This is a genomic window from Catenuloplanes sp. NPDC051500 (genome assembly GCF_044454585.1).
In the GTDB taxonomy this organism is placed as follows: domain Bacteria; phylum Actinomycetota; class Actinomycetes; order Mycobacteriales; family Micromonosporaceae; genus Catenuloplanes.
The window spans coordinates 91,666-136,782 of record NZ_JBITDX010000008.1 but is presented as its reverse complement, the minus strand read 5'-3'; the positions used below and the strand labels follow the sequence as shown (position 1 = coordinate 136,782).

General features: G+C 71.6%; 40 protein-coding genes. 19 read left to right on the top strand and 21 right to left on the bottom strand.

The window, feature by feature from the left end; genetic code table 11:
* Positions 1–103 precede the first annotated feature (103 nt).
* Together ACIA8K_RS18230 and ACIA8K_RS18225 are read right to left on the bottom strand one after the other, a co-directional pair.
* On the bottom strand, positions 104–907 hold the full coding sequence (locus ACIA8K_RS18230; protein ID WP_396060227.1) for a siderophore-interacting protein: 804 nt from the start codon (positions 905–907) through the stop codon (positions 104–106).
* A 547-nt stretch (positions 908–1,454) separates the two neighbouring features.
* Complete coding sequence (locus tag ACIA8K_RS18225) at positions 1,455–1,916, bottom strand: MarR family winged helix-turn-helix transcriptional regulator (RefSeq protein WP_396060225.1); 462 nt, start codon at positions 1,914–1,916, stop codon at positions 1,455–1,457.
* 59 nt (positions 1,917–1,975) lie between these two features.
* On the opposite strand from ACIA8K_RS18225, the gene ACIA8K_RS18220 reads away from it, so the two are divergent.
* Positions 1,976–2,950, top strand: a complete 975-nt coding sequence (locus tag ACIA8K_RS18220; protein ID WP_396060223.1) for an alcohol dehydrogenase catalytic domain-containing protein — start codon at positions 1,976–1,978, stop codon at positions 2,948–2,950.
* A 6-nt stretch (positions 2,951–2,956) separates the two neighbouring features.
* On the opposite strand, the gene ligA is transcribed toward ACIA8K_RS18220, so the two are convergent.
* Together ligA and ACIA8K_RS18210 are read right to left on the bottom strand one after the other, a co-directional pair.
* Positions 2,957–5,074 carry an NAD-dependent DNA ligase LigA gene (gene ligA / locus ACIA8K_RS18215; RefSeq protein ID WP_396060221.1) on the bottom strand — a complete coding sequence of 706 codons (2,118 nt, stop codon included), beginning with the start codon at positions 5,072–5,074 and terminating at the stop codon, positions 2,957–2,959.
* 222 nt (positions 5,075–5,296) lie between these two features.
* Positions 5,297–6,067: a SigB/SigF/SigG family RNA polymerase sigma factor gene (locus tag ACIA8K_RS18210; RefSeq protein ID WP_396060764.1), complete on the bottom strand. Its 771-nt coding sequence runs from the start codon at positions 6,065–6,067 to the stop codon at positions 5,297–5,299.
* A 223-nt stretch (positions 6,068–6,290) separates the two neighbouring features.
* Here ACIA8K_RS18210 and ACIA8K_RS18205 point away from each other — a divergent pair, with 223 nt between their 5' ends.
* Entirely contained in the window at positions 6,291–7,259 is a 969-nt protein-coding gene (locus ACIA8K_RS18205; RefSeq protein WP_396060219.1) for a glycosyltransferase, read from the top strand.
* Here the strand turns inward: ACIA8K_RS18205 and ACIA8K_RS18200 are convergent.
* Positions 7,246–8,256: a hypothetical protein gene (locus ACIA8K_RS18200; RefSeq protein WP_396060217.1), complete on the bottom strand. Its 1,011-nt coding sequence runs from the start codon at positions 8,254–8,256 to the stop codon at positions 7,246–7,248. The genes ACIA8K_RS18205 and ACIA8K_RS18200 overlap by 14 nt on opposite strands.
* Positions 8,257–8,423: 167 nt before the next feature.
* Complete coding sequence (locus ACIA8K_RS18195) at positions 8,424–10,238, bottom strand: rhamnogalacturonan lyase (protein WP_396060214.1); 1,815 nt, start codon at positions 10,236–10,238, stop codon at positions 8,424–8,426.
* Between the two features lie 440 nt (positions 10,239–10,678).
* Between ACIA8K_RS18195 and ACIA8K_RS18190 the strand changes: the two genes are divergently transcribed.
* Together ACIA8K_RS18190 and ACIA8K_RS18185 are read left to right on the top strand one after the other, a co-directional pair.
* On the top strand, positions 10,679–11,947 hold the full coding sequence (locus ACIA8K_RS18190) for a helix-turn-helix domain-containing protein (RefSeq protein ID WP_396060212.1): 1,269 nt from the start codon (positions 10,679–10,681) through the stop codon (positions 11,945–11,947).
* A 40-nt stretch (positions 11,948–11,987) separates the two neighbouring features.
* Positions 11,988–13,694: a hypothetical protein gene (locus ACIA8K_RS18185; RefSeq protein ID WP_396060210.1), complete on the top strand. Its 1,707-nt coding sequence runs from the start codon at positions 11,988–11,990 to the stop codon at positions 13,692–13,694.
* Here ACIA8K_RS18185 and ACIA8K_RS18180 read toward each other — a convergent pair.
* Both ACIA8K_RS18180 and ACIA8K_RS18175 read right to left on the bottom strand, forming a co-directional pair.
* Positions 13,673–13,939 (bottom strand): hypothetical protein, encoded by a 267-nt coding sequence (locus tag ACIA8K_RS18180; RefSeq protein ID WP_396060208.1) that lies wholly within the window; start codon positions 13,937–13,939, stop codon positions 13,673–13,675. The two genes, ACIA8K_RS18185 and ACIA8K_RS18180, sit on opposite strands and share 22 nt — an antisense overlap.
* A 174-nt stretch (positions 13,940–14,113) precedes the next feature.
* Complete coding sequence (locus ACIA8K_RS18175; RefSeq protein WP_396060206.1) at positions 14,114–14,977, bottom strand: helix-turn-helix transcriptional regulator; 864 nt, start codon at positions 14,975–14,977, stop codon at positions 14,114–14,116.
* 128 nt (positions 14,978–15,105) lie between these two features.
* Here ACIA8K_RS18175 and ACIA8K_RS18170 point away from each other — a divergent pair, with 128 nt between their 5' ends.
* Positions 15,106–16,011, top strand: coding sequence for an oxidoreductase (locus ACIA8K_RS18170; RefSeq protein ID WP_396060205.1), 906 nt, complete (start codon positions 15,106–15,108; stop codon positions 16,009–16,011).
* Between the two features lie 225 nt (positions 16,012–16,236).
* Here the strand turns inward: ACIA8K_RS18170 and ACIA8K_RS18165 are convergent, their stop codons facing one another.
* Positions 16,237–17,130, bottom strand: a complete 894-nt coding sequence (locus tag ACIA8K_RS18165) for an alpha/beta fold hydrolase (protein ID WP_396060203.1) — start codon at positions 17,128–17,130, stop codon at positions 16,237–16,239.
* A 93-nt stretch (positions 17,131–17,223) separates the two neighbouring features.
* Between ACIA8K_RS18165 and ACIA8K_RS18160 the strand changes: the two genes are divergently transcribed.
* Positions 17,224–17,832, top strand: coding sequence for a TetR/AcrR family transcriptional regulator (locus tag ACIA8K_RS18160; RefSeq protein WP_396060201.1), 609 nt, complete (start codon positions 17,224–17,226; stop codon positions 17,830–17,832).
* Positions 17,833–18,487: 655 nt separating this feature from the next.
* Here the strand turns inward: ACIA8K_RS18160 and ACIA8K_RS18155 are convergent.
* Complete coding sequence (locus ACIA8K_RS18155) at positions 18,488–20,452, bottom strand: putative bifunctional diguanylate cyclase/phosphodiesterase (RefSeq protein WP_396060199.1); 1,965 nt, start codon at positions 20,450–20,452, stop codon at positions 18,488–18,490.
* 82 nt (positions 20,453–20,534) lie between these two features.
* On the opposite strand from ACIA8K_RS18155, the gene ACIA8K_RS18150 reads away from it, so the two are divergent.
* The gene (locus tag ACIA8K_RS18150) at positions 20,535–21,563 is read left to right on the top strand and encodes a substrate-binding domain-containing protein (protein ID WP_396060197.1); all 1,029 of its coding nucleotides are present in this window, start codon (positions 20,535–20,537) and stop codon (positions 21,561–21,563) included.
* Positions 21,564–21,566: 3 nt separating this feature from the next.
* On the opposite strand, the gene ACIA8K_RS18145 is transcribed toward ACIA8K_RS18150, so the two are convergent.
* Positions 21,567–22,847, bottom strand: coding sequence for an ABC transporter substrate-binding protein (locus ACIA8K_RS18145; RefSeq protein WP_396060195.1), 1,281 nt, complete (start codon positions 22,845–22,847; stop codon positions 21,567–21,569).
* A gap of 86 nt (positions 22,848–22,933) precedes the next feature.
* On the opposite strand from ACIA8K_RS18145, the gene ACIA8K_RS18140 reads away from it, so the two are divergent.
* The gene (locus tag ACIA8K_RS18140; protein ID WP_396060193.1) at positions 22,934–23,695 is read left to right on the top strand and encodes a hypothetical protein; all 762 of its coding nucleotides are present in this window, start codon (positions 22,934–22,936) and stop codon (positions 23,693–23,695) included.
* Positions 23,696–23,752: 57 nt separating this feature from the next.
* On the opposite strand, the gene ACIA8K_RS18135 is transcribed toward ACIA8K_RS18140, so the two are convergent.
* Positions 23,753–24,001, bottom strand: coding sequence for a winged helix-turn-helix domain-containing protein (locus ACIA8K_RS18135; RefSeq protein WP_396060191.1), 249 nt, complete (start codon positions 23,999–24,001; stop codon positions 23,753–23,755).
* Positions 24,002–24,301: 300 nt separating this feature from the next.
* Here ACIA8K_RS18135 and ACIA8K_RS18130 point away from each other — a divergent pair, with 300 nt between their 5' ends.
* From ACIA8K_RS18130 to ACIA8K_RS18120, 3 genes are all read left to right on the top strand, one after another.
* A complete protein-coding gene (locus ACIA8K_RS18130; protein ID WP_396060189.1) occupies positions 24,302–25,408 on the top strand; it encodes an ABC transporter substrate-binding protein in 1,107 nt (368 codons plus the stop codon).
* Positions 25,409–25,412: 4 nt separating this feature from the next.
* Positions 25,413–26,237, top strand: a complete 825-nt coding sequence (locus ACIA8K_RS18125) for a class I SAM-dependent methyltransferase (RefSeq protein ID WP_396060187.1) — start codon at positions 25,413–25,415, stop codon at positions 26,235–26,237.
* Positions 26,238–26,356: 119 nt separating this feature from the next.
* Entirely contained in the window at positions 26,357–27,112 is a 756-nt protein-coding gene (locus ACIA8K_RS18120; protein ID WP_396060185.1) for an ABC transporter permease, read from the top strand.
* Between the two features lie 143 nt (positions 27,113–27,255).
* On the opposite strand, the gene ACIA8K_RS18115 is transcribed toward ACIA8K_RS18120, so the two are convergent.
* The 6 genes from ACIA8K_RS18115 to ACIA8K_RS18090 all read right to left on the bottom strand — a co-directional run bounded on the left by ACIA8K_RS18115 (position 27,256) and on the right by ACIA8K_RS18090 (position 33,387).
* A complete protein-coding gene (locus ACIA8K_RS18115; RefSeq protein WP_396060183.1) occupies positions 27,256–28,494 on the bottom strand; it encodes a hypothetical protein in 1,239 nt (412 codons plus the stop codon).
* A gap of 301 nt (positions 28,495–28,795) precedes the next feature.
* Entirely contained in the window at positions 28,796–29,056 is a 261-nt protein-coding gene (locus ACIA8K_RS18110; protein WP_396060181.1) for a hypothetical protein, read from the bottom strand.
* A gap of 46 nt (positions 29,057–29,102) precedes the next feature.
* Positions 29,103–30,590 carry an acetyl-CoA acetyltransferase gene (locus ACIA8K_RS18105; protein ID WP_396060179.1) on the bottom strand — a complete coding sequence of 496 codons (1,488 nt, stop codon included), beginning with the start codon at positions 30,588–30,590 and terminating at the stop codon, positions 29,103–29,105.
* Positions 30,587–31,702 (bottom strand): NAD(P)H-dependent flavin oxidoreductase, encoded by a 1,116-nt coding sequence (locus ACIA8K_RS18100; protein WP_396060177.1) that lies wholly within the window; start codon positions 31,700–31,702, stop codon positions 30,587–30,589. Before ACIA8K_RS18100 ends, ACIA8K_RS18105 begins: the two co-directional genes overlap by 4 nt.
* Positions 31,703–31,762: 60 nt before the next feature.
* Entirely contained in the window at positions 31,763–32,542 is a 780-nt protein-coding gene (locus tag ACIA8K_RS18095) for an isocitrate lyase/phosphoenolpyruvate mutase family protein (protein ID WP_396060175.1), read from the bottom strand.
* 17 nt (positions 32,543–32,559) lie between these two features.
* Positions 32,560–33,387, bottom strand: a complete 828-nt coding sequence (locus ACIA8K_RS18090) for an alpha/beta hydrolase (RefSeq protein WP_396060173.1) — start codon at positions 33,385–33,387, stop codon at positions 32,560–32,562.
* 94 nt (positions 33,388–33,481) lie between these two features.
* On the opposite strand from ACIA8K_RS18090, the gene ACIA8K_RS18085 reads away from it, so the two are divergent.
* Genes ACIA8K_RS18085 through ACIA8K_RS18070 form a run of 4 tightly spaced genes read left to right on the top strand, consistent with a single transcriptional unit; the run spans position 33,482 to position 36,883 of the window.
* Complete coding sequence (locus ACIA8K_RS18085; RefSeq protein ID WP_396060171.1) at positions 33,482–34,315, top strand: ABC transporter ATP-binding protein; 834 nt, start codon at positions 33,482–33,484, stop codon at positions 34,313–34,315.
* Positions 34,312–35,151, top strand: coding sequence for an ABC transporter permease (locus tag ACIA8K_RS18080; RefSeq protein WP_396060169.1), 840 nt, complete (start codon positions 34,312–34,314; stop codon positions 35,149–35,151). Before ACIA8K_RS18085 ends, ACIA8K_RS18080 begins: the two co-directional genes overlap by 4 nt.
* On the top strand, positions 35,148–36,269 hold the full coding sequence (locus ACIA8K_RS18075; RefSeq protein WP_396060167.1) for a sensor histidine kinase: 1,122 nt from the start codon (positions 35,148–35,150) through the stop codon (positions 36,267–36,269). Before ACIA8K_RS18080 ends, ACIA8K_RS18075 begins: the two co-directional genes overlap by 4 nt.
* A complete protein-coding gene (locus ACIA8K_RS18070) occupies positions 36,266–36,883 on the top strand; it encodes a response regulator (protein WP_396060165.1) in 618 nt (205 codons plus the stop codon). The genes ACIA8K_RS18075 and ACIA8K_RS18070 overlap by 4 nt, the downstream gene beginning before the upstream one ends.
* A 284-nt stretch (positions 36,884–37,167) precedes the next feature.
* Here ACIA8K_RS18070 and ACIA8K_RS18065 read toward each other — a convergent pair whose 3' ends face one another.
* Complete coding sequence (locus ACIA8K_RS18065) at positions 37,168–39,180, bottom strand: OmpA family protein (protein ID WP_396060163.1); 2,013 nt, start codon at positions 39,178–39,180, stop codon at positions 37,168–37,170.
* A 156-nt stretch (positions 39,181–39,336) separates the two neighbouring features.
* On the opposite strand from ACIA8K_RS18065, the gene ACIA8K_RS18060 reads away from it, so the two are divergent.
* From ACIA8K_RS18060 to ACIA8K_RS18050, 3 genes are read left to right on the top strand one after another with little or no spacing between them, the layout of a single operon-like run.
* On the top strand, positions 39,337–39,915 hold the full coding sequence (locus ACIA8K_RS18060) for a copper chaperone PCu(A)C (RefSeq protein WP_396060161.1): 579 nt from the start codon (positions 39,337–39,339) through the stop codon (positions 39,913–39,915).
* Positions 39,916–39,917: 2 nt separating this feature from the next.
* Entirely contained in the window at positions 39,918–41,102 is a 1,185-nt protein-coding gene (locus tag ACIA8K_RS18055; RefSeq protein ID WP_396060762.1) for a Dyp-type peroxidase, read from the top strand.
* A complete protein-coding gene (locus ACIA8K_RS18050; protein WP_396060159.1) occupies positions 41,099–41,671 on the top strand; it encodes a copper resistance protein CopC in 573 nt (190 codons plus the stop codon). The genes ACIA8K_RS18055 and ACIA8K_RS18050 overlap by 4 nt, the downstream gene beginning before the upstream one ends.
* A 157-nt stretch (positions 41,672–41,828) precedes the next feature.
* On the opposite strand, the gene ACIA8K_RS18045 is transcribed toward ACIA8K_RS18050, so the two are convergent.
* Complete coding sequence (locus tag ACIA8K_RS18045) at positions 41,829–43,016, bottom strand: cytochrome P450 (protein ID WP_396060157.1); 1,188 nt, start codon at positions 43,014–43,016, stop codon at positions 41,829–41,831.
* A gap of 239 nt (positions 43,017–43,255) precedes the next feature.
* On the opposite strand from ACIA8K_RS18045, the gene ACIA8K_RS18040 reads away from it, so the two are divergent.
* Entirely contained in the window at positions 43,256–43,948 is a 693-nt protein-coding gene (locus ACIA8K_RS18040; RefSeq protein ID WP_396060155.1) for a hypothetical protein, read from the top strand.
* A gap of 28 nt (positions 43,949–43,976) precedes the next feature.
* Here the strand turns inward: ACIA8K_RS18040 and ACIA8K_RS18035 are convergent, their stop codons facing one another.
* Positions 43,977–44,807, bottom strand: coding sequence for a choice-of-anchor P family protein (locus tag ACIA8K_RS18035; RefSeq protein WP_396060153.1), 831 nt, complete (start codon positions 44,805–44,807; stop codon positions 43,977–43,979).
* Between the last annotated feature and the right edge of the window lie 310 nt (positions 44,808–45,117).

The following is a 45,117-nucleotide window of genomic DNA, read 5'->3' as shown; positions in this document are numbered from 1 at the left end:
GGGGCTCCCCGGGGCGGCGGGGCCCCCGGCGTTCCGGGGGGGCTCTCGGCCGTGGTGGGCGGCGGGGGGGGCCGGGGCCTTCCCCGCCCCCGCCCCACGGCCGTCAGTCGAGCGAGCCCGCGACGCCCTCGCGCCAGTAGCCGCGGACCGAGACCCGCTCCGCGTCCAGGCCGCGGTCCTGCCGGAGGTGGGTGCGCAGTGTGCGCATCGCCCCGGCCTCGCCCGCGCCCCAGACCAGCGATCCGGAGCCGAGCGGGATCGCCGCGACCGTCTCCACCACGGCCTCGGCCGGGACCGCACCCAGCCAGCGCACGTCCGCGACGCGGCCGCCGCCCAGCTCCCGCTCCGGGCCGGTGGCCAGCACCAGCACCCGTACCACCGCGTCGGTGGGCAGTTCTTCGAGGAAGCGCTCGGTCGCGGGCAGGCCGGTCTCGTCCGCGACCAGCAGATAGTCGTCGCAGTCGGCCGGGAAGACCTGGCTGCCGCGCGGGCCGATCACCCCCAGCGAGGCGCCGGGCGCGGCAGTGGTCGCCCACCGACCGGCCGGGCCGTGCGCGTGAAGCACGAAGTCGATCGTCAGCTCGCCGGCGGCCGCGTCGAAGCGGCGGGGCGTGTAGTCGCGCGTGGTCAGCGGGCTCGGGCGGCCGGCGGCGGGGAGGGTCAGCTCGCCGGTCTCCTCGTCCGGCACGACCACCTTCACGTGGTCGGCCGCGGCCAGCGGCAGGAACGGGAAGTCGGACTCCAGCTCGGGGCCGCCGAGCACGATCCGGCGCATGGCCGAGCCCAGTTCCTCGACGCGGAGCACCTCCAGGCGGCGGCGTCGCGCCTGGTGGGACACGCGTCGCACCAGCCCGGCGCCTCTGCCTCCGTCACGCGCCGCGGTGCCGCGGCTGATCGGTGCTGTCATCAGACCATTCTGCTGCCGGGCCCGGAACGCCGGCGCGCAGGGTCACCGCAGGTGACGGAGGTTCGCCTGCAGGCCACTACCCACATGAGACCACCCGGCCGGACGGCGCGTACGTTGTGTCCACTGCGGAGGGTGTCGGACACGGGAGGGGAACTCTGTGGAAACGCGGAGGAAATTCGTGGAGCGCGCCACGTCCGGTCCTGGATACGTGGTGATACTGCTGCTGACCGCGCTGGCCGTCGGACTGGTCGCGGCGGCCCTGGAGGCGTGGAAACCCCTGGGGTGAGGATTCACGGGTGTGCACGGCCCGTCGATCGGAAATATGAAGGACATGCGGAGAGAGCACATGGAGCGCACCACCTCGAACGCCGGATACCTGGCGATCATCCTGACCACGGCCCTCGTGGTCGGCGTAGCCGTCGCGCTGTTGGAGATGTGGTGGCGCTGAGCCCGCCGACAGAGCCGCAGTGAGCCAGGCGGCAGAGCCGCAATGAGCCCGCCGGCAGCCGCGACCACCATGGGCGCCGGCGCCGTGACGATCACCGGATCACGCCGGCGCTGAGCCGGGCGCCGAGCCGGGCGCCGCACCGTCCAACGCGCCGAGCAGGCGCTGGACCAGATCGTGCATCAGCTGCCTGTCCGCGGCCGGCAACACCGGGTCGACGATTTCCGCGACGGCGTCGGCATAGGTGCCGGCCGCGGCGTCGAGCGTTTCCCGCCCCGCCACGGTGAGCGCTACCCGGCTCGCCCGGCGATCGCCGGGGTCGGCCTCGCGGGCGAGCAGGCCGAGCGTGACCATCCGGTCAGCCACCTTGCTGGCGCCGCCGACAGTGATGCTCATCCGCTGTGCCAGGTCGCCGACCCGCAGCGGCCCGCCGGCCAGCGCGTGAAGCGTCTGGAACCGGGCGAGCGGCAGATCGTGCACGGCTCGCAGCCGCGCGTCCACCCGCTCCCAGAGCAGGATCTCCAGCCGGATCAGGTCGTTCAGCCACGCGATGCGGTCGCTCATCCGTACCCCCATTTTATGTTCCTTGGAATATTATTCCATGGAACGAAGTTGGCGCCGACATGACCATGCGAGCGATCGTGCTGACCGGTCCCGGACCGGTGGAGAACCTGGAACCGCGTGAACTGCCAATCCCGGAGCCCGAGCCCGGCTGGGTACGCCTCCGCGTGCACGCCTTCGGCCTCAACCGCTCCGAGCTGCACCTCCGGCTGGGATATGCGGACAACGCCCGCTTCCCGATCGTGCCCGGCATCGAGGCCACAGGCGTGGTCGACGCCGCGCCCGGCAGCGATCTGCGGCCCGGGCAGCAGGTGGTGGCGATGATGGGCGGCATGGGCCGCGCGTTCGACGGCGGTTACGCGGAGTACACGGTGGTGCCGCGCGCGCAGGTGATCCCATTCCGCTCCGAGCTGCCCTGGGACGTGCTCGGCGCGGTGCCGGAGACGCTGCAGACCGCCTACGGCTCACTGACCGTGGGCCTCGATCTGCGGGCCGGCCAGACGCTGCTGATCCGCGGTGGCACGTCCGCGCTCGGCTACGCGACCGCCGCGCTGGCCCGGGACCTCGGCGCCACAGTGCTCGCCACCACCCGGCAGCGCGACCGCCTGGACGACCTGGCGGCGCACGGTGTCGCCCACCCGCTGCTCGACGACGGCGACGTGGCGGCCCAGGTCCGCCGGATCGTCCCGGACGGCGTGGACGCCGCGCTTGAGCTGGTCGGCACGCCGGCGCTGCCGGACACGCTCGCCGCCACCCGCGTGCACGGCACGGTCTGCATGGCCGGGATGCTGTCGAACGAGTGGATCGTCAAGGACTTCTATCCGATCGGGTACCTCCCGGCCGGGGTGCGCCTGACCGGCTACAGCGGGAACGCCGCCAACCTGCCGCCGGAGATCCTGCAGCGCACCCTGGACCAGCTGGCCGAGGGGACGTTCTCGCTCGGCCCGGTCACCACCTACCCGCTCGACCGGATCCGCGCCGCCCACCACGCCATCGAGACGAACGCGGTGAGCGGCAAGGTGGTGATCACGGTGTAGCGGAATTCAGAAGTCGTCCAGGGACGGGGACTCGCCCGCGCGGTGTGCGGCAAGCAGCGCGGCGAAGCGGTCCGCGGGCATGATCCGCACGCCCAGCTCCTCGGCCTTGGCGGCCTTCGAGCCGGCGCCGTCACCGACCACGACCAGCTGGGTCTTCTTGGAGACGGAGCCGGAGGACTTGCCGCCCAGGTGCTCGACCGCCTCGTTGCCCTCGGTGCGGGACAGGCCGGGGACGGAGCCGGTGACGACGACGGTCATCGCGCTGCCGTCCTCGTTCTGCAGCGGGAGGCGATCGGCCGGGTCCGGGGCTGCGGCGGCTACGGCGGCCGCACGCTCGGACGCGGGGACGACGCCGGGCTCGGTCATGGTGAGGCCGTGCGCGGTGAGCTTGGCGATGATCGGGGCCAGCTCGACCAGCTCGGCCGCGATCGTGGCGGCGCGCTCGGGGCCGACGCCCTCGACGTCCTGGAGCTGCTCGACCGAGGCGCCGAGCAGCTCCGGCATGGTGCCGAAGTGCTTGGCCAGGCGGCGGGACATGGAACGGCCGGTCATCCGCACGCCGAGGCCGGTCAGCACCCGGGACATCGGCTGCGCCTTGGAGCCCTCGATGTTGGCGAGCAGCTTGCCGGCCGAGGTGGCGCCCATCCGGTCGAGCGCGGCGACGGCCGCCGCGTCCAGCTCGTAGAGGTCGGCCGGGTCGGTGACCATGCCGGCCGTGACGAGCGCGCGGATGACCTTGTCGCCGAGGCCCTCGATGTCCATCGAGTCGCGGGCGGCGAAGTAGGCAAGCGACTCGGTCGCCCCGCACGCCCGGCCCTGGGTGCAGCGCCAGCGCTTCTGCGAGCGGTCGATCTCGCCGCCGCAGCGCGGGCAGAACTCCGGCGGGGTGAACGCCACCGAGTCGGCGGCCCGCTCGTCGAGCTTCGCCCCGGTGATCTCCGGGATGACCTCGCCGGCCCGGCGGACGAAGACGGTGTCGCCCACCCGCACGTCGCGGCGGACCAGATCGCCGAAGTTGTGCAGCGTGGCGGACGTGACCACCACGCCACCGACCTGCACGGGCGCGATCACGGCGACAGGCGTGATGACGCCGGTACGGCCGACCTGCACCTCGATCGCGGTGAGCGTGCTGGTCCGGGTGTCGGCCGGGAACTTGAACGCGGTCGCCCAGCGCGGAAACCGGCTGGACGAGCCGGCCGTGTCCCGGTCCGCGGGCGCATCCGCCTTGATGACGGCGCCGTCGATGTCGAAGCCGAGCTTGCCGCGCAGCCCGCCGAGCGAGGTCACGGCCGCGACCAGCTCCTCCGCGGTGGTGCACTGCGGCATCCCGGCCGGCGAGCCTGCGGTGGTGGCGACGCCGAGATCAGCGATCGCGGCCATCGCCGCGCTGTGCGTGAGACCCTCGCCGTCCGGCAGGTCGTGCACCGCGTAGGCGAGGAAGGACAGCGGCGCGATGTAGGCCCGGTCCTGGGCGCGAAGCGTGCCGGCGGCCGCGTTCCGCGGGTTCGCGAAGGGGGCGCCGCCGTGCGCCACCCGCAGCTCGTTCGCCTTGGCGAAGTCGTCGTCGGTCATGAAGACCTCGCCGCGGACCTCGACAGTCACGGGACGCCGCAGCTCGGCCGGGAGCCCGGCGACCGCGCGCGCCTGCGCGGTTACGTCCTCGCCCGCCTGCCCGTCGCCGCGCGTGGCGACCTGCACCAGCGCGCCGTCCACGTAACGCGCCGCGATCGCCATGCCGTCGATCTTCGGCTCGACCGTGTAACCGGCGACCGGGCGGCCGATCACCTTCTCCAGGCGCGCGGCCCACTGGGTCAGCTCGTCCGCGTCGAAGACGTTGGCCAGGCTCAGCATGGGCGTGCTGTGCACCACATCGCCGACCACGCCGCCGCCGGCCGCGACCACCTCGGTGGGCGAGTCCGCAGCCGCCCACTCCGGGTGCGCGGCCTCGCTCGCGGCGATCCGGGCGAACAGCGCGTCGTAGGTGGCGTCGTCCATCACGATGTCGGCGCCCGCGTAGTAGGCCGCGGCGGCCTCCCGCATCCGCCCGATCGTCTCCCGGTACTCGTCGGCGCTCTCGAACGGCGCGGCGTGCGCCGCATCGACGACCGGGGCGATCTCACTCATGACGACTCGTTTCCTCAGGGCTCCGTGACGATCATCTTCTTACTCCAGGGGTACGACAAACACGCTGGGGTACGACCGACACGCCTGGGTACGAGGACACGCTGGGATACGAGAGAAAGCACGGAGCCGCGAGCACCCTGGGCGGATCGGTGGCTGGAACGGACTCATGGCGGTGACCGCCACGTGGGCAGCACCGCCATGATGACGAGCGAAGGGGGACGATCAGTTGAAGGAGTCGACGTCCATGTGGCCGCGGAGCTTGACCAGCGCCTTGGTGAGCAGCCGGGAGACGTGCATCTGGGAGATGCCGATCTGGTCCGCGATCTGCGACTGGGTCAGGTTGCCGTAGAAGCGGAGCGTAATGATCCGCTGCTCACGCGCGTCGAGCATGGCGAGCGCCGGCCCGAGCGTGGCGCGCAGCTCGACCTCGGCGTAGTCGTCGGTCTCGTCGCTGATCGTGTCGCCAAGCTCCGCGCTGCCGTCCGTGCCGAGCGGCGTCGAGAGGCTCGTCGTGTTGTAGGCGCGGGCGCCCTCCAGGCCCTCCAGCACCTCCTCCTCGGTGATGCCGAGGTAGGTGGCGATGTCCACGACCAGCGGGGAGCGGCCCAGCTTGTGGGTAAGCGTGCTGTTCGCCTCGCTGATCGCGAGCCGCAGCTCCTGGAGCCGGCGCGGCACCCGGATGGACCAGGTGCGGTCGCGGAAGTGGCGCTTGATCTCGCCGACGATTGTCGGGATGGCGTAGCCGGAGAAGTCGACGCCACGGGACGCGTCGAACCTGTCGACCGCCTTGATCAGGCCGACCATCGCGGTCTGCACCAGGTCGTCGGTCAGCTCGCCGCGGCCGGAGTAGCGCTTGGCGAGGTGGCGGGCCAGCGGCAGCCAGGCCTCGATGGTGCGGTCGCGGAGAGCGGCACGGCGCGGGTCGTCGGCGGGCATTCCGGCCAGAGCGACGATGAGGTTCGCGGCGGCGTCGGCGGCGCGGTCATCGGTCATCGTCTCACGGTCAGTGACCGTCGACTGGGCGATGGTTATGGTCATGAGAGCGGTCCTTCGCTTGTCCGGCCAGCCCGGATACCCGTTCGGCTTTCCCGACCATAGCCGAACAGCGGAGCGTTATGATAGCCGAAAGTATGAGTCACTTTCAGTGTTCACTCGTTCGCATACGACAACAGTCTCGGTCGGCGACCGTTGTGCCCAGCCCCTCTAGGGTTCAAACGTGCCACGCATACTTTTTTCGAGTCTTTCTTCACCCGGTCACACCTTCCCCCTGGTACCCCTCGCGGTAGCGGCCCGGGACGCCGGTCATGAGGTGCATTTCGCGGCCGGTGACCATGTGCACCCGGCGCTCGACGGGCACGGGCTGCGGCCGTTCCGCCCGGCCGACTCCTTCTACGAGATCTACGCGGACGACCTGGCGCCACACCTGGACCGGCTGGCACCGGACCTCGTCGTGCACGGCTGGGGACTGCCAGGCGTCGCCGAGGCCGCGCGCGCAGCCGGGATCCGCAGCGTGTGGCACGGGTTCGGCCGCCTGTTCCCGGACGGGATCGGCTTCGACAGGCCGTCGATGGAGCTGCCGCACGTGGACATCTGCCCGCCGTCGCTGCAGGACCCGGCGCTGACCCACCGGATCCCGCTGCGACACGTTCCCTACAACGAGCCGGGTGCCCGACCCGCCGCGCGCCGTGGCCCGCGACCGCTGATCTTCCTGAGCCTGGGCACCGCGTTCGGCACGCCGACCGTGCTGGCCAGTGCGATGCGCGGACTCGCGGACCTGGACGCGGACGTGATCGTCGCCGCCGGCTCGATCACCCTGAAGGACGACATACCGGACAACGCGCTGGTACGCCCCTGGGTGGCCCAGTCCGGCCTGCTCCCGGTCGTGGACCTCGTCGTCCACCACGGCGGCAGCGGCACGATGCTCGGCGCGCTCGCCCACGGCGTACCCCAGCTGGTTCTTCCGCAGGGTGCCGACCAGTTCGCGAATGCGAACGCACTTGTCAGAGCGGGCGCCGCGATCCAGCTCCCACCTGAGGACCAGCACGCGGACGCGGTCGCCGCCTCGGCCCAGGCGCTGCTTGCGGACCGGGGCGGCGATCACCGGGCGGCCGCGCGGGCGATCAGGAACGAGATCGCGGCGATGCCGTCGCCCGACGAGGTGGTGGAGGCGCTTACGGCGCGGTGAGCGGCGCGTCCAGGCCGGTCACCGAGGTGCGCGGCGTGAGCCGGACGCCGGCCGGGACCGGGGCCGGGAAGCCGAGCACCGCGAGCCCACCCTTGACCTGGTTGCCGGCCTCGCAGTCCTCGGTGCAGTTCGTCGGCGGGTTCGCGACCTCGGTGGCGTCCTCGCCGGTCACCATGCCGAGCCGGCCGCCGCTTGCCACGTCCCAGACGCTCGTGGCGCCGCAGTGGTCCGCGGTCTCGGTCAGGCCGAGCGTGTTAGTGAAGTCTGGGCCGCAGCCGGGCTGCTTGATCCGGGTGGCGACCTGCGCGCTGTCCCGCAGCACCAGCCGGGGTGACGCGTCCGCGCCGATGTTGACCCGCGGCGAGACGCGCACACAGCGGTCACCGGCCGGGCCGGTGGCCGGGTCCACGCAGTCGTCGCCGAGGAACTGGCCGAGCCGGGCCCGGAAGTTCGGGTTGTCATAGTAGAACGCGCCGTCCGCGAGCGTGTGCGTGATCCGGGTCCGGGCGCCGTCGCCGCGTTCCACCTCCATCTGGAAGATGCCGCCCTGCGCGCAGTCCTTGGCCTGGATCTTCATGCTCAGACCGCCGGGCCCGGTCCGGGAGAGCGTCATGTCCTCGTCGCGCAGCTCGACCGCGATCCCGCTGGTCAGCGCGAGGCCGCGGTGGTCCGGCACCTTGCTCGCGTAGACCGGGGTGAACCGCCCGCCGGTCATGTCGCCGACGTTCGCCCGGCCGGTCCACGCGTAGTCGTAGATGCCGAACGTGGCCGGGTCGATCGTGAACTGGGTGAAATTCCCCTGCACGGTGAAGCGGCCGGCCGGTGCCGCGACGGTGCCGCGGAACCGCTTGCCGGTGCCGGTCTTGCCGAGCGTGGTGTAGGTGCCACCCTCGCAGAACTTCGAGCTGGCGGCGGACGCGGTGGGCGCGATCGCCACGACCGCGGCGAGCGGCGCGAGGAGCACGGCGGCGACGGCCAGGAGTCTCTTGCGTGACATGCGGGGGCCTTTCGGACGGGGGTTCGATCAAGCGGCGTCAGCCTGCTCCCCGGGCCGCTAAGGCGGTGCTAGCCGATTGCTAAGGGACGGTTAAGGCTGGTCCTCAAAGGAATTCACACAAAAATCAGCCGGGGGTACGCGTACCCCCGGCTGATTGTGATCTGGATCTAGCTGATCTGGAAGCTCGGGTGCGGCGGCTGGTTGTAGGCCGTGTTCTGCCAGGCCACCGCCTCGCGGTACATGCGGTCCTGCATCAGCGACACGTGCGAGATGCTTGTCGCGTCGGTCGTCTGGTAGATGCGCAGCGCCGTGTTGTTTGTGGTCGGCCAGATGACCTCCTCGCGCCAGTCACCGAGGATGTCGGCCTGCAACGACGGCGTCGACTTGGTGCCGTTGTTGGAGTGGACGCCGCTCGCGGCAAGCAGCGTGGTGTCCGAGGACGTGCCGTACTTCTTGATGCTGGTGGCGTCAAGAAGCTCGCGCTGGCCGTCGCCGTCCCACCAGATGACGAAGTTCGTCGAGGAGGGCTTGCGGCCGATGTTCGCGTTCGTGGAGCTGCGCAGGCCGTCGACCGCGGAGGACCATGACTCGGCGCCCGGACTGCCCGCGTAGATGTCGGCGGAGACGCCGCGGCCGTTGTCGCAGCCACAGGAGGGGGCCGACCAGATGATCGCGCCGGTCCGCGCGTCCGCCATGTAGTGCGCGAGCTTGCTGGTGTCCTCGTCGACCTTGAACACCTCGAGGCCGGCCCGGCTCGGGATCAGGTCACCCACGTGCATCGCGTCGCCGTGGCCCTGACCGGTCTTCCACAGCCCGGCGCCGTTGTCGTCGATCGCGATCGCGCCGTAGATGATCTCGTCCTTGCCGTCCGCGTCCACGTCCGCGATCGACAGCTGGTGGTTGCCCTGACCGGCCCACGCGGACCCGTTCGTGGACGAGTTGCTGTCGAACGTCCACTTCCTGGTCAGCGCGCCGTTGCGGAAGTCCCAGGCCGCCACCACGGTACGGGTGTAGTAGCCACGCGCCATGATGATGCTCGGGTACGACCCGTTGATGTACGCGGTACCGGCCAGGAACCGGTCCACCCGGTTGCCGTAACTGTCACCCCAGCTGCTCACCGTGCCGCGCGCCGGCACGTAGTCCACAGTGGCCGCAGCCCTGCCGGTCTGCCCGTTGAACACGGTCAGGAACTCGGGCCCGGCGAGGATGTAGCCGGACGAGTTGCGGTAGTCGGCGGACGAGGAGCCGATCACCACGCCGGCGCCGTCCTTCGTCCCGTCCGCGGTCTTCATCGCGACCTCTGCCTTGCCGTCGCCGTCGTAGTCGAAGACCTGGAACTGCGTGTAGTGCGCGCCGGCCCGGATGTTCCGCCCGAGGTCGATGCGCCACAGCCGGGTGCCGTTCAGCTTGTACGCGTCGATGAACACATTGCCCGTGTAGCCGGACTGCGAGTTGTCCTTCGCGTTCGACGGATCCCACTTGAGCACGATCTCGTAGGCGCCGTCGCCGTCCAGGTCGCCCACGGACGCGTCGTTCGCCGAGTACGTGTAGGCGACGCCGTCCGGCGTGGTGCCACCGGCCGGCACCTGGATCGGCACGTCCTGGCTGGCCGCGAGCGTCTGGACCGGCTCGTCAGCCTTCAGTGCCGCCGTCTCCACGCCGCCGGTGACCGGGCGGACCGTGTAGGTCGCGTTCGCCGGCGCACCCCTGTCGGTGAAATTCGTGACCGACGCCGTGCTGATCCTCGTGCCGTCCCGGTAGACGTTGAACGCGACGCCGGACGGATCGGAGGCGAGCAACCGCCAGGAGAGGAAGTTGCCCTGCTCGGTGCGGATGCTGACCAGGCCGCGGTTGAGGTTCTCCGTGGTCGCCGCCGCCACGGGGGTGACCGTCTCGGCCGCGTTCGCGACTGTGACGCCGCCGCCGGAAAGCAGCAGGGCGGTCGCGGCGAGGACCGCGTACCGCTTCTTGATACGTTTCATACAGGGAGTCCAATGCCTTCGGGGTCGCGGTCCACCGGGCAGCCGGTGCCAGGCGGTGGAGCCGGCACCGACCCCGGGCGCGGCGAACCACGGCCGTGCGGTCACTTCCCGGTGGAGACGGAAAGCGTTTTCCCAGGTGGTTAACGTAGGCGTAACATCGCCGCTTGTCAATGGCTGGTAAGGCGTCCCGGTCAGCCGAGGCCCAGGTGATCGGCGAGGCGCCCCGCCGGGGTGTCTGTGCCGCCCGCATCGCCGCTCCCTCGTTCGCCTCAGCAGACAGGGACCGGGCCCTCACGCACCGGCCCCCGCCGCTTTCCGTCACGGGTGGTGTCGATCAGCCCGTAACCTGCGTTCCAATCTGGGAGATAGCGTGGGCAAGGTCGATAGGCCGCGCGTTGCCGCGGCCGGTGGCAACGCTGGCAACACCCGGGAGAGCGGTGATGGAGCGGTTCGGCGAGGCGGTGAAGCGCCTGAAGGGCACGATGCCCGTCCGCGAGCTCGCGCGCCGCGCGCACGTCGATGCCGGCCACCTCTCGCGGATCCTGAAGGGCGACCGCCCCGCCCCGGGCGCGGAGGTCGTGCGGGCGCTGGACGACGCGCTCGGCGCTAACGGCGAGTTGGTACGGCTGACCGTCTGCGGCGCGATCTGGCCGCTGACACAGCGTTGGAGCGACACCGACAATGAGCGGCTGGCCGATGCGCTGGAGAACACGACCCCGACCGCGGACAACGCCGTGGAGCTGGCGCACGAGTGGTTGATCGCCGAGGCGCCGCAGGTATACGAGTTGCGCGTGGGGCGCCGGGTCGGCGAGCGCATGGCCGGGAAGGTGGCGCGGCGGGTGCAGGGACTGCGGCTGCTGGACGACTACCTCGGCGGTGAGCACACGCAGGCGGTCGTCGCGGCTGAGCTCGCCGCGACGGGGCGGCTGGTGCGCGAGGCGGCGTACACCGAGGCGGTGGGGCGGCGGCTGCTGGTCGCGGTCGGCGAGCTGTGCCAGCTCGCGGGCTACGTCTACACCGACGCAGGCCGGCTCGCCGAGGCCGAGCGGCTGTACCTCGCGGGCATGCGGGCCGCACATGCGGGCGGGGACGACGGCGTGGCCGCGAACAACCTCTCCGCACTGTCCTATCAGCTCGCCAACGACGGCGACGCGCCGCGAGCGGTGCGGCTGGCCCGCTCGGCGTACGCGGGCGCGCGGGACGAGGCGAGCGCCACCGTGCGCGCGCTGCTGCTGGAGCGGGTGGCATGGGCGCACGCGCTCGCGGGCGAGACGGGAGCGGCAGAGCGGGCGCTCGGCGCGGTGGACGAGACCTACGCCGAGCGCAGCAGGGCGGCCGATCCGGTCTGGGCGTACTGGGTGACGCCCGAGGAGGTCGAGATCATGCGGGGGCGGGTGTGGACGGAGCTCAAGCGCCCGCTGCGTGCCGTGCCCGCGCTGCGCGGCGTCATCGAGGGTTACGGGCCGGATCGCGCCCGCGAGACCACGCTCTACCGCTCGTGGCTTGCCGAGGCGCTGGAGCAGGCCGGTGAGGTGGACGAGGCGGCGGCGCTTGCGACGGGGACCGTGAAGCTGTCACAGCACGCGCACTCGGTGCGTGCCGTGCAGCGCATCGAGGTGCTACGGCGGGTGCTCGCCCCGCACCGCGGAAACGCGGCCGTGGACGAATTCGAGGAGGCCGCCGCCACGACCTCCCACAGCTCGGCGTAATCGCCTCGCGGGCACGAGGACCGCGGGACATGATGACGCGGTGATCTGGAAACTGTGGCGTGCGGACCGGACGACGCCGCCGGACGAGCGGCCCGCCCGGCCTCCCACCGAAGCCGCCGCCCGCGATCACGGCCGTCCCGGAGCAACGCCGCACGAGCGCCCGGGACGGCGGCTTCCGGGTGGCGACGACCGCGATCAGGACCCGCACGGGCTGACCGCCGCCCTTCGCGCAGCGGCCGGGCGTGGCGACGCCGGGCTGCAAACGGCGGCCGCCCTGCTGATCGAACTGGACACCACGTCTGCAATCCGGGCGCTTGGCACGGAACTCCAACTGATCATCAGGCTCGATGACCGGGCCCGGCGGTGGTTCTGGCCGGCGGACCACCCGGCCAAACCGGTCATGGGCGCGGCCTCGGCGCGCCTGCGGGACGGCGATGCCGGGCCTGTCGCGATCGCCCTGGCGAGCATGCACGCCGACGGCAGGATCCGGCAGGCGGCGGTGGACCGGATGGCCTCGGCGCCGGATCCCGTCTGGACCCCGTTCCTGGTGCTCCGCGCGGCGGACTGGGTGCGAGACGTGCGCACTCCGGCACGTACCGCGGTGGTGGATGCCCTCGCCGTCGCGGACGCGCCGCACCTGGCCGCGGCGCTTGACATGTCGCTTCTCCTGCGGGAACGGCAACTCGGCCACTTCGCGCACGCGCAGGCCGTCGCCGGGCTGGTCGTCGCGCGGCCGCCGGTCCGGGACGCGCTGCTGCTGGCCGGGCCGGCGATCCGGCGCCGGTTCGTGTTCGCGCTGGGACAGGGCCTCGGCTGGTGGTCCCCGGAGCGGCTGGAGTCGCTGGCCCGCGGGGACCGGGACCGGGCGGTGCGGGCCGGCGCGGCCGAGGCGGTGTGCCGGGCGGCGGTCTGGTCGGCGCGCGATGACCTGCTGCGTGAACTGACCCGGTCCAGGTACGCGCAGGTCCGCGGGCTGGCACTGACCGGGCTGGTGCGGCTCGGCCGGTACGCGGCGGCCGCCGAGTTCCTTGACGATCCGGGCGACCTGGTACGCGCGATCGCCCGGGACGCAGCCCGCCGCGCGGGCCTGGACGCGCTCGCCCACTACCGGGCTGCGGTCACGGCGCTCGCCTCTCCCCCGCCCCCGACAACCGCCGACACGGCAGCCACATCCGACAACACGACAGCGACAGCGACAGCGACAGCGACAGCGACAGCGACAGCGACAGCGACAACCGGCAACGCAAAGTCGGCCACCGCCAACACAACGGTGGCCACCGCCGACGTGATGGTGTCCACCGCCGACGTGATGGCGATCGCCGGTCTGGCGGAGGCCGGGACCGAGCGGGATGCGCCGCTTGTGCACGCGCTGCTGACGCATCCGGACGCCCGGGTCCGGGCCGCCGCGGTGCGCGGGTCGCGCCTCCTCGGCGTACTCCCGGTGGCTCTTCTCCTGCCTTTGCTTCGCGATCCGTCCGCGGCCGTGGTGCGGGAGGCCTCGCTCGCGTTGCGCCCGTTGCCGCGTGCGGTTCCGGAGGCGCTGATCCCGGAGCTGCTTGCGGACGCCCGGGTGGAGGTGCGGCGGGCCGGTTACCGGCTGGCCCGGGCGCGGGGTGCGGCGGTGGCGCTGCGGGCCGGGCGCGCGCTGACCGACGATCCGGATCCGGGTCTGGCCGCGCGGGTGCGGTCGGACCTGGCCACCCGCGCCGACCTGCCGGCCCCGCCTCACCAGAACTTACGGCGGTAATGCCCCTTGTGCCGGTAGTGGCCGCGGTGGCGGTAGTGACCGTGGTGTCCGTATCCACCGCCGTGGTGGTACCCGGGCGGCGGCCCGTACCCACCGTGCCCGTACCCACCGTGACCGCGATGGCCGTACAGGCGCCGGTTGACCTCGCCCAGCAGCCGGCCCGCGATCGGGTTGCCCCGATGCGCCCTGCGCTGCAACCTCGACGCCACCATGGACAGCAGGAATCGCTTGACGAATCCGCTCACCGCACCTCATCCTCTCGAACCCTGCCGCCCACGGTAGGCGACCGTGTCCACAACCCCCTGTGAGTCCCGCCCTGGGCCTGGCGACCGCGGAGCCGGAAGGGAGGAGCCCCTGGGCGACGACCGGTGCCCGCGGGAGCGTGCGGGCCGGACCACCGCGGAAGCGGGAAAAGATCCTTAAGGACGCTGTGCGGTACGGGTCGCGTGGAGGGAGGCGAGGAGGTGGAGGCGGTCGGCGTCGGGGGTGCCGGGGCCGGCGGTGTAGACGAGCATGACCGGGCCGGGGTTGCCGGGCAGGGGGTAGGTGTCCCAGGTCAGGGTGATGTCGCCGACCTCGGGTGCGCTGAAGGTCTTGGTGCCGGTGACCGACTCGCGGACGTCGTGCCGGGCCCACAGGCGGCGGAACTCGGCGCTGCGGATTGTCAACTCGCCGACGACTGCGGTGGCGCGCGGGTGGGTCGGGTCGGTGGCGACGGCGGCGCGCATCATGCCGATGTAGTCGAGGGCCTGGCGCTCCCAGTCGGGGCAGCTGCGGCCGCGGGTGCGGGTGTCGTCGAACATCAGCAGCAGCATGTTGAAACGGTCCGGTGGGTAGCCGGCCGGGTCGCCGAGCAGCGCCTCGGCCATCGGGTTCCAGGCGAGCAAGTCTAGGTGCCGGCCGAGGACCACCGCGGGCGTGTGCATCACGTGCAGTAGTCGCCGGGTGCTCTCCGGTACCCGCTCCGGGCCGCGGTCGCGGGCGGTGGGCATCGGGCGGCGGGCCGCGTGGGCGAGCGTGAACAGGTGGCGGCGTTCCTCGTCGTCGAGCGCGAGCGCGCCGGCGATCGCGTCCAGGACGTCGTCGGACGGGCGGACCTCCCGGCCCTGCTCCATCCGCTGGTAGTAGTCGGTGCTGAGGCCGGCGAGCAGCGCCAGTTCCTCGCGTCGCAGGCCTGCGACCTTGCGGCGGCCGCCCGGCTCCAGGCCGACGTCGCGCGGGCGGAGTCGGCTGCGCCGGGCGCGCAGGAAATCGCCGAGCTCACGCGCGTACGGATGGGTCATGACGCAAGTGTGCCGCCCGCCCGGCCCGCCGGGGTAGGTCCCGCAGACCTAGGGAAGCGGGTACGACCGAACCGGCGCGCACCGCTCCTAGCGTCAGCGGTCAACGACCCCGCACCGAGGAGCAGATCATGACCGAATGGACCGCCGACCACATCCCCGGCCAGCACGGACGGATCGCGGTGGTGACCGGGGCGAACTCGGGCCTCGGCCTGTTCACCGCGACCGCGCTCGCCGATCGCGGCGCCCACGTCGTGCTCGCCGTCCGCAACATGGCCGCCGGCGCCGAGGCCGCCCGCCGGATCGGCGGCGACGTCGAGGTGCGCGAGCTGGACCTGGCCTCACTCGACTCGGTGCGCGCGTTCGCCGCGAAGCTCGCCGCCGACCACCAGGCGATCGACCTGCTGATCAACAACGCCGGCCTGGTGCTGCTCGGCGAGCGCCGCGCCACCGCGGACGGCTTCGAGATGCAGCTCGGCACGAACATGCTGGGCCCGTTCGCGCTGACCGGTCTGCTGCTCGGCACGCTCGCCGCCGCGCCGGAGCCCCGGATCGTCAGCCTCAGCTCGATCACCCACAAGTCCGCGCACCTCGACTTCGACGACCTGATGTTCGAGCGGAACTACCGGGCGTCCCCCGCCTACGGCCGCTCCAAGCTCGCCACCACGATCTTCGGCGTCGAGCTGGACCGCCGCCTGCGCGCCACCGGATCCCCTGTCGTCAGCACGCTCGCCCACCCGGGCCTCACCCGTACCAACCTGACCCCACGCGCCTGGGAGCACCTCGGCGCGCGCGGCCGGCTGATCGCCCGGATCGGCCTGGTGGCCACCCAGCCGGTCGAGCGCGGCGCCCTGCCCCAGCTGCGCGCCGCCACCGAGCCGGGCCTGCGCGGCGGCGAGTTCTACGGCCCGGCCGGCCTCGGCGAAACCCGCGGCCGCGTCACCACCGCCCGCTTCAGCCGCGACGCCACCGACCCGGCGATCGCCCGCCGCCTCTGGTCCGCCGCCGAGCGCCTGACCGGCGTGACCTACCTCTGACCACCCCAACAGCGGAAACCTGTCTTCCCGCTTCCGCGGTGGTCCGGCCCGCATGCTCCCGCGGGCTCCCGATCCGCGGGTGGCCGGGAAACCCCGGGCGTGCCCGTGCCGAGGGCTGCTCCGGAGCGTGTCCGCCGCGCGGTACGCCTGTTACCGGCGGACCGCTTACCGGACGACTGCTTACCGGACGACTGCTTACCGGCGGGCTGCTTACCGGCGGGCTGCTTACCAGCGGGCTGCGAGGAAGTTCTCCAGGATCTCGGTGAACCGGGCCGGCTGCTCCTCCGCCGCGTAGTGGCCGCAGTCGTCGATGATCGCCTCGGTGACGTCGTCGGCTGCGAGCCGCATCGTGTCGGCGACCAGGGGCCCGCTGTAGAGCGCGCCGCCGATGGCGAGCACCGGAAGCGTCAGCCGGGTCTTCTTACGCCGCTCGTTCTGCGCGATCGTCTCGTCAAGCGCGCGGTAATACGCGAAGCTCGCCCGCAGCCCGCGCGGATCGGAGGCGATCGCGTCGACGTACACGTCGACGGCGTACTCGGGGATGGTGGTCGGGGTCGCGGCCTTGACGGCGAAGTGGTGGCCGAAATAGAGCCGTTCGCGCCCCCTGACCAGCTCCTCGTTGAGGCCGTCCAGCCGGTTGAAGCCGAAGTGCCAGAGCCGCTTGTTGACCGCGACCGGGCTGAAGACGGACGGGGCTGGTGTGAGGCCGGGGATCACCGCGTCGACGACCGCGAGCCGGCCCAGCCGGTCGGGATGATCGGCCGCGATGGCGTAGGCGGTCCACATGCCGATGTCGTGGCCGACCACGTCGAACCGCTCGTGGCCGAGCGCGGCCATCAGCGCGACCGAATCGGCGGCCAGCGTGCCGGCGTCGTAACCGGCGTCGGGCTTGTCGGAGAGCCCCGCTCCCCTCGAGTCGATGGCGACGACCGTGTGCGTACGGGCGAGCGCGGGCATCACCTTCCGCCAGGCGTACCAGGTCTGCGGCCAGCCACCGATCAGCAGCAGCGCCGGGCCGGTCCCGCCGGTGACCGCATGCAGCCGCAGCCCGTCCACCTCGACGATCCGGCTGGTGAAGACGTCCGTGAACCCGTCGGGCAGCGACAGTGACTCAAGCATCGGAATCCCATCTTTGAACGATCGGTACAACTTGCGATGCCCAGACCATACACATCTTTGAACGATCAGTACAAGATGTGTACGCTTGTGGACATGGCCGGCCGCAAACAATTCGACGTGGACGAGGCGCTACGGCGCGCGATGCTCGTATTCTGGCGCTGGGGCTACTCGGACGCCTCGATCGAGCGCCTCACCGACGGCACCGGCCTGGGCCGGGGCTCGCTCTACGCCACCTTCGGCGACAAACCGGCCCTCTTCCGGCAGAGCCTCCAGCGGTACTCCGAGACCTACCACCCGCTCTACCACCGCGCACTCTCCGGCCCACACCCGGCCCCGGCCGCCGTGATAGCCGCTTACCTGCAGGTCACCCTGAACCGCATCGCCGACCCGGCGGTCCCGGACGGCTGCCTGCTCACCATGTCGGCTGCACAACTCCCAGCCCTCGACGCCGAGAGCCAGACGCTGGTCCGCGCCATGATCGACAGCCTGCGGGCGATGCTGGAGATGGCATTGCTGGCAGCTGGCGCCGACAACCAGGAGGCGGCAGACCTGGCGCTGTCCACACTCGCGACGAACCAGTCCCTGGCCGTACTGAGCCGGGCCGGCTTCTCCGCCGAAGACCTCACCACCGTCGCCACCACCACCGCCCGCATCCCCACAAAGCCCCGACCTGCGGAAACGGCGGGTCACGGCCGGGCCTAGGCAACGCGGATCCACCCCCGCCCGGCCGAACCAGTTTCCCGGGGCGGACGCCAGCAACACTCATCCACCTGGTGGTATTGAAGATCCTCGCGGCCCTGGTGGCCCTTAAAACCCCGCAATAAGGGCCACCAGAGCCGCAAGGATCTTGAGTGGAGATAGCGTGCGCCACAGAAAAGTGCGATATCGGAAAAATGGGGCCGGACGTAATTCACGCGTGGCGCGGACTGACTCGAACAGCAGAATCAAGATCAGCTGCCTGCGACGCCAGCACTTGCGCGCACCAACCACAGCCGCGCTCACCAACCGTCACCGACGCGAGACCCGCGCAACCCGAAGCAGACCTCCACAGCCCGAACCCACCGCACCCATCGCGGACCTCCGGCTTCGATGCCAGTTCTGGCGAACGCCAAACCGCGCCCGCACCACCCTGACCAGCACTGACGCGACACCCGGCGCGAACACTGCGGCGTGCCGTAGGCGCGCAACTCCCCGCTACACGGCGGCGGCCGCGTGTTCTTCCCCGCCCCGCGCGAAACCGGCTCCGAGCCGCCCGGCAAGCGGAGCGCCAGCGGAGTCTTGGCGGGCGGCGAGGTTTGCCCGCGGGAGCAAACGGGCCGGACCACCGCGAGAGCGGGAAGCGGACGTGAATGGTGGGTCAGCGGGTGGCGGGCTGGAGGGGTTCGGTGGTGGACCAGGAGACGGCCCAGGCGGCGAAGTCGTCCGGGGGCAGGGGGCGGCAGAAGAGGTAGCCCTGGGCGATCTCGCAGCCCATCTCCGCGATCATGGCGTGGGTACGTTCGTCCTCGATGCCTTCGACGACGACCTGGAGGCCGAGCGCGTGGGCGAGGTCGACGATCGCGGTGACGATGGGGCGGCCGCGGCTTGTGGAGAGGATCTCGGTGGTGAACTGGCGGTCGATCTTGAGTTCGTCGAGCGGCATGACCTGCAGGTAGCTCATCGAGGAGTAGCCGGTGCCGAAGTCGTCGATGGAGAGCAGGACGCCGCGGTCGCGCATGTCGCGGAGGGCGGCGGCGGCGCGGACCGGGTCGTCGACGAGCGCGCTCTCGGTGAGTTCGATGGTGAGCTGGCCGGCGGCGGTGCCGTAGCGGTCCATGAGTTCGGCGACCCGGTCGGGGAAGGCGGGGTCGAGCAGGTTGGACGCGCCGACGTTCACCGAGACCGGGATCAGCAGGCCGTCGTGCCGCCAGCGCTGGTGCTGGGCGAGCGCCTCCTCGAGCACGGCCTCGGTGAGCGGGCGCATCAGGTCGCTCTGTTCCGCGCTCGGGATGAACAGGTGCGGGCCGAGCAGTCCGCGGGTCGGGTGCAGCCAGCGGACCAGCGCCTCCGCGCCGCTGAGCGCGCGGGTGCCGACGCGCACCTTCGGCTGGTAGTGGAGTTCGAGTTCGCCGTTCTCGATGGCGCGGCGCAGTTCGCCGAGCAGGGTGAGCTGTTCGAAGCTGTTCAGGTCGGCCTCGGGGTCGTACATGCTGATGCCGCTGTGGCCGCGTTTGGCCGCGTACATGGCGACGTCGGCGTGCTGGAGCAGTTCGGCCGCGCTGGTGCTGGGTTCGGGGTAGTACGCGACGCCGATGCTGCCGCTGATGTCGAGCGTGAGGCCTTCCAGTTCGGCGGGGCCGCACAGGCCGGTGAGGATGCGGCGGCCGATCTCCATCACCTCGTCGGCGGACTGGACGGCGGAGAGCAGCACTGCGAACTCGTCGCCGCCGAGCCGGGCGACCACGTCCGTGCCGCGGGAGGCGCCGGTCAGCCGCCGGGCGACCTCCTGGAGCAGCAGGTCACCGGCGTGGTGGCCGAGCGTGTCGTTGACCTCCTTGAACCGGTTGAGGTCGATGAGCAGCAGGCCGACGCCGGGACCACCCGGGATCGTACGCGCGATGGCCTTCTCGATGCTCTCGGTGAGCAGATTGCGGTTGGCGACGCCGGTGAGCCCGTCGTGGGTGGCCCGGTACCGGCTCTCCGCGGCCTGGCGTTCGGTGCTGCGCTGGTAGACGAGCAGCACCACGGTGCAGAAACCGACAAGTGCCAGGTCGGTGAGGGCGATGACGCCGACCGCGAGCTTGATCTGGTCGCTGTTCTGCTGGGCCTCGCGGAGTCGGTCGCCGATCTCCAGGTTGTTCCGGGCGATGTTGAGCGAGGCCTGTTTGCGAAGCGAGGCGGCGCTCAGTGCGGCCTGCCGGGCCTGCTGGACGACAAGCACCTCGTCGTCGCCGCGGGTCGCGTCGACGAGGTTCCGCAGCGTGTAGCTGTAGCCGCTGTAGGTGTTCTGCAGTGCGCGGGCCTGGGCGCTGTCCTCGCGGCCGCCGTGGGCGTTGAGCCAGCGCAGGTTCTCCTCGGCGGACCCGATCGAGCCGGTCAGGACGGCGCGGCCCTGGGCGCTCTGCTGGTCCAGGAAGTCGACAAGCAGCTCGTACTCAATGTTGATTTTGAGGTAGATCTCGTTCCACTGCTGGCTGACCTGCTGCCGGGCGGCGACGGACGCGGACGCCTCGGCGGCGCTGCGGGCGCTGAAGAAGGCCAGCCCGGCCAGCAGAGCCAGGCCGATGGTGAGCGCGACGATCGCGCTGCGCGCCACGGCACGCCGCTGCAACCAGTGACGCATCCGGCCGCACCCCCTCGCCTTCGCACATCGACCGGAGGCCGGTTCCCCTGAGTGAATCCGGAACCGTGCCGATGGGAGGCGTATGCGGATTCTCGGCGCACTGCTCGCGGCGCTGCTCACGATGACGACGGCCGGCTGCTCCGGGAGCCGGCGGCCGGGCGCGGTGGCGTTCCTGGTCGCGAGCCGGCAGTTCATGTTCGTGCAGGAGATGACGCTCGGGTTCGCGCACGGCGTGGAGTCGGTCGGCGGCGTCGCGCACTCCGAGACCGGGCCGGGCGTCGCGGACAGCACCGCGGAGCTCAAGGCGTACCGGGACGTCGAGGCGGCGGCGCCGGGCGGGCTGTCGATCTTCACGCTCAGCCCGGAGCTGTTCGCCGACTCGCTCGGCACCACGACCGCGACCGGCCTGCCGGTGATCGCTGTGCACACGCCGCCCGCGCCCGGGTCCGGCGTGTCGCTGTTCATCGGCAACGACAACTACCGGCTCGGCGAGATGCTCGGCGAGGCGGTCGCGGGCACGCTGCCTGCCGACACCGGGGGCGTGGTCGTGATCGGCTCGCCGAGTCCGGGTGTGGCGTCGCTGGAGCGGCGGGTGGCCGGCGTCCGGGACGCGCTGCACCGGCTGCTGCCGAGCGCGGTGGTGGTCGGCCCGTTCGACACCAAGCAGGAGCCGTCCGCGAACCTGCGCGCCTGGCAGACGCTGCGGAACGCCAACCCGGACGCGATCGCGTACATCGGGGTCGGAGGCCGGGACGTCGCCTCGATCGCGTCGCTGCGCGCGGTCGGCCGGGAGGAGTGGTCCGCGGGCGCGATCGGCTTCGACGGCAAGTCGCTCGGGCTGGCGCAGAAGGGGCGGATGGCGCTTGTGTCGACGGAGCCCTATCTGCAGGGTGACGTAGCCGGGCGGCTGCAGGCGCTGTCCGCGAAGACCGGCCGGCCGCTGCCGGTCGGCTGGATCCAGACGCCGGGGCTGCTGATCGACAGCGGGAACGCGGCCGCGGTGATCGGCCGGCAGATCTCGCAGGCGCGCCGCAGCGAGTGGTACGACGACATGGCGGACGCGATCGTGCGCTCCCCGGAGCAGTATCTGCGGCCGATCGGGCAGGTCTAGGCGCTAGTTGACGCCGAGGCTGGCGGCCAGGCGGCGGCCCTCGGCCACCGCGTCACGCCAGGCCTCGGTCTCGGACTTGTCGCCGCGCTCGTACGCCTCCAGCTGCTTCACGTAGATCATGTGCACGTCCTGGTCCGCCGGGGCCTCGTAGACGCGGTGGGCGCGCTGGGCCGAGTCGCCGAACACCTCGACCGTGACCTGGCCGCCGAAGTACGGGTCGGGTTCGCGCAGCGCAGGCATCGTGTACGTGGCGGGCGCGGCCGGGAACAGCGCCGCGTCGGTGAACGCCCGGGCCTGGTTCTCCGGGGACAGCAGCCAGGAGACGATCTCGTACGCCAGCTTCGGGTCCCGGCCGTTGCTCGGCAGCGACAGGAACGACCCGCCGTAGTTCGCGCCGGACGCGGGCCCGGCCGCCACCCGCCAGTCGCCGGCCGCACCGGGCGCCGCGGTCTTGATGTCGAAGCCCAGCCACGCCGCGCCCAGCTCGGTGGCGAGCGAGCCGTCGGCCAGCCCGGCCTTCCACAGTGCGTCGTCGTGGACCGGGATGCCCGCGCTGACGCCCATGCCGACCAGCCGGACCGCTGTCTCCCAGGCCGCGCGCACGTGGGTGGCGTCGCCGACGAAGTGGTTCCCCTCGTCGATGAAACGCTTCGCGCCCTGGCAGATCACGATTGTGAACAGCTCGCCCGCGTTGCGCAGCAGTTTCGTGCCGGGCACCCTGCGGCCGAGTTGGAGGCCGGCCTCGAAGTAGTCGTTCCAGGTGCCGAGCATGGCCGCGACCTCACCGGGCTCGACCGGCAGGCCGGCCTTGTCGAAGACGTCCGCGCGGTAGTACATGGCGGTCGGGCCGATGTCGATGGGGAAGCCGATCAGCCGGTTGTCCGGCGCGCTGGCCTGCTGCCACTTCCACGGCAGGTAGTCGCCGGCCACGTCGTCCGCGCCGAGTTGGTGCAGGTCGGCGAAGAGGTCGGCGCGGGGCAGGAAGGACGCGATCTCCTCGCCCTTGAGCCCGGCGATCGACGGCACGCCGTCTGCCGGGCCGGCCAGCACCTCGCTCAGCCTGGCCCGGTAGTCGCCCTCGATCAGCGTGGGGGTGAGCGTGGTCCTGTCCGCGAAGCGGGTGACGGCCTCGGCAAGCACGGCGGCACTGAGCCCGCCGGGCCAGTACCAGAGCACTGTCTCTCCGTCGGCCGCGGTCGTGTCCCCGTCGTCGCCGCACCCGGCGGCGGACGCGGCCATCAGGCCTGCCGCGGCGCCCAGGACCCACCGACGGGACACCGACACGGTTTGGACCTCCTCTGCGATCTCCACCGTACTTTCTTAAACCATTTTAGAAGCATTTATCGGTACGTTTCAGACACGATAGGTCCATGGCGGATCTTCAGGGATGGGTGGACGTGCCCGTACGCGTGGAGCCGGGCGGTGAGGCGACGGTGATCGCGGCCGAGGAACGGGCGCTGTGCCTGCGGCGGGGCAGCGGCGACTGGACCGGCCTGCAGCAGTTCGACACCGTCTCGCTGGTCCGCGTCACGCCGCTCGGCCGCTGGTGGGCTGCGGTGCGCGGGGTGGACGGCGCGGAGCTGCAACTCGGCATCCCCCGCCCGACCGGCGCGGACCGCCGGCGCTATGCCCGCCTGCCGGTCACCTCGGCCATCGCGGTCTGGTGGCCCGGCGCGACCGAACCCGCGGCCGGCCGTACCACGGACATGTCCGTGGGTGGCTTCTCCGCCCAGCTCGACCGCGAGGTGCCGGCCGGCGTCTCGGTCGCGGCCCGCATCTCGCTCGGCGAGTCGCCGATGACCTGCATCGCGGCCACCGTCGACGGGCGGGAGGGACGGGCGCGGTTCGCGTTCACCCACCTGCGCCCGGCGGACCGGGACATGGTTGCGGCGATCACCTGGACCACAGGCGCGGACGGTGCCAGCGTTCCCAGCGGTCCGGCCTGGCTGTGGGGGTCGGCCGGCGCGGCCGAGGTCTCGTTCGACGCCACCGCGCTCGGCGGCGCGATCAGCGGCGAGGGCCTGAAGGTGCAGCGTGGCGAGCGGGTGGTGATCGCGATCGACGACAAGCTTCTGCTGGCGCGCGTCGTCTCGCTTGCCGGAGGTCGCCCGCGGCTCGCCTGGGACGACTGATGTCACTCGATCGATTGATTACGCAGTCGACTCAACTAAACACGTAGAGTGATATTTTTACATCGCTTTCGGCCGCGACGGCGCCTCGGCGCTTGCGGGCACGTAGACACCACGGCCCTGGTGACCTTGGAGCTCACCGAGGGTGTTGAGCATGCGGAGGGCCATCTTGACCGGTTCGGCACTGCAGCGATATTCCACTGTCAGCCCGGCGATGGAGGGCAACTTGTCGCCGGGCTTGAGCTCGCCGGAGGCGATCTTCGAGCGGATGTCAGCCATGATCTGCTGGTAGATGGGGGTGGCGGGCATGGTGAGGGACTCCCTTGGTCAGCGCCTGCCATGACATCACGCTCAACCTCGGATAACAAGCATCCCAAGAATCCTCAGTGCCCCTAGTTGACTTGGAATGAGAAGCATTCTAGGTTTTCGTGCCGAGGGTCCGCCCTGCTTGCTCTTGGTCAGCAACTGTGGGTGACGTTAGGCGGGCCCTCCCCCTTGACCGGGGCGTGCGCTCCACCTCGCGTTGCCGCTGGAGACCCCCCTCGCCGCACCCCCGCGGCTGCTCCACGGCAACTTAGAATGCTAGGAATTCCAGGAAGGGATGTTGCAGTGGCTTCACTGCTGAACCGGCCCCTGAGCCGCCGGACGCTGCTGGCAGGCAGCGCCGCGGCCGGCGTCGGTCTGACCGGCCTGGCCGCCGGATGCTCCTCGGAGGACGCTCCCCCCGCGGCGACACCCCCGGGTGAGATCCGAAAAACCACGTACATGACCGCGTTCGGCCTGCCGGGCCGTGAGGCGGCCGGCGCGGTGGCTAAGGGCAAGGGCTTCTTCCAGGAAGTCGGCCTGGACGTCGAGATCCTCGCCGGTGCGGCAGGTGAGAAGAACTACGCGGCGATGGAGTCCGGGAAGGTCGACTTCGGCGCGGTGGACTGGTCCGGCGCCGTTCCGCGGTACGCCAAGGGCGGCAAGGCCGTGAAGATCGTGGCCGCCATCCACGCGCAGACGCTGATCTCGATGGTCACGCTGCCCAGCAAGGGCATCACCAGCGCCCGCCAGCTGATGGGCAAGAAGATCGGCGTCGGCGCCGGCGCGGCCCCGAAGTCGGTCTTCCCCGCCTACGCGTCCGCGTTCAACATCGACGTGGCGCAGCTCAACACCGTGCAGTGGCAGGAGGTCGCGCCGGACCAGGTGCCGGGCCTGCTGATCGCCGGCCAGGTGGACGCGATCGGCCTGTTCGTGGCCGGCACACCAGGCGTGCGCAAGGCCGCGATCGGCAAGGGCCTGATCACCAAGGACCAGGACCTGGTGGTGCTCCCCTACAGCGACGGCCTGACCGACCTGATGGGCAACGTGCTCACCGCGCGCACCCAGCTCATCCAGGAGCAGCCGCAGCTGGTCCGGGACTTCACCAACGCGCTGATGAAGGGCCTCGACTACGCGGTCAAGAACCCGGAGGAGTCCGCGAAGATCCTGGCCCAGCAGGTCCCGGAGACCGACCCGGACGTCGCGGCCGCGGAGCTGAAGATCATGAAGTCCTACGTCTACCCGCAGGACCCGGCGATGCCCGTCGGCTTCATCGACGTGAACCGGGCCGCGAAGGGCGCCGCGATCCTCGAAGGCGTGCTGCAGCTGCCGCCGGTCGACGTGACCGACATGATCGACTTCAACTTCGTCCCCGGTGGTACGCCCGCCGCGAACCCGTCCGCGGCGAAGTGACCTGATGACCGACATCAGGCCGTACCCGCTCAGCAACCTGCACGCGACGTCACGCTCGCACCACGACGCGCTCAGCGACCTGCTCGACGACGACACCATGTACCGGATCACCAGCCTGATCGACCGGGAGAGCTTCCCCGCGACCGGCCTGCCCTCCGGGACCTGGGCCGGCGCAAGCATGCTCGAGGTGGGCGCCGGGGCCGGCAGCGTCGCGCAGAAGATGCGCTACCTGGTCGGCGACACCGGCCGCGTGGTCGCGCTGGACCTGCACCCGGCGATCGAACCGGACGGCAACCTCGAGGTGGTGCAGCTGGACCTGCTCTCCGACGAGCCGCTGCCGGAGGGGCCGTTCCACCTGATCCACGCGCGGCTCACGCTCGGCCACCTGCCGCCGCGGAAGGCGATCACGGCGCGGCTGATCGACCGTCTCGTACCCGGAGGCTGGCTCTGTCTTGAGGACTTCCGGGCCCGGCGGGAGAACATCGCGGTCGTCGGCGCGGACGCGGAGATCGTCGAGGAGTTCCAGCGGACCGTCGGCCGGAAGGTCTTCGACGCACACGGTACGGATCCGGGCTGGGCGCCGGGGATGCACCAGACACTCACCGACCTCGGCATGACCGGCGTCGAGACCCGCACGTTCAGCTCGTACTGGGGTGGCGGGAACGCGGGCGCCCGCTTCCTGACCGCGATCCACGCACAGACCTACGACAAGGTGCTGGCCGCCGGCATGGACAAGGCCCGGCTGGACAGGGTGCCGGAGATCATGGCGCAACCCGCAACGTTGATCCACGGCCACGAGGTCTTCTCGGTCGTCGCTCAGCGCGGCTGAGTCCGTCTCCATACGTGCCGGGCGTGCCCGAGCACACCGGGACCGCCATCTTCCCGGTGTGCCCGCGCACGCCCGGCACATCCTAAGTCCTCGCCCCGACCCTGATCCGGAGCCGTCCCTTGACGCATCGCGCAGCACTCCTGCCCGTCACCGGAATCATCGGCGTCGTGCTCGCCTGGTGGACGTTCACAGTGCTCGGCGACGTACCCGAGTTCTTCCTGCCGTCCCCGCCGCAGATCTTCGACGCGTTCCTGGCCAAGCCGGACTACCTGCTCGGCGAGGCGTGGATCACGCTCATCGAGACGCTCGCCGGCTTCACGATCGCGTCCGTGGCCGGCCTGGCGATCGGCGTGGCGCTGGCCGCCTCGACCACCGCCGACCGGATTACGCTGCCGGTCTTCGTCGCGCTTAACGCGGTGCCGAAGGTCGCGCTCGCGCCCCTGCTGCTCTTCTGGCTCGGCTTCGGCCTGCCCCCGAAGATCACGCTGGTGGCGATCATGTGCTTCTTCCCCATCCTGCTCGCCGTCAAGCAGGGCCTGACCTCCGCGCCGACCGAGTCGCTCGAGCTGGCCGCGTCCCTCTGCGCGTCCCGCAGCCAGACGTTCCTGAAGGTCCGCTTCCACTACGCGCTGCCACAGATCTTCCTGGGCCTGAAGACCGCGATCAACCTGGCCGTGATCGGTGCCGTCGTCGCCGAACTCTCCAACCCGGAACGCGGCCTCGGCACCGTGATCAGCCGCAGTACCTCCAACTTCGACACCCCCGCCGCCTTCGCCGCGATCGTGCTCCTGGCCGTCATCTCCGTCATGCTCTTCTACGGCGTAGCCCTGATCGAACGCCTCCTCCTCCCCTGGGCCCGCGAAACCAACGGCTGACAACCCGATCTTCCCGCTCCCGCCCGGGTCCAGCCCGCGTGCTCCCGCGGGCAAACCGGAGCGTCGGGCTCCGCTGGCGCTCCGCACGTCGCTCCGGAGCCGGACCCGCCGTGGCAAGGACGAAGGGCCTCCTGAACGGGTGGTCAGCCCGGCAGGATGTAGGGGCTCTGGAGGTGCTGACGCAGGGCCCGGACGTCGAACGCGACGCGGTCGCGGGCTTCCGGGTCGTGGATGGCGAGAGCGATCAGGCCGGCCAGGCGCGGCGCATGCTGGGCAGTGAGACCGGCGTGCACCACCTCCGCCACGCCCAGGCTCAGCGCGGGCGCCCCGCCCAGGCCCGGCAGGTCGTACCGGATCTCCGCGTCGATGCCGCCGGCCGCCAGGCGCTCGCCGGCCACGGCCGCGTCCACCCCGGACGGGCGGGTGTCCACCCACAGCTGGTGGCCGCCGGTGTAACCGCGATCGGCCGCCTCGGGTGTCACGCCCTCCGCCGCCAGTGCGGCGCCGAGCGCGCGGGCCGTGTGCAGGATCGCGCGCGCGTACCGTTCGCCGGCCCGGGACTGGAACTCGGCAAGCGCGAAGCCGAGCGCGCAGACCGCGGCCAGGTGGTGGGAGGCGACCAGGTCACGTTCGGCGGCGAAGACGGCTTCGGCGACCGGCGCGGTCCGCATCGCCAGCAGGCCGTGCTGAGGGCCGGGGAATGCGGTGTGGGTGGCGCCGCCGATGCTGTCCGCGCCCAGCTTGAGCGGGGTCGGCAGCACGCCGCCGAAGATCAGCGGCATGGTGGCGGAGATGTCCACGTGCGTGCGGACACCTTCGCCGGCCGGCAGCAGCTCGGCCAGGGGCAGCGGGAACAGGCCGCCGTCCTCGAAGATCACCAGCACCGGCCGGTACGCCGAGATCGCGGCTGCCAGTTCGCCGGGGTCGGGCCGGTACGGATCCGCGTGCGCCAGGTGCACGGCCGCGAACCGCATGCGGCGAACCAGCCGCGACGTCCGGCATGATCCTTCGTGGGCCGCGTGCACCACAAGCACTGTCGCGCCCGGCTCCGCGTCCACCGAGGCGAGCACGAGCGCGGTCGCCTGCATGCCGGACAGCGGCCGGGCGGACACATAGGACGCGCCCGTGACGTGGTGCAGCAGCGGCAGCGTCACCTCGGTCTCGATCCGGGCGGCGTGCCGGCGGGACGGCAGCGTCCACCCGCCCGGCTCGCCGTCGATGTTGTAGAACGCGCGGGCGCCGGCGTCCGTGGCGTAGGCGGCTCTGGCCAGGCGGGAGCCCGCGTTCTCCGTCGGGACGAGCGAGATGACCCGGGCCGCGCGACGCTGGTGGCTGGAGAGGGCGTCGAGTCCGGCGGTCAGCAGATCCTCAACGTCGACCACGGCTTGCACGGTCCTCCTCGGGGCACGGGTGCTGCGGGCCGCGGCAGCCTAGGGCGTGCAGAGGGACTCTACGTGAGTAATCGGATCGCCGCAGTCCGTGCTCATATCGTGCCGCACCGATCGGTGATATTGAAGGTTTGCCACCTGGGAGTACGCGATCGTAATGGTGTCCATCAAAGCCTCATACCGGCCGAGAACACCACGATGTGCAGCTCACGGCGCTCGGGCGGGGCCGTCATCCCGGCGCATGAATGAAAAACCGGCTCACCCCGCATCCTGTGTGGAGGGTGAGCCGGAGAGGTCAGTTCGTGTACGAGTACGTGTACGTCTCGGTGACAGTGACGGTGTCGTCCGCGGCGAGCGAGGTGTAGCCGCCCGGGACCTCGTAGGTCTCCTCCGCCACACCGTCGCCGTCCGCGTCGTAGGTGGCGACGTCCACAAGCCCGTCCGCGTCGAGGTCCGCGACGGTGACGATGCTGCCGTCCGCGTACTTCTCCGCGACCACGTAGTCGTCGGTGCCGTTGCCGTCCGCGTCCATCATGAACTCGTAGGTCTCGCTCATCGCCGTGCTCCTGTCTCGCGGTGCCGCCTGCTGTCTGACAACGACGCTAGACGGCCGGCGGCTGCGGCGAATCCCGGGAAAATGCCACTCGCCCGTCCTCGGTGGTGACGTGTCCACGTGCGCCGAGCAGGTCGTCCTCGCCCGGCGGGGTGCTGGCGACGAAGCGCCGCCCGTCGTCGAGCCGACCGATCACGATCGCGTCCTGCCCGGGTTTGCGGGTGTAGGTCTCGACGACGGCCGGCCCGCTGGGGTCGTCGCACAGCGGCACCGCCGGCACCCGGTCGAGCGCGGCCTGGATCGCCGCGTCGCCGGACTCGCGCCACGGTGCCGGCACTGTCGAGTAGACGCCCACGGAGTACTTGCTGAGGAACCCGCCGTTCGCCCCGACCAGCCCGAACGTGCCCGGCGCCCGCCGCAGCCGCCGGACGACCTCCGCGATCGCGTGCAGCGAGTAGTTGTTGCCGGGCCCGCCGAAGAACGGCAGCCCGCCGGTGACGGTCAGCCCGCGCGGGTCGTCGGCCGGCAGCCCAAGCCCGTCGCAGACCGCGAACACCGCGATCGGGAAGCAGCTGTACAGATCGAGCACGCCGAGGTCGGCCAGGTCGAGCCCTGCCTGGTCCAGCGCGTGCCGGACCGCCGCCACCGCGGCCGGGTAGGCGGACAGGTCCGGGCGGTCGAGCACGTCCCGCTCGCGCAGGTCGGCGTGGCCGTGCAGGAACACCCACCGGTCCTGCGGAATGCTGTGTCGGCGCGCGGCCCCGGCCGAGGCCAGCAGCACAGCCGCACCCTGGTTGACCTTGTCTCGGGAGACCAGGTACCGCGGGTACGGGTCCGCGATCATCCGGTTGGCCGGCGTGAGCGTGACCAGCTCCGCCGCCGTGCGCACGGTCGGCGCGGCCGCGTGCGGGTGACCGGCGGCGACCCGGGTGAACTGTGCGAGGAGCGCGCCCATCGCGGCCGCGTAGTCCGTGCGGGACAGCCCGAGCCGGGCGCGGCGGGCGTGCTCGAACAACGCGTACTGCCCGGGTGGGTCGAGCAGTCCGTGCGCGGCGAGCTGCTTCGGGGCGAGGCCGTCCAGCCCGTACCCCCGGTCCTCGATCTGCCCTGGCGCGTGCTCGGTGAAGTCGGGACGGTCGTCCGCACGGGCGTAGTGCGCGACAGTGGAGATCGCCTCGGCGCCGCAGATCAGCGCGGTCTCCGCACGCCCGGCCGCGATCTCCCCGGCCAGCTCGGAGACCAGCCGCTGGGGCGCCTGCCCGCCGGTGACCTCGAGGATCGCGCGTCGTGGATCGAGGCCGAGCCGGGCCGCCACCGCGCGCGGGAAGGTGTCGGCGCGGCCGAGCGGCGCGTGCGACCAGGGGGTGGAGATCTCGAACTGGCGGACGCCGGCGATCACGTCGACCGGGATGCCGCCGCACGCGCGGGCCGCGGCGGCGGCGAGATCCACCGGGGACCTCCGCCGGTAGCCGGGGTCGGCAAGCCGCTCGGACGCCTCCCCCACCCCGATGATCACGGGGGTCCGGTCGTCGATCACACCAGCCGTCCCAGCGCGGCGATCCGGGCCTCGCACTCCTCCGCGATCGCCCGGGTGATCTCCGCGGCCGGCCGCAGCTCGCGGAACGCGCCCACCACCTGCCCGACGAAGAACGACTCCAGGCGCAGCGCGCCCTCGTGCCCGGCCGTGGCCGCGTCGTCGATGCGCTGCCAGGCCTCGCCGGTCAGCAGCGGCTGCAACGGCAACGGCAGCGGCGCGGGACTGCCCGGCCGTTCCCACTCGTCGTGCCAGGCGCTGCGCAGCTGCCGGGCCGGTTTGCCGGTGCGGGTCGGTGACCGCAGCGTGTCCGCGCTTGTCGCGGCCAGGAACTTGGACTTGATCGCGGCGATCGCGACGTCCTCGTGGCTGGCCAGCCAGACCGAGCCGCACCACACGCCGGCCGCACCGAGCGCGAGCGCCGCGGCCATCTGCCGCCCGTCCGCGATGCCGCCAGCCGCGAGGACCGGCACGTCACCGGCGAGGTCGACGATCTCCGGGGTGAGGACCATTGTGGCGATCGTGCCGGTGTGGCCACCCGCCTCGGTGCCCTGCGCGACGAGCAGGTCGACGCCGGCGGCCAGCTGCCGGACCGCGTGCTTGCCGGCGCCGACAAGCGCCGCGACCACCACCCCGGCCGCCTTGCCGCGGGCGACCAGGTCGGGTGGCGGGGTGCCGAGCGCGTTCGCGATCAGCGAGATGCGGTGCGTGAACGCCACGTCGAGCAGCGCGGCCACACCGGTCGGGCTGACGCCGGCGGCGAACTCATCCGCGATGTCGCGGGTGCCGGTGGCCGGGATGCCGTAGCGGTCCAGCAGCTCCGCGACGAACGCCAGGTGCTCGGCCGGGATCTGCGCGCGCAGGCTGGCGATCAGATCGTCCGGGTCACCGGCGGCGAACGTCGACGGGACGAGCAGATCCACCCCGTACGGCCGGCCCTGCACCTGCTCCTCGATCCAGGTGAGCTGCGCGTCAAGCTCGTCAGGCGCGTAGGCGGACGCGGCCAGCACACCGAACCCGCCCGCGTTCGTCACGGCGGCGACCACGGCCGGCGACCTGTTGAAGCCCACGATCGGATGCCGGACCCCGAGCAGCTCGGTGAAGGCGGTGCGCATCGACGCCATCCTCTCTGATCATGTGTCCCGCACGCATCGTGCCCCGCCGATGCCCGGATGTCACCCGAACGCGGAATCGATCTCCGCGCCGGTGAGCGACCTGGCCCGGAACGTCGTGGTGCCGGGCCCGAGCAGCTCACGCGCGGCGTCACGGGCAGCGCCGTATGCCGCCCAGGCGATCGCGCCGCCGGTGGACACCCGGCGGACCCCGAGCGCGGCCAGCTCCGGCACGCTTGGCCCGCCGCCGAGCGCGAGCACGTTTACCGGCGCGTCGACCTCGGCGATCACCCGGGAGATGTCCGCAGGGGTGTTGAGGCCGGGGGCGTAGACCACGTCCGCGCCGGCCGCCCGGTAGGCGCGCAGCCGGGCGACTGTGTCGTCCAGGTCGTCGCGCCCGTAGAGGTGGTTCTCCGCGCGGGCGGTGAGCACGATGCCGTACCGCGCACAGGCCTCGGCGGCCGTCGCGACGCGCGCGGCCGCCTCCTCAAGCGGCTCGACGGCCCCAGCCGCCGGGTCGTAGTCCTCGATGGAGATGCCGGCCGCCCCCGCGCCGGCTAGCGCGTCCACAGTGGCCACAACGTCATCGAAGCATCGCTCCGCGTCCACAGTGAGCGGCACGCCGACCGCGGCCGTGACGGCGGCGACGTGCGCGACCAACTCGTCCGGCGTGACCTCCTGGTCGTGCTTGCCGAGCGCGGCGGCCAGCCCGGAGGACGTGGTGGCGAGCGCCGGGAAGCCGAGGCTCTCCAGCAGGCGGGCGGAGCCGGTGTCCCACGGGTTCGGAAGGATGAACGTGCCGGACTCGTGCAGCGCGCGGAAGCGGTCCCGTAGATCGGTCATGCGGACACCCTTACAGATCAGGCACGTGCCTCGGTAAGTGCTTCCGCGAAGAAATCAAGGGAATCTTCAAGCGCCGGCACGTCGCCCGGATGGTTGAGGTGCCCGTGCAGCACGCCGCGGACCAGCAGCATCGCGACCGGCACACCGCTCTCGTCCAGCTGCCGGGCGAGCAGCTCACCCGACGGGCGCAGATCGTCGTACTCGCCGAGCAGGATCGCGGCCGGCGGCAGCCCGTCGAGCGCGCTGTTGCCGGGCAGCACCCCCTCGGGCAGCCCGGTGATCCGGCCGGCGTAGGAGCGGTACATGGCCTCGACTGACGCCGGTGGGTGCCGGACCGTGGGCGGCAGGCTCATCATCTCCACCCGGGTCACGTCGTCGAGCTCCGGAACCGGGAAGTGCACCACCGGATAGGCCAGCAGCAGCGCCCCCGCGTCCCCCGCACGCACGGCCGCCGCAAGCGCCAGGCTCCCTCCCGCGGACGCGCCGCCGATCGCGGCGGGCAGGTCCGGGTGCCGGCGCCGCAGCCACGTCCAGGCCGTATGCACGTCGTCGAGCGGCGCCGGATAGGGCTCCAGCCGGTAGTCGACGCTCACCACGAGCGCGCCCGCGCGCCGCGCCAGCTCCCCCGCGACCGTGTGCGCCTCAGGCATGTCCAGGTCGCCGCGGGTGAACCCGCCGCCGTGCGCCCACAGCAGCACGCGCGTGAACCCGGCCACCGGCGTGTAGACGCGTACCCGTACCCCGTCGGCTGTGGTCTGGGTGATCGAGACGGACGGGTGCACCCAGGGCGGGAGTGGAGCTGCGGGCCCGGACAGGTGCCTGGTGTAGTACGCATCGAGCGGCATGACACCCATCTAACCCGTGTCCATCGATCGGTGGACAGACGATTCCGTCCCCCGGTCGTCCCGCGCGCCGGAGAAAGCTCGAAGAATCGACGGCATGGCAGTCATCGAGGTGCAGGGACTGAAGAAACGGTACGGGCGGCACACCGCCGTCGACGGCATAGCGCTCACGGTCGAGCGCGGCGAGGTGTTCGGCCTGCTCGGCCCGAACGGCGCGGGCAAGACCACCACCGTCGAGATCCTGGAGGGCTACCGGCCGCGCGACGGCGGCGACGTGCGCGTGCTCGGCGAGGATCCGACCACGGCGGGGCGGCGCTGGCGGTCGCGGCTGGGGATCGTGCCGCAGGGCGCGCAGGACGGCGCGGAGCTGACCGTGCGGGAGATGGTCCGGCACGTGGCCGGCTTCTACCCGGCCCCGCGCGACCCGGAGTCGGTGATCGATCGGTGCGGCCTGACCGACAAGGCCGGCGCCCGGCTGCGCACCCTCTCCGGCGGGACGCGGCGGCGGGTGGACGTGGCGTGCGGCATCGTCGGCGACCCGGAGCTGCTGTTCCTGGACGAGCCGACGACAGGTTTCGACCCGGAGGCGCGGCGCGCGTTCTGGTCGCTGATCAAGGATCTGGCCGCGGACGGCACCACGATCCTGCTGACCAGCCACTACCTGGACGAGGTGGAGGCGCTGGCCACCCGGCTGGCCGTGCTGTCCGGCGGCCGGGTGGTGGCGGAGGGCACGCCGGGCGACATCGGCGGCCGGACCGCGGACTCGATCGTCAGCTGGCGGGACGACACCGGCCCGCACCGGGTGGTGACGCCGGAGCCGCTGCCGCTGCTTGCCACGCTTGTGGACAGGACCACGGCCGTGACCGACCTGCGGGTGCAGCCCCGCAGCCTGGAGGACGTCTACCTGGAACTGATCGGAGAGGCCGCATGACCGCCACGACTGTAACCGGGGTCGCGAGCCGGCCCCTGCCGTCCACGCTGCGGATCGGCCTGTCCCGCGGCGGCGCCGAGATCCGCCAGTTCTTCCGCGAGCGGTCCGCAGTGGTGTTCACCTTCGCGCTGCCCACGGCGATCCTGATCCTGCTCGGATTCATCTTCGACGCGCCGCTCGACGACGTGCCGGGCACCCGGCTGAGCCAGGTGTTCGCGGCCGGGATGATCGCCTACGGCATCCTGGCGACCGCGTTCATCAGCGTCGGCATCGGGATCGCGGGTGACCGGGAGGACGGCACGCTCAAGCGGCTGCGCGGCACGCCGGCCAGCGCCACGGCGTACCTCATCGGCAAGATCGTGCTGGTGGCCGTGACCACCGCCGCGGAGGTCGTGATGATGCTCGCGGCCGGGGTGCTGCTGTTCGACCTGCAACTGCCGAGCGACGTCGGGCGCTGGGTGACGTTCGCCTGGTTGATGGCGCTGTCGGTGGTGGCGTGCACGCTGCTCGGGATCGCGGCGAGCACGCTTGCCGGCTCCGCGCGCAGCGCCCCGGCCGTGATGAACCTGCCGGTGCTGGCGCTCCAGTTCACCTCCGGGATCTTCGTGCAGGTCTCGATGCTTCCGGATGCGATGCTGACCGTGGCGTCGTTGTTCCCGGTGAAGTGGATGGGCCAGGGCTTCCGGTCGGTGTTCCTGCCGGATCAGCTGGCCGCGCAGGAGGTGGCGGGTTCGTGGGAGCACGGCAGGATCGCGCTGGTGCTCGGCGCGTGGTGTCTGCTCGGCCTGGTGCTGTGCCTGGCGACGTTCCGCTGGACGGACCGGCGCACCCGGTGAGATGGCTGTGGCCGTGGGACGCGTTCCTCACCCTCGCACTGGCCGTGGTGATCGTGATGGTCGCCCGGCACGAGGACGCGTCCCCGGCCGCCCGCACGGTCGCGGTGACCGCGCTCGCGCTTGCCGCGGCCGCGTGGCTGGTCTGGGGTCACCGGATCGCGCGGCGCGAGGGCGAGTACCCGGTCGACGGGAACGCCTGGTTCGGGCTGGTGCTGGTAGCGCTGTTCACGGTCGCGGTGCTCGCGGACGAGATGAGCACGTTCGCACTGTTCGGCCTCTGCCCGATGCCGTTCCTGTGCCTGCCGAACCGCCCGGCGCTGCTCACCGCGGCCGCGCTGAACCTGACGCCGCTCCCGCTCGACCTGCTGCACGGCGCCGGCATCGAGGAGCTGCGGATCGACACCGGCATCGCGCTCATCGGCCTGGCGTTCTCCGCACTGATCGGCAACACCACCGACCGGATATCGCGGCAGAGCTGGGAACGCGCGCAGCTGATCGAGGAGCTGGAGGCGAGCCGGGCCCGGGTCGCGGCGCTGTCCCACGACGCGGGTGTGGCGGCGGAGCGCTCCCGCCTGGCCGCGGAGATCCACGACACGCTTGCGCAGGGCTTCACGAGCATCGTCACGCTCGCCCAGGCCATCGAGTCGGAACTGGACACCGACCGGGCCGCGGCCGACCGGCATCTGGCGCTGGTGCTGAGCACCGCGCGGGAGAACCTGGCCGAGGCGCGTGCCATGGTGACCGTGCTGGCCCCGGCGGACCTGCACGGGCGCACGCTCGCGGAGGTGCTGTCCCGGCTGGCCGCGGCGCACGACGCGACCTGCACGGTGGAGGCGGGCGACTTCCCGACCGCGGTCGAGGTGGTGATCGTGCGGACCGTACAGGAGGCGCTGACGAACATCCGCAAACACGCGCACGCGACCACAGTCACCGTCGACCTGGTCGGCAACCACCTGACGATCAGCGACGACGGCGTCGGCTTCCACACCGGCAATCACGACACCGGGGGGTACGGGTTGCGCGGCATGCGGTCCCGGGCCGGGCAGATCGGCGCACGCCTCACCGTCACGTCCGCACCAGGGGCCGGAACAACTATCGAACTGGACGTACCCTCATGATCAGGATCTTGCTCGTCGACGACCACCCGGTGGTCCGGGACGGCCTGCGCGGCATGCTCGGCGCCGAACCCGACCTGGACGTGATCGGCGAGGCCGGCTCCGGCGCGGAGGCGGTCACCGCCGCGCGTGCACTCCACCCGGACGTGGTGCTGATGGACCTGCGCATGCCGGGCGTGGACGGCGCGACCGCGACCGGCCTGATCCTTGCCGAACTGCCGCAGACCCGGGTCGTCGTGCTCACCACCTACGACACCGACGCGGACATCCTGCGCGCGGTCGAGGCCGGCGCGTCCGGCTACCTGCTCAAGGACGCCAGCCGTGCGGACCTCACCGACGCGATCCGGGCCGCCGGGCGCGGCGAGACCGTGCTTGCCCCGACAGTGGCGGGCCGGCTGGTACGCCAGGTCCGGCAACCGCAGGCGCCGCAGCTGTCCGGCCGGGAGATCGAGGTGCTGCGGCACGTCGCACAGGGACACACGAACGCGGAGATCGGCCGCCGGCTGCACATCAGCGAGGCGACGGTGAAGACGCACCTGCTGCGCGCGTTCGCGAAGCTCGACGTGTCCGACCGCACGGCCGCGGTCACCACCGCCATGTCCCGCGGGATTCTGTAGCTCTGTTTCTGGTCGTCGCTTCGCTCCTCCGGCTCGCCGCCACTCCCGGCGATGGCAGGCGACGACAAGACGAAGAACGTGTCTTGACGCCGCCCGCCATCTCTGGTCGCCCGCGTCTCACGAGGTGGTCAGGTCCCGCCGGGCTCAGGGGAGACTTCCACGGACCCGGGTCGTCCCTTCGCTCCTCCGGCTCGCCGCCATGACCAGAGATGGCGTCTCACGAGGTGGTCAGGTCCCGCCGGGGTCAAGGGAGACTTCCACGGACCCCGGCGGAAGACTTCTGGCTAGTAGCGGACGGTGATGACGACGCGGCGGTTGAACTTCTGGCCCTTGCCGAGGCCGTTGACGCCGCCGGCGCCGACAACGGTGATCGGGGCCGTGACGCCGAGCTTCCGCAGCTGGGCGCGGACCGCGTTGGCCCGCTTGAGTGCCAGCCGCTTGTTGGCCTTCTTCGCGGCCTTGCCCTTGCTGTCGGTCTCCGTGTAGCCGGTGATCGTGATGGCCTTGGCGGTGGACAGCGCGCCCTTGAGCTCGCTAAGCGTGCGCAGTGCCTTGGGTCGCAGCTTCGCGGAGTAGTGCGGGAACGTGAAGGCCTGCAGCACCACCGTGTTGTTGGCCGGCGGTGCGACGTTGGAGATGCTCTTGGCCTTGCACGTGTCGGACAGGACCACGTAGCTGGTGTCCTCGATCTTGGCGCCGCCGGGTGCGGTGCCGGTGAGCACGAGCCGGTGCGAGCCGCCTGTCACACACGCCTTGGCGGGCATGGTGATGACCGCGTTGAACGCGCCCGCGGCGTTGGTCGTGCCGCGTGCCACCTCGATCGGCGTGGAGTTCATTGTCAGCACGTAGGGCGACTGCGGCTCCAGGCCGCCACCGCTTACCGTCGCCTTGGCACCGGTGAGCGGCGCGTCGAGCGTCAGGTTCAGGTTCAGGTTGATCCGCGGCGGGTTCGACGGGTTCACCGGCGGCGGCGTCGTGACGACCGGGCCCGGCGTGGTCGGCACCACCGACGGCGGCACCACAGACGGCGACACGGACGGCACGGTGGACGGCGTGGCGGACGCGGACGGGACGGCCGACGGCGTCACCGACGGGACTGCGGACGGAACCGAGGTCACCACCGGGTCCGGCCCGAGGAACGGCGGCACCGACGGCGACGCCTTGATCTTCTGCAGCTTGATCAACATGCTGGGCGCGCTGAGGGTGGCGTAGATGTCACCGTTCGCGGCGACCTCCACCCCCGTCGGCTGGCCGATCTCCGTCTCGAGCGCCGGTCCCGCCGTCACCTGCGAGGAGGTCAGCGCGCTGACCGGGTCGACCCGGGCGACGGCGTTGCTTCCGAACTGCGGCTTGCCGGCGATCAGGCCGCCGATCCCGATCCCGCCGACCGAGAAGTCGGTGCTCATCTCCGTGATGACGCCGGCGTAGGAAGCGGTGTACAGCGTGCTGCCGGTCGAGTTCAGCGCCAGGCCGATCGGGCCCGGGTAGAACACCTGGCCCAGCACCTCCAGGTTCGGCGAGATCTGCAGGATGCGGCTCTCCTGGGTGTCCGACACGTAGAGCGTGCCGTCACCGGCGACCGCGACGCCGTTGGGCATGGCGATCGAGATGGTCCTCGCGTCCTGCAGCGGCGACGAGGGCGTCGTCGACGTGGCCCCGCCGTCGCCCGCGACCACCTCGATGGTGGCGGGGCTGGCGGTCACGTCGAGCCGCCCGACCTGGTGCTCGGCCTGGTCGCCGAAGTAGAGGTAGTTCCCGTGCGCCACCATCTGGGTGGGCGTGTTGACCTGGTTGTTGCTCGGCGGCCCCTCGACCCCGTTCCCGGCCACCTCGGTGAGGTCCCCGTTGGAGTTGGCCCGGTAGATGTACCCGGAGTCCGCGCTGCCGATGTAGAGGTGCCCGTTCAGCCACGCCAGGCTTACCAGCCGGCCGTTGTTGACGCCGTTGCGGGCCAGTGGCGGATTACACCCGCTGGGCAGGCCCGCGAAGATGGAGAGCTGGTAGTTCGGCGTGATCTTCTCGATGACGCAGTTGTTGGTGTCCGCCACGTAGAGGTTGCCGGCCGTGTCGAACGCCATGTCGGTCGGCTCGTCCATCCGCGACTGGATCGCCGGCCCGGGCGTGGGCAGGCCGCTCCCGGCGTTGCTGCCGGCGATGATCGACAGCTGGTAGAGCGTGGCCGGCGGGATTGACACCGGCTCCGCCGCCGACGGCGCGACGATCCCGAGCACCGCCACCATCCCGGCCCCGGCCGCCGCCGTACCGGCCGCCAAGCACTGTTTCCGAGAAATCCTCATTTATCCCCCGTTGCTGGAAAAACCCCGTCAAGTCAACTTTAGGATGATTTGCCCGATTCGTAGATCAAAATCGGCAACCTCACGGGGTACGCCGGGAACTGTTCGAGCCCTCCCGCCGACCAACCCGCCGAACGATCTTCGAGAAGGAGCAGTCACATGGGTTGGACTTCGCGGATGGGTGCCGGCATGGCGCTGGCACTGGCGCTCGGCGGCCTCGCCGCCTGCGGTGACGACAGCACAGCCGCCGCGCCGGCACCGAGCGCCACCTCCGCCGCGGCCGCGGCGACCACGGCCGGGCTGACCGTGAAGGACCCGTGGATCAAGGCGGCGGACACCGGGATGACCGCGGCGTTCGGCACGCTCGTCAACGGCGGCACGGCGGACATCACAGTGGTCTCGGCCGCGGCGTCCGTGTCCCCGATGATGGAGCTGCACGAGACGACAATGGTCGGCGGCGCCATGCAGATGCAGCCCAAGCAGGGCGGCTTCACCATCCCGGCCGGCGGCGAGCACGTGCTCTCACCGGGCGGCGACCACATCATGATGATGGGCCTGACCACGCCGGTGAAGGCGGGCGACGAGATCACCGTGACGCTTACCCTGGCCGACGGCACGAGCGTGCCGTTCACCGCGGTCGGCAAGCCGTTCACCGGCGCCCAGGAGTCGTACGCGCCAGGTGCGCACGGCTCGGCCATGCCGGAGATGACCGGGATGCCGACCGGGACCCATTCGTGACGATCAGCCGACGCGGGCTGTTCACCGGGGGCGCCGCCGCGATCGGCGGCGCCGTCGCCGGTGGCGTGGCGGTGGCGGCCCTCTCCCCCGGCGACGCGCCCACGGCCGCCCCGGCCGCGCCGCCGACGCTCGTCGACTACGGCCAGGCGATCGAACCGTTCTACGGCGACCGTCAGTCCGGTGTGGAGACCGAGGCGCAGGCGCACGGCGCGTTCGTCGCGTTCACGCTGCTGCCCGGCACCGACCGGACCGCGCTGGCCCGGATGATGCGGCTGCTCAGCGACGACGCGGCCCGGCTCACCCGGGGCGAACCGCCACTCGCCGACACGGAGGCGGAACTGGCTGTGGTCCCGGCCCGGCTGACAGTCACGTTCGGCTTCGGGCCCGGCCTCTACGCGGCGGCCGGAGTCCCCTCCCCGGTCGCGGAGCTGCCCGCGTTCCCGCAGATCGACCGGCTGGAAGAGCGCTGGTCCGGCGGCGACCTACTGATCCAGATCTGCGCGGACGACCCGATCACCGTCGCGCACGCGCAGCGCATGCTGGTCAAGGACAGCCGCCCGTTCGCCACCGTCCGCTGGGTGCAGCGCGGCTTCCGGCGCAGCGCCGGCATGGAACCGGCCCGGCAGACCCAGCGCAACCTGCTCGGCCAGCTCGACGGCACCGCCAACCCGGCCGCCGCCACCCCGTCGTTCGGCACCGCGGTCTGGCGGCCGGACGGCTCCACCCAGCTTGTCGTCCGCCGGATCCGCGCCGAGCTCGAAGCGTGGGACCTGCTCGGCCGCACCGACAAGGAGAACGCGGTCGGCCGGACACTCGGCACCGGCGCACCCCTGACCGGCGTCAACGAGCTGGACGAGCCCGACTTCACGAAGCTTGACGGCACCGGCTTCCCGGTCATGCCCGACTTCGCGCACGTCACCCGCGCCCGGCAGACCGACGACCGGCTGAAGATCGTGCGCCGGCCGTACAACTACGACGATGCGCCGGCCGCGGACGGCACCGCGGACTGCGGCCTGATCTTCGCCGCGTTCCAGGCCGACATCGTGAAACAGTTCCTGCCGATCCAGCAGCGACTTGCCGAGAAAGACCTGCTCAACGAGTGGATAACGCCGATCGGGTCGGCCGTGTTCGCGGTCCCGCCCGGCGTCGCCGAGGGCGGCTGGATCGGGCAGCAGGTGCTCGCATGATCCGCCGGGTGGCCGTGGCCGCGCTCGCCGTGTGCGTGGCCGCGCTGGTCCCGGCCACGCCCGCGTTCGCCCACAACCGGCTGACGTCGTCCGCACCGGCCGAGAACGCGCGGCTGGACACCGTACCCGCGGAGGTTGTTCTGGAATTCGCTGAGGCGCTCAATCCCGCGTATACCCAGATCATCGTGTCGGATGCGGCGAAGACGCGCGTCGCGGTCTCCGAGCCGGTCGTCGACGGCGCAAAAGCCACGATCACCTTCACGGGTACGCCGGGAGATGACGTCTACACGGTCGCGTACCGGGTGGTGTCGAAGGACGGGCACCCGGTGCAGGGGGCGTATGCGTTCACCGTGGGGGCCGGCGCGCCCGTGGCGGCACAGGTGACGAGTGCGGCCGCCGCGCCGGTCGCGGAGTCGTCGCCGATCGCACCGGGCGTGCTGATCGCCGCGTTGGCCCTCGCCGTCACGGCCGTCGCTGTCGCGGCGTTCGTCCTGATCAGACGCCGCCGGCCGGTCGCCGATCCGGTCGCTGCCGATCCGGTCGACGCCGATCCTCAGGCGGCGCCGTAGCCCTCCGGCCACCAGGCGTTGCCGCCTGATCGGCTGAGCCTGAGGCCGGTCCAGCGGGCGGCGTCGCCGCACGGGCCGAGCCTCGGGTGACGCCGTGAAGCCCTGCCGGAGGCACGTGGTGACCGGGGCCGTGCGGGAGCCCCGGTCACCCCGCCGCTCAGTCCCAGGCGACGGGCATCCGCTCCGGGCCGCGCGTGGACAGGCCCGCCTTCCAGCCGATGCCCGCCTCGCCCTCGGCCAGCCGCAGCCCGCGCAACCGCCCGAACAGCGTGCCGACCGCGACCTGCAGCTCCATCCGGGCAAGCGGGGCGCCGAGGCAGTGGTGGGCGCCGTGCCCGAAGCCGATGTGGGACACGCCGTCCCGCGTCAGGTCCAGCCGTTCGGCGCCGGGGAAGACCTCCGAGTCCCGGTTCGCGGAGGGGATCGACGGCAGCACCGGCTCGCCCGCGCGCACGAGCACACCGCCCAGTTCCAGATCCTCAAGCGCGTACCGTGGGATGCCGGTTCCCAACCCGAGCGGGACGAACCGCATCAGCTCCTCCACCGCGCGCGGGATGTCGTCCATCGCGGCCAGCTGCGCCGGGTGGTGCAACAGCACATACACGAAGTTCGGGATCTGCGACGCCGTGGTCTCGTGGCCCGCGATCAGGATCGCCTGCGCCAGTGACAGCATCTCCTCCTCGGAGAGCTTGTCGTGCTCGTCCCGCGCCTCGACAAGCGCGCTGATCAGATCGTCCCGCGGCTCCGCACGCCGCTTGCGGATCAGCCCGGCCATGTAGCCGTTCATCGCCCGCGCGCAGCTCACCACCTCGTCCTGCGGGTACCGCGTGGTCGACATGAACGCGTCCGACCAGTACCGGAAGTCGCCGCGGTCCTCGTAGGGAACGCCGAGCAGCTCACAGATCACCGCGACCGGCAGCGGCAGCGCGAAGTCCGCCACCAGGTCGGACGGCGGGCCCGCCGCACGCATGCCGTCGACCAGCTCGTCCGCGAGCCGCTGCACGCGCGGCCGGAGCTGCTCGATCCGCCGCATCGTGAACGCCTTCATCACCAGGCGCCGTAGCCGGCTGTGCTCCGGCGGGTCCATCCCGAGGATGTTCCCCGGCGGCGGGATCATCGGACGTACCCGCGGCTCGTCCCGGCCGGCCCCGGCCGCCCGGCTGAACCGCGGGTCGCCGAGCACGGTCTTCACGTCCTCGTAGCGGGTCGCGAGCCAGGCCGGCTCACCGTAGGGCAGCCGGACCCTGATCATCGGCTGTGCGCGCAGGTCCGCGAGGGTCGGGTCGGGGTCTAGCCGTTCCGGGATCGCGGCAGGAAAGCTGCGCGGTTCATCCACGGTCGTCATGGCGTCCTCCATCCGTCCACTCCAGACGTACGCCGCCTGACTTACGCTGTCAACAGCACCGACACGCCATTCGATCCGGCACTCCGCAATCGATCAAACCCACCACCCCACGCCCTCAGCGGTACGCCCCGCAGCCGCAACCCGCCCGGTCACCGCCGTACCGGTAGCGCCTCGGTCGTCGGCGGCATGGTATTCAGGACGCGGCGCACCGACCGCGCCACCTCGCCGATGGGGGAACGATGATCGACTTCAGGCTCTCCCGCTGGGCGGTCCGGCCATCCGCGGTTGCTGCCCTGGCAGCGCTGGTGACCACCGTGGCCCTCACCGCCTGCGCTGCTCCCCCCGGCGAACCCCAGGCCCCGCCGTCCACAGGCGTATCCGCGGCGGCACCACGCAGCAGCACCGCCCCGGTGTTCGCCGCGAACGACTACCGGCAGCTCGGCCTGTGCACGATCGACTGCACGACGACCGGCATACTCCCGTTCGATCATCCGCAGTGGGGGCCCACCTGGCTTCTCACCTTCCAGGGCGGCGGGCCCAGCGCGACCGTGCCGCACGAGTCCGGCCTGCTCGCGGTCGGCGACGACCGCACCGTCCACTGGAGCCGGCCTGGTGGCGACTGGACGGAGATCCACCCCGCCGAGCCGGCGACCGACCGCACCGGCCACCTGTTCGTCCTCTACAACCCGGGTCGCTACGACGGCCTGCTGGTGCTGGCCCCGACTCGAGCCGGTTTCGACGACTTCGGCTCACTTCCGGACGAGGCCGAACTGCCGACCTCCCGCTTCTACAGCGTCACACCCGTGGACACGGACAACGACGGCATCATCGAGATCCGCCAGGACCTCAACACCTGCACCCCGAACTGCGCCGAAGGCACCGTCGAGACCACTGTCCTCCGCTGGACCGGCTCCGACTACCAGCCGGAGTGACCGCTGAGTGTGACAGGTGCGGCCGCGATCAGCGGGCCATACGCAGCGTGGAGGAAAGATCGCGGAGGCGGTGGCGGCCGAACCAGAGCGCCGCACCGACGACGGCGCCGACTACGGGAAGGCTTGGTACCGGGACCGGCTGGATGACAGCGTTCTCGCCGCAGGTGGCTATGCCCAGGTCGGCGGCGAGCACGCTGCGCGCCTGGCTGATCCGGAGTGCGGTCGCGCGGATGCTGGCAGGGTCGGCGGGGGCCGAGCGCGCGTTCACCACAAGCGTGGCGACGCCGGGAATGTCGAGGCCGGTGTTCGGCGCCGTAGCCGGGGAAAGGTCGCGCAGCGGCAGGCCGAGCAGCAGCACTGACGCGTTCGCGAGCGTGACCTCGGCGGCCGGAGGCTGACCGGCGGCGGCGCGGCAGGAAGCGATGATCGCGTCCGCCTTGATTGTGGCCAGGCCGGCCAGGTCGATCTGGAGGCCTCCGCCGCCGGACGCCGTACAGGAGCCGTCCGCACCGACCGAGATCCAGCCGCCGGTACCGACCAGGCCCGCACACGAGGTCGACGTGCCGTCCGGGTAGGCGACCGCCTTCTGCACCAGCGCACCGGCCGTGATCAGCGGCTGCCGGCCGAGCAGTCCGAGAGTGGGGGCGGCTCCGGAGATCTGCGTCTCCTGCTCGCCGTTGTTGTCGGCAGCGCTGACGGGGGTGGCCGCGGTGCCGCCGAGCAGGGTGAGCGTGACCGCCTGGGCCCGTGCGGTAGAGGTGTTCGCCAGGGCCGGCGCGGGCTGGACCAGCAGCACCAGCAGGCAGGCTCCCACGGCGGTAGCCGTTCCGCGCGCCGCGATGCGCTGAAGTCTCTTCACGTCGTTTTCCCTGCCCCCGAGTCGCCGGATGTCCTCGCCCTGTCGGCCGCCATCCACGCACCTCGCGCCTTTGTGACCCGCTCGCCGCCCTCCGCTCCCCGTTCGCACCCCGAGCGCACATGTAGCCGCTCGCGCCACATCCGCTCACCGCTTCCTAGGAGGCTGGGTCAGTACTCGCTCAACATCCCGTCAGTGTTCCGAAGCGCAATCTCGATGCTCAAAGCGGTGAGTGCCGCAAAAGATAGATCAACTAGCGAAGTTGATCTATCTTTTGCGGCACTCACCGCTCCCATAACGGCGGCGGCGGAAG

What these genes read in the sequence shown, in the direction of transcription:
- ligA (WP_396060221.1), bottom strand. Translation starts at nt 5,074, where the DNA reads ATGAGTGAGATCGCCCCGGTCGTCGATGCGGCGCACGCCGCGCCGTTC.
- ACIA8K_RS18140 (WP_396060193.1), top strand. Translation starts at nt 22,934, where the DNA reads ATGGCGGATCTTCAGGGATGGGTGGACGTGCCCGTACGCGTGGAGCCG.
- ACIA8K_RS18110 (WP_396060181.1), bottom strand. Translation starts at nt 29,056, where the DNA reads ATGAGCGAGACCTACGAGTTCATGATGGACGCGGACGGCAACGGCACC.
- ACIA8K_RS18100 (WP_396060177.1), bottom strand. Translation starts at nt 31,702, where the DNA reads ATGCGCACCGCCTTCACCGAGCTGCTCGGGGTCCGGCATCCGATCGTG.
- ACIA8K_RS18095 (WP_396060175.1), bottom strand. Translation starts at nt 32,542, where the DNA reads ATGACCGATCTACGGGACCGCTTCCGCGCGCTGCACGAGTCCGGCACG.
- ACIA8K_RS18085 (WP_396060171.1), top strand. Translation starts at nt 33,482, where the DNA reads ATGGCAGTCATCGAGGTGCAGGGACTGAAGAAACGGTACGGGCGGCAC.
- ACIA8K_RS18065 (WP_396060163.1), bottom strand. Translation starts at nt 39,180, where the DNA reads ATGAGGATTTCTCGGAAACAGTGCTTGGCGGCCGGTACGGCGGCGGCC.
- ACIA8K_RS18040 (WP_396060155.1), top strand. Translation starts at nt 43,256, where the DNA reads ATGATCGACTTCAGGCTCTCCCGCTGGGCGGTCCGGCCATCCGCGGTT.
- ACIA8K_RS18125 (WP_396060187.1), top strand. Translation starts at nt 25,413, where the DNA reads ATGACCGACATCAGGCCGTACCCGCTCAGCAACCTGCACGCGACGTCA.
- ACIA8K_RS18220 (WP_396060223.1), top strand. Translation starts at nt 1,976, where the DNA reads ATGACCATGCGAGCGATCGTGCTGACCGGTCCCGGACCGGTGGAGAAC.
- ACIA8K_RS18170 (WP_396060205.1), top strand. Translation starts at nt 15,106, where the DNA reads ATGACCGAATGGACCGCCGACCACATCCCCGGCCAGCACGGACGGATC.
- ACIA8K_RS18210 (WP_396060764.1), bottom strand. Translation starts at nt 6,067, where the DNA reads ATGACCGATGACCGCGCCGCCGACGCCGCCGCGAACCTCATCGTCGCT.
- ACIA8K_RS18060 (WP_396060161.1), top strand. Translation starts at nt 39,337, where the DNA reads ATGGGTTGGACTTCGCGGATGGGTGCCGGCATGGCGCTGGCACTGGCG.
- ACIA8K_RS18080 (WP_396060169.1), top strand. Translation starts at nt 34,312, where the DNA reads ATGACCGCCACGACTGTAACCGGGGTCGCGAGCCGGCCCCTGCCGTCC.
- ACIA8K_RS18150 (WP_396060197.1), top strand. Translation starts at nt 20,535, where the DNA reads ATGCGGATTCTCGGCGCACTGCTCGCGGCGCTGCTCACGATGACGACG.
- ACIA8K_RS18050 (WP_396060159.1), top strand. Translation starts at nt 41,099, where the DNA reads ATGATCCGCCGGGTGGCCGTGGCCGCGCTCGCCGTGTGCGTGGCCGCG.
- ACIA8K_RS18190 (WP_396060212.1), top strand. Translation starts at nt 10,679, where the DNA reads ATGGAGCGGTTCGGCGAGGCGGTGAAGCGCCTGAAGGGCACGATGCCC.
- ACIA8K_RS18090 (WP_396060173.1), bottom strand. Translation starts at nt 33,387, where the DNA reads ATGCCGCTCGATGCGTACTACACCAGGCACCTGTCCGGGCCCGCAGCT.
- ACIA8K_RS18225 (WP_396060225.1), bottom strand. Translation starts at nt 1,916, where the DNA reads ATGAGCGACCGCATCGCGTGGCTGAACGACCTGATCCGGCTGGAGATC.
- ACIA8K_RS18135 (WP_396060191.1), bottom strand. Translation starts at nt 24,001, where the DNA reads ATGCCCGCCACCCCCATCTACCAGCAGATCATGGCTGACATCCGCTCG.
- ACIA8K_RS18230 (WP_396060227.1), bottom strand. Translation starts at nt 907, where the DNA reads ATGACAGCACCGATCAGCCGCGGCACCGCGGCGCGTGACGGAGGCAGA.
- ACIA8K_RS18155 (WP_396060199.1), bottom strand. Translation starts at nt 20,452, where the DNA reads ATGCGTCACTGGTTGCAGCGGCGTGCCGTGGCGCGCAGCGCGATCGTC.
- ACIA8K_RS18200 (WP_396060217.1), bottom strand. Translation starts at nt 8,256, where the DNA reads ATGTCACGCAAGAGACTCCTGGCCGTCGCCGCCGTGCTCCTCGCGCCG.
- ACIA8K_RS18045 (WP_396060157.1), bottom strand. Translation starts at nt 43,016, where the DNA reads ATGACGACCGTGGATGAACCGCGCAGCTTTCCTGCCGCGATCCCGGAA.
- ACIA8K_RS18195 (WP_396060214.1), bottom strand. Translation starts at nt 10,238, where the DNA reads ATGAAACGTATCAAGAAGCGGTACGCGGTCCTCGCCGCGACCGCCCTG.
- ACIA8K_RS18160 (WP_396060201.1), top strand. Translation starts at nt 17,224, where the DNA reads ATGGCCGGCCGCAAACAATTCGACGTGGACGAGGCGCTACGGCGCGCG.
- ACIA8K_RS18070 (WP_396060165.1), top strand. Translation starts at nt 36,266, where the DNA reads ATGATCAGGATCTTGCTCGTCGACGACCACCCGGTGGTCCGGGACGGC.
- ACIA8K_RS18175 (WP_396060206.1), bottom strand. Translation starts at nt 14,977, where the DNA reads ATGACCCATCCGTACGCGCGTGAGCTCGGCGATTTCCTGCGCGCCCGG.
- ACIA8K_RS18165 (WP_396060203.1), bottom strand. Translation starts at nt 17,130, where the DNA reads ATGCTTGAGTCACTGTCGCTGCCCGACGGGTTCACGGACGTCTTCACC.